Origin of the sequence: Pseudoalteromonas sp. Z1A2, assembly GCF_011378755.1 — a bacterium.
Taxonomy (GTDB): domain Bacteria; phylum Pseudomonadota; class Gammaproteobacteria; order Enterobacterales; family Alteromonadaceae; genus Pseudoalteromonas; species Pseudoalteromonas distincta.
The window spans coordinates 1-57,671 of sequence record NZ_WTKX01000025.1 but is presented as its reverse complement, the minus strand read 5'-3'; the positions used below and the strand labels follow the sequence as shown (position 1 = coordinate 57,671).

At 39.3% G+C, this 57,671-nt stretch carries 37 protein-coding genes (1 of these 37 running past the window's edge); 9 read left to right on the top strand and 28 right to left on the bottom strand.

Features of this window, described 5'->3' with window-relative positions; genetic code table 11:
- The 6 genes from GQR47_RS16030 to GQR47_RS16005 form a co-directional block, all read right to left on the bottom strand.
- On the bottom strand, positions 1-287 hold the 5' portion of the coding sequence (locus tag GQR47_RS16030) for a hypothetical protein (RefSeq protein ID WP_024595114.1). The gene continues 97 nt to the left of window position 1, outside the view; 287 of the gene's 384 nt are visible here — the first part of the coding sequence; the start codon lies at positions 285-287; the stop codon falls past the left edge of the window.
- The gene (locus GQR47_RS16025; RefSeq protein ID WP_024595113.1) at positions 280-546 is read right to left on the bottom strand and encodes a hypothetical protein; all 267 of its coding nucleotides are present in this window, start codon (positions 544-546) and stop codon (positions 280-282) included. The genes GQR47_RS16030 and GQR47_RS16025 overlap by 8 nt, the downstream gene beginning before the upstream one ends.
- Positions 547-927: 381 nt before the next feature.
- Positions 928-1,404, bottom strand: coding sequence for a GreA/GreB family elongation factor (locus tag GQR47_RS16020; RefSeq protein WP_165724118.1), 477 nt, complete (start codon positions 1,402-1,404; stop codon positions 928-930).
- Positions 1,405-1,589: 185 nt separating this feature from the next.
- A complete protein-coding gene (secF, locus tag GQR47_RS16015) occupies positions 1,590-2,525 on the bottom strand; it encodes a protein translocase subunit SecF (protein ID WP_165724116.1) in 936 nt (311 codons plus the stop codon).
- A complete protein-coding gene (gene secD / locus GQR47_RS16010) occupies positions 2,518-4,356 on the bottom strand; it encodes a protein translocase subunit SecD (RefSeq protein WP_165724115.1) in 1,839 nt (612 codons plus the stop codon). Before secD ends, secF begins: the two co-directional genes overlap by 8 nt.
- Positions 4,357-4,463: 107 nt before the next feature.
- The gene (locus GQR47_RS16005; RefSeq protein WP_165724113.1) at positions 4,464-4,925 is read right to left on the bottom strand and encodes a hypothetical protein; all 462 of its coding nucleotides are present in this window, start codon (positions 4,923-4,925) and stop codon (positions 4,464-4,466) included.
- A 101-nt stretch (positions 4,926-5,026) separates the two neighbouring features.
- On the opposite strand from GQR47_RS16005, the gene GQR47_RS16000 reads away from it, so the two are divergent.
- The 4 genes from GQR47_RS16000 (at position 5,027) to GQR47_RS15985 (ending at position 11,457) form a co-directional block, all read left to right on the top strand.
- Positions 5,027-6,805 carry an ABC transporter ATP-binding protein/permease gene (locus GQR47_RS16000; RefSeq protein ID WP_165724111.1) on the top strand — a complete coding sequence of 593 codons (1,779 nt, stop codon included), beginning with the start codon at positions 5,027-5,029 and terminating at the stop codon, positions 6,803-6,805.
- Between the two features lie 237 nt (positions 6,806-7,042).
- On the top strand, positions 7,043-9,121 hold the full coding sequence (locus GQR47_RS15995) for a M13 family metallopeptidase (RefSeq protein ID WP_165724109.1): 2,079 nt from the start codon (positions 7,043-7,045) through the stop codon (positions 9,119-9,121).
- Between the two features lie 258 nt (positions 9,122-9,379).
- Positions 9,380-10,093, top strand: coding sequence for a YebC/PmpR family DNA-binding transcriptional regulator (locus GQR47_RS15990; protein WP_002959761.1), 714 nt, complete (start codon positions 9,380-9,382; stop codon positions 10,091-10,093).
- Positions 10,094-10,134: 41 nt separating this feature from the next.
- Positions 10,135-11,457 carry a leucine-rich repeat-containing protein kinase family protein gene (locus GQR47_RS15985; RefSeq protein ID WP_240915902.1) on the top strand — a complete coding sequence of 441 codons (1,323 nt, stop codon included), beginning with the start codon at positions 10,135-10,137 and terminating at the stop codon, positions 11,455-11,457.
- A 79-nt stretch (positions 11,458-11,536) separates the two neighbouring features.
- Here GQR47_RS15985 and GQR47_RS15980 read toward each other — a convergent pair whose 3' ends face one another.
- The 6 genes from GQR47_RS15980 to glk all read right to left on the bottom strand — a co-directional run bounded on the left by GQR47_RS15980 (position 11,537) and on the right by glk (position 18,764).
- The gene (locus GQR47_RS15980; protein ID WP_165724108.1) at positions 11,537-12,661 is read right to left on the bottom strand and encodes a sterol desaturase family protein; all 1,125 of its coding nucleotides are present in this window, start codon (positions 12,659-12,661) and stop codon (positions 11,537-11,539) included.
- A 205-nt stretch (positions 12,662-12,866) separates the two neighbouring features.
- On the bottom strand, positions 12,867-13,871 hold the full coding sequence (gene gap, locus GQR47_RS15975) for a type I glyceraldehyde-3-phosphate dehydrogenase (protein ID WP_165724106.1): 1,005 nt from the start codon (positions 13,869-13,871) through the stop codon (positions 12,867-12,869).
- A gap of 9 nt (positions 13,872-13,880) precedes the next feature.
- Positions 13,881-14,501, bottom strand: coding sequence for a bifunctional 4-hydroxy-2-oxoglutarate aldolase/2-dehydro-3-deoxy-phosphogluconate aldolase (gene eda, locus GQR47_RS15970; RefSeq protein WP_002959756.1), 621 nt, complete (start codon positions 14,499-14,501; stop codon positions 13,881-13,883).
- 33 nt (positions 14,502-14,534) lie between these two features.
- Positions 14,535-16,385, bottom strand: a complete 1,851-nt coding sequence (gene edd / locus GQR47_RS15965) for a phosphogluconate dehydratase (protein WP_007582619.1) — start codon at positions 16,383-16,385, stop codon at positions 14,535-14,537.
- 336 nt (positions 16,386-16,721) lie between these two features.
- Positions 16,722-17,735, bottom strand: coding sequence for a LacI family DNA-binding transcriptional regulator (locus tag GQR47_RS15960; RefSeq protein WP_076923932.1), 1,014 nt, complete (start codon positions 17,733-17,735; stop codon positions 16,722-16,724).
- 36 nt (positions 17,736-17,771) lie between these two features.
- Positions 17,772-18,764 (bottom strand): glucokinase, encoded by a 993-nt coding sequence (gene glk, locus GQR47_RS15955; RefSeq protein ID WP_165724104.1) that lies wholly within the window; start codon positions 18,762-18,764, stop codon positions 17,772-17,774.
- A 290-nt stretch (positions 18,765-19,054) separates the two neighbouring features.
- Here glk and GQR47_RS15950 point away from each other — a divergent pair, with 290 nt between their 5' ends.
- Positions 19,055-20,071, top strand: a complete 1,017-nt coding sequence (locus GQR47_RS15950) for a LacI family DNA-binding transcriptional regulator (RefSeq protein ID WP_165724102.1) — start codon at positions 19,055-19,057, stop codon at positions 20,069-20,071.
- 14 nt (positions 20,072-20,085) lie between these two features.
- Here the strand turns inward: GQR47_RS15950 and GQR47_RS15945 are convergent, their stop codons facing one another.
- The 12 genes from GQR47_RS15945 to GQR47_RS15890 all read right to left on the bottom strand — a co-directional run bounded on the left by GQR47_RS15945 (position 20,086) and on the right by GQR47_RS15890 (position 41,762).
- Positions 20,086-20,319: a DUF6429 family protein gene (locus GQR47_RS15945; protein ID WP_165724101.1), complete on the bottom strand. Its 234-nt coding sequence runs from the start codon at positions 20,317-20,319 to the stop codon at positions 20,086-20,088.
- A 235-nt stretch (positions 20,320-20,554) separates the two neighbouring features.
- Positions 20,555-21,382, bottom strand: a complete 828-nt coding sequence (locus tag GQR47_RS15940) for a LytTR family DNA-binding domain-containing protein (protein ID WP_165724099.1) — start codon at positions 21,380-21,382, stop codon at positions 20,555-20,557.
- A complete protein-coding gene (locus GQR47_RS15935; RefSeq protein WP_007375367.1) occupies positions 21,357-22,439 on the bottom strand; it encodes a histidine kinase in 1,083 nt (360 codons plus the stop codon). The genes GQR47_RS15940 and GQR47_RS15935 overlap by 26 nt, the downstream gene beginning before the upstream one ends.
- Positions 22,440-22,484: 45 nt before the next feature.
- Positions 22,485-25,037 carry a glycoside hydrolase family 3 N-terminal domain-containing protein gene (locus GQR47_RS15930; RefSeq protein WP_165724097.1) on the bottom strand — a complete coding sequence of 851 codons (2,553 nt, stop codon included), beginning with the start codon at positions 25,035-25,037 and terminating at the stop codon, positions 22,485-22,487.
- Between the two features lie 381 nt (positions 25,038-25,418).
- On the bottom strand, positions 25,419-26,192 hold the full coding sequence (locus GQR47_RS15925; RefSeq protein ID WP_165724095.1) for a family 16 glycosylhydrolase: 774 nt from the start codon (positions 26,190-26,192) through the stop codon (positions 25,419-25,421).
- Between the two features lie 104 nt (positions 26,193-26,296).
- Positions 26,297-28,981 carry a TonB-dependent receptor gene (locus GQR47_RS15920; protein ID WP_165724093.1) on the bottom strand — a complete coding sequence of 895 codons (2,685 nt, stop codon included), beginning with the start codon at positions 28,979-28,981 and terminating at the stop codon, positions 26,297-26,299.
- A 674-nt stretch (positions 28,982-29,655) separates the two neighbouring features.
- Positions 29,656-32,067, bottom strand: coding sequence for a glycoside hydrolase family 15 protein (locus GQR47_RS15915; protein WP_165724092.1), 2,412 nt, complete (start codon positions 32,065-32,067; stop codon positions 29,656-29,658).
- A 9-nt stretch (positions 32,068-32,076) separates the two neighbouring features.
- Entirely contained in the window at positions 32,077-33,582 is a 1,506-nt protein-coding gene (locus tag GQR47_RS15910) for an MFS transporter (RefSeq protein WP_165724090.1), read from the bottom strand.
- Entirely contained in the window at positions 33,575-35,434 is a 1,860-nt protein-coding gene (locus GQR47_RS15905) for an alpha-amylase family protein (RefSeq protein WP_165724089.1), read from the bottom strand. Before GQR47_RS15905 ends, GQR47_RS15910 begins: the two co-directional genes overlap by 8 nt.
- A gap of 88 nt (positions 35,435-35,522) precedes the next feature.
- Positions 35,523-37,373, bottom strand: a complete 1,851-nt coding sequence (locus tag GQR47_RS15900) for a glycoside hydrolase family 13 protein (RefSeq protein ID WP_165724087.1) — start codon at positions 37,371-37,373, stop codon at positions 35,523-35,525.
- Positions 37,373-38,869: a tryptophan halogenase family protein gene (locus GQR47_RS15895; protein WP_165724085.1), complete on the bottom strand. Its 1,497-nt coding sequence runs from the start codon at positions 38,867-38,869 to the stop codon at positions 37,373-37,375. Before GQR47_RS15895 ends, GQR47_RS15900 begins: the two co-directional genes overlap by 1 nt.
- A gap of 109 nt (positions 38,870-38,978) precedes the next feature.
- Positions 38,979-41,762, bottom strand: a complete 2,784-nt coding sequence (locus tag GQR47_RS15890) for a TonB-dependent receptor (protein ID WP_165724083.1) — start codon at positions 41,760-41,762, stop codon at positions 38,979-38,981.
- A 662-nt stretch (positions 41,763-42,424) separates the two neighbouring features.
- On the opposite strand from GQR47_RS15890, the gene GQR47_RS15885 reads away from it, so the two are divergent.
- Both GQR47_RS15885 and GQR47_RS15880 read left to right on the top strand, forming a co-directional pair.
- A complete protein-coding gene (locus GQR47_RS15885) occupies positions 42,425-44,047 on the top strand; it encodes an alpha-glucosidase family protein (RefSeq protein WP_165724081.1) in 1,623 nt (540 codons plus the stop codon).
- Positions 44,048-44,558: 511 nt separating this feature from the next.
- Positions 44,559-44,801, top strand: coding sequence for a hypothetical protein (locus GQR47_RS15880; RefSeq protein WP_002959734.1), 243 nt, complete (start codon positions 44,559-44,561; stop codon positions 44,799-44,801).
- A gap of 357 nt (positions 44,802-45,158) precedes the next feature.
- Here GQR47_RS15880 and topA read toward each other — a convergent pair whose 3' ends face one another.
- Entirely contained in the window at positions 45,159-47,867 is a 2,709-nt protein-coding gene (gene topA / locus GQR47_RS15875) for a type I DNA topoisomerase (protein WP_165724080.1), read from the bottom strand.
- A 253-nt stretch (positions 47,868-48,120) separates the two neighbouring features.
- Positions 48,121-51,414 carry an Ig-like domain-containing protein gene (locus GQR47_RS15870; protein WP_024596729.1) on the bottom strand — a complete coding sequence of 1,098 codons (3,294 nt, stop codon included), beginning with the start codon at positions 51,412-51,414 and terminating at the stop codon, positions 48,121-48,123.
- Between the two features lie 193 nt (positions 51,415-51,607).
- On the opposite strand from GQR47_RS15870, the gene GQR47_RS15865 reads away from it, so the two are divergent.
- A complete protein-coding gene (locus tag GQR47_RS15865) occupies positions 51,608-52,942 on the top strand; it encodes a dicarboxylate/amino acid:cation symporter (RefSeq protein WP_024606768.1) in 1,335 nt (444 codons plus the stop codon).
- A 96-nt stretch (positions 52,943-53,038) separates the two neighbouring features.
- On the opposite strand, the gene sohB is transcribed toward GQR47_RS15865, so the two are convergent.
- Positions 53,039-54,055, bottom strand: coding sequence for a protease SohB (sohB, locus tag GQR47_RS15860; RefSeq protein ID WP_154903240.1), 1,017 nt, complete (start codon positions 54,053-54,055; stop codon positions 53,039-53,041).
- Between the two features lie 100 nt (positions 54,056-54,155).
- Positions 54,156-56,585 carry a VolA/Pla-1 family phospholipase gene (locus tag GQR47_RS15855; protein ID WP_154903242.1) on the bottom strand — a complete coding sequence of 810 codons (2,430 nt, stop codon included), beginning with the start codon at positions 56,583-56,585 and terminating at the stop codon, positions 54,156-54,158.
- A 206-nt stretch (positions 56,586-56,791) separates the two neighbouring features.
- Between GQR47_RS15855 and GQR47_RS15850 the strand changes: the two genes are divergently transcribed.
- Complete coding sequence (locus GQR47_RS15850; RefSeq protein ID WP_002959717.1) at positions 56,792-57,538, top strand: YciK family oxidoreductase; 747 nt, start codon at positions 56,792-56,794, stop codon at positions 57,536-57,538.
- The last annotated feature ends 133 nt before the right edge of the window (positions 57,539-57,671 follow it).

Genomic DNA, 57,671 nt, shown 5'->3' with positions numbered 1-57,671 from the left:
ATAGCTAATACTAGGGATACTATAGGTAATAAAATACCAAGAACCAGAAAAGTTAGCTTTATGATGTGACCTATTTCTTTAGGAAATGCAAAGTAAGTAGCCCAAACACTAATAGCTCCACCACCACAAATCCCACATAAAACCCATAATAGATTATCTCTAAATGGATGTGTGTTTTTTAAATTGTTATGAATTTCATCCCATTGATCTTCAGGTACCATTAAACAATCAAGCGCATCAGGAGATTTATAGGATAGCGTATCTTTAAATTCAAAGTTATCACTCATTGTCTTCTCCTTGGCCCACTAACCCTACTTTTGTAGCATTTATTGTCAAAGTATTTCCGCAATTCTTACACTCAAGCATGAGTAATGGAACAAATGAGCCTCCAACAGTAAGTTCTCCGCTGCTAAACTGACGCATTTCATATAGCTCTTTATGTACGGTCCAATCTGTTGTGCTACAGACATTACATCCTCTATCCTGCGTCCAAACTTTTTTCAAAAAATCTAGAGCTATTTTTTGTTGTTTTTTAGTTAATTTCAAATGAGATCCTATGAATTATTAAGTGCTATTCGCCTAACGGCTTGAACACCACCTTGGGGGTTTATAACATGATTCAATAATTCCACTAAATAACTTTAATGTAAACAGATGATTACCCATGTAATAAAATGGGCTCTGTTGTTTTGCACCAAAACGACTTTTAATAATGTTATGAGACAAAATTACCTTTGTCGGATGGCAATTCGCTTATCCGACCTACATTTAAATATTACATATTCACCACGTCAGGTATTAAAGCATTGACGTAGGTTGGATAAATGGCGAAGCCATGCTATCCGACAATTAATTTATGAATATAAATAAGCGATTATTACGTTGGCATAGCTTTGTCAGATGGTGTTCTCTTAAAAAACCAAAGCTTTATAAAATCTCTACCACCACATATTCGTGGGCTTTACCTGTAATTGTTAATGTAATTTCATCATCAATTTGTTTATTTAATAACTGCTTACCCATTGGTGCGCCGGGTGTTACAACAGCAATTGCGTGCTGTTTAACGTTTACTGTTAAACCACCAGCGGCTGGGCCTAAATAAAACCATTTTTGCGCTGCGTTATCATCTTCTAAACACACCAGCGAACCGATAGCTATTTTGTCGGTTGGCTTTTCGTTAAAGGCAGGCTCAAACAACTCTATGCTTTTATAGCAATCGTTTACGCGCTGGGCTTGGCCTTGTGCTAAATAAGCGGCTTCGAGCCCTAGGGTATCGTATTTATTTTCGGCTATGTTTTCTTCATGTGTGGCGGTGTCGTGCGCAGTTTTTGCCGCTACTTTTGCTGTTGTAAGCTGCGCTTCTAGCGCAAAGCGAAGATGTTCGATAACGTGGGTTTTATTCATGGGGATTAGTACAATACAGGCTGTAAAAATAAGGTAGCTAGTTTAACATTTTTGCTAGGCTTAAAACCATTGTTTTAAACCCCGCAAGTTTGTTGGGAATAATAGCGGGGTATAAATAAGCATTAAACTAACAAAGAGCCGCTGATTGGTTGGTACAGCTCTTTGCTTATGCTTTATTAAAAACCTTATGGCATATCTAATAATGTTTGCGTGTGGACATCTACTTTAACTTCGTAGTTTTTAGCGCTTAAGCCCAATAGCTCCGGCAAGGTTGCCGCTATACAAATAGACGAGAACGTACCCACTACAATGCCGGTAAATAATGCAATAGCAAAACCTTGCAGTGGTGCGCCTGCAAGTAGCCAAACGCTGGCAACCGTTGCAAGTGTGGTGCCCGACGTTATTAAAGTGCGTGTTAGTGTGCTTTTAATCGCATTATTAATAATAGTCGCAGGGCTAAGTACATTGTTTGATTGAACACGTAAAAGCTCGCGTACTCTATCCCCTACTATTATTGAGTCGTTAAGTGAGTAACCAATAATAGCCAGTAAGCTTGCCAGCACGGTTAGGTTAAACTCAATTTGTAATAGTGAAAATAATCCAAGTACGAGTATTAAATCATGCACTAGCGCAACCACAGAGCCAACAGCTAAACGCCATTCAAAACGCACTGCAAGGTAAAGCATTACCGCAATCATTGCAGCAAACATGGCTAAACAGCCTTGATCAAATAACTCATCGCCCACTTGTGAGCCAATATAAGCTGACGATAATACCTGTGCGTTTATATCATCGTTTTGTGTAACAGCACTTTGCCAATCAAGGCTATTAGCTGTGGCTGATGCACTTGGCGCTTCTCTTAATTGAAAATGGCTATTACCTTGCGCGGTTAGCTCAAACTCACCGTTGTGATTTTTAGCAATAAACGATTGAAGCTCTTTTAGTTCAACACTTTGGCTGGTTGTAAACTCAGTTAAATAGCCGCCGGTAAAGTCTAAGCCGAAATTTAAACCTTTTTGCGTAAGCGTAAATACGGATAGCAACACTAACATGGCGCTTAAAAGCATGCCTATAAAACGTAAACGTGTACCCTTTTCACCTTTCAAAAAAGTGTTAAGCATGTGCTTTTACTCCTGCTTTTTTACCCATTTTTAAATACAACGTTTGACTTAATATTTTTGATACGTACACACCTGTAAATACAGACGTTAAAAGTCCCAGTGCTAATGTAATGGCAAAACCTTTAACCGGCCCATAGCCTATGCCGTATAAAATAAGTGCGGTGATCATGGTGGTTATATTGGCATCAAATATTGTATTTGCGGCTTGTTTATAACCCTCTTGAATAGCTTGATATGGTGCACGGCCTTGGCGACGTTCTTCTTTAATGCGTTCAAATATTATTACGTTAGTGTCTACCGCCATACCTATGGTTAACACCAGGCCTGCAATACCCGGAAGCGTTAACACAACCCCTGGTAATAATGACATTAAGCCCACAAGCGACGTTAAATTTAATATAAGTGCCACGTTTGCAATAAGGCCTAAACGACGATACCAAAGCGCCATAAATGCAAGCGTAATACCCATGCCTAACATAAGCGCGGCTAAGCCATTACTAATATTTTCGCTGCCGAGACTTGGCCCTATTGTTTGTTCGTGCACAATTGTAACGGGCGCTGTAAGCGAGCCTGCGCGAAGTAACAATGCCAGATCGGCTGCCGCTTGTTGGCTTTTCATATTGGTAATACTAAAACGCGAACTTAAATGCTGAGCAATATTGGCAACGTTAATAACTTCGCTTTTTTTAACGACTTCGCCTTTAGCGTTTTGAGAGTACTCAGAGTAAACCGTCGCTATTGGCTTACCAATATTGGCTTTTGAAAACGCCGACATTGCATCCCCGCCTTGGCCGTCTAGGCTTAGCTGTACCAATGGTTTACCCCAATCGTCGCGGCCTATGTTTGCATTATTAATATGATCGCCTGTAAAAATTGGCACAGGATCGAGCTTTATGGTCCCGCCCGATTGCATATTAAATGTTTGCCCGCCAATTTCTTTTAATTGATAAAAGCCAAGCGATGCTGTTGCACCAATAATACGTTTTGCTTCGGTTGGATCTTGCACGCCCGGTAGCTCTATACGAATGCGATGTTTTCCTTGTTGCTGTGTTACCGCTTCGGTAATGCCTAACTCTTCAATACGTGAACGAAGGGTTGTGAGTGTTTGCCCCATTACTTCTTTATCAAAGCTGCTTCGGCCTTGCTCCGAATAACTAAATTTGGCAGTTTTAACGCTGCCGTTATTGCTTGTTACAACGGCTAAATTGGCAAATCGGCTTTGTAGCTCTTCAATAACGGGGGTTAACTTGTCTGTTGCATTAGGCAATGCGTTTATTTCAAACCCGTGCTGAGTTTGCTGCGCTTTTACGCCATGTGCTTTTTGTTTAATAATGATTGATTTAGCTTGTTGATACGCACTGACTAACTGCTCATCAACGGCTTTATCTAAATCTACGTCTAGTACAAATAGCACACCGCCATTTAAATCAAGGCCCAGCTTTATTGGTGATAAACCAAAATCTTGTAACCATGTAGGGCTGGTTGCATGCTCAACAATTTTAACTTGCGTGTTTGGGTATTGCGCTTTTATAGCCGCTTGCGCCTGAGCGCTTTTAGTTGGCTCGTTTAAAAGTACATTAATAGTTGATTGCTTATCTAAACCCTGCTCAACCTCTAACCCTTGGTTATTTAAAAAAGTAACTAGCGTTTTAGTGCTTGGTAAAGATTGTGTTTCGCTGTGCGGCACGGCACTGATATGCAACCACGATTTATTTGGATATAGGTTTGGTAATGCGCTAATAGCTAATAAAACCAATACTATTAGCATGGCTATATAGCTTAATTTAAACTTAGCCGTAGACGGCTTTTTATCTTTTTTAAAACTTAACATGTTTAATCCTTATTGCCAGCAAAGCTAGCAACGTACTTTTTAAAAGCACAATTAATCTGCAGGCTAAAACTTTAAAGTTAAAACCTAATAAAATTAAATAAGGAAAATCAAGCGTGGTAGGTAGTTACAGCAGTGTAGAGTAAGTTAACGTCTTTCCAGCCACTTAAGCGCGACTTTTTACTATTAGTTACAAGCGTATACCAAGGTTGTATACGGTTAACGGCTCTCGGTCGTAAAAATATATGCCTAACAAGATTTTGAGCAAAAAATTCAAAAACCACATCGTATTCTGGCTCACTTTGCACAGTGTGCAAAAACAAAGATGAATTATTGGCAGTTAATCTTGGTTGGTGCGCGTCAAAATCGGTTTGATGCGTTTTTTTATGTTGCGAAGTATCTACAGACTTACTAATAGGCTGTATTTTAGTTAAATCGGCAATATCAGTAGGCGAAACCTGCGTGCTAATATTTATATTTAAATTTTGTGAGGCGCCCATAGCATTGCTCTGCACACTAAAAAGTGCAGCAAGTAGCAAAAAGGCAGTTAAAAACACTCTAAATTTAAACATTCAAGTTTTAAAACTAAAATAAGGGATGCGTAGTATATAAGGGCAAGCATTTAAAATACAATGCTTATTAATTAAGTATTTAGTTTTAACAGAGATCACTAATGCGCCCCAAACAAAGCACAGAAAAACGACCAGATGCCATGAATTTACGCCAAAGTGTAAAAACACTGTGGCCCTACCTTACAAAATTTAAAGGCCGTGTTTTTCTTGCACTTATGGCACTTATAGGCGCAAAAGGTGCCACGCTTTTAATGCCTTGGGCGCTTAAAGAAATAATAAACTCTGTAGATAAGTCGATTAACCCACTGCTAGTTATTCCTGCTTTATTGTTATTGATGTACGGTGCACTGCGTTTTGCTAGTGTATTTTTAGGTGAAATAAGAGATGCTGTATTTTCTCGTGTAACCGAGCACGCCATGCGTGATATAGGTTTAAAAGTATTTAAGCATTTGCACTCACTTGAGCTGGCTTTTCATTTAGATAGGCAAACCGGTGGCATTAGCCGCGATATAGAGCGTGGTACTAGCGGATTAAGCTTTTTAATGCGTTTTCTAATGTTTAACATTGTGCCTACTTTATTTGAAATACTGACCGTTGCGATTATTTTTGGCACGTTGTTTTCTGTTTGGTTTGCGCTTATTACATTATTGGCAGTCGCTATTTATATTACCTTTACTGTGGTGGTTACTCAGTGGCGAAACCGCTTTATTAGAGAAGCAAATACTGCCGACAATCAAAGTAATACCCGTGCCATAGACAGCCTACTTAATTATGAAACTGTAAAATATTTTAATAATGAACAGTTTGAAGCTAAAACGTACGACACCTTTTTAGCAAACTGGGAAAAAGCCCGTTTAAAAAATAGAATGTCGTTGCTCGCCCTCAACTCAGGCCAAGCACTTATTATTGCCTGTGCTATTACCGCTTTAATGTGGTTGGGCTCAACCGAGGTAGTTGCAGGTACGCTTTCTATTGGTGAGCTTGTGATGATTAACGCCTATATGATTCAGCTATTTTTACCGCTTAACTTTTTAGGTTTTGTGTACCGCGAAATAAGACGCGCACTAACCGACCTTGAAAACATGCTTGGGCTACTTAACAAAAAACCACAAATAACCGATGCACTTAATGCTAAAGAGCTCAATATTAGCCAAGGTGAAATAACATTTAATAATGTAAATTTTAGTTACGATACCCATCGCCCTATTCTTAATAACCTTAGTTTTAGCGTTAAAGCAGGCAGCAAAGTAGCCATTGTTGGTGCCAGCGGAGCTGGTAAAAGCTCATTAGCGCGACTGCTTTATCGTTTTTATGATGTAAGCGCCGGTGAAATTAGTATCGATAATCAAGCAATAAACTCAGTAACACTTAATAGTTTACGAAAAGCCATTGCTATTGTGCCGCAAGACACCGTGCTGTTTAACACTACTATTCGTGAAAATATCGCTTACGGTAGGCCATCAGCAAACGATGCAGAAATTGATGAAGCGATTGCTATGGCGCATTTAAAAGACTTTATAGCAACACTTGATAAAGGCGATAAAACACTGGTTGGTGAGCGCGGTTTAAAAGTATCCGGCGGCGAAAAACAGCGTATTGCTATTGCGCGCGCCATTTTGAAAAAGTCCCCTATTTTAATTTTTGATGAAGCAACATCTGCACTCGACTCTCATTCTGAGCAAGCAATTCTCGCAGCAATGCGTGAAGTTGCCAGTAACCATACGAGTATTGTTATTGCACATCGTCTTTCTACTATTACCGATGCAGACACCATTATTGTGCTCAAAACCGGACAAATTATTGAGCAAGGTAAGCACCATGAGTTACTTACACTCGCCGGAGAATACGCCCGTATGTGGGAGCTCCAGCATAAAAAATAAATAGTGTGTGACCCCTCTTAGCTCGGATACCTTCAAGTATTCGAGCTAAATAAAGCGTTTATAGAACCTATTAGCCTTTCTCTTTTCTCCTATATTAGTTTTACCGAGCACTGTGGTGATTCACCTCAAAAGGTTTGTTTGTCTGATTAATATCAATAACAATCGATAAGTTAAATATTCGTAACAATAAAAATAATTCACTGCTTTAATTCAATCAGTGATACTCAGGAGTAAGTAATGAAAAAGAGTTTAATTGCCGCAGCATTAGCTGCCACATTTATTACCGGTTGTTCAGAGCCGCAAACAACAAAAACAGACGAGCAACAACCTAAAGTAGCCACTACAGCAGTGACACAAAAAGCAGAGTTAGGTAGTTTTGGTGTTGATCTAACAGCCCGTAACGAAGCCGTTAAACCAGGCGATGACTTTTTTATGCATGCCAGCGGCACTTGGTATGACAACTACGAAATGCCTGCAGATAAAACCCGCTACGGTGCATTTTCAGGATTAGCTGAGCGCAGCGAAGGCGATGTTAAAGCTATTATTGAAGAAATAGCCGCACGCAAAGATTTAAACGCAGAAGAAAAACTCGTTGCTGATTTTTACAACGCCTACATGGATACCGAAACACTTAATAAACTAGGTGTGGCGCCTATTAAGCCATTGTTAAGTGAAATTAATGATATAGCGTCGACCGACGATTTAGCTGAAATGTTTGGTAAGTCTTGGTTAACCGGTAATAAAGCCCCTTTTGGCGGCGGCATGTGGTTTAATCGCCTAGACCCTAATAAATATGAAATGTCACTAGGTGCTGGTGGTTTAGGTTTACCAGATCGTTCTTACTACCTTGAAGACGCTGAGCGCTTTGTTAAAACCCGCACAGCTTATGTTGCTCACATTGCTGATATGCTTGAGTTTGCAGGAGTAGAAAATACCGCTGAGCGCGCTCAAGCAATTGTTGATCTTGAAACCAAAATTGCACAAGGTCATTGGCCCCGTGAAAAGCGCCGTAATCGCGATTTAACGCTAAACCAAATTGAACGCGCCGATTTAAGCACTACTTATCCTGGTTTTAACTGGGATTTATATTTTGCGCAAACAGGTTATAAAGTACCTCAGTTAAATATCTCTCAACCTGAACCTATAAAAGCGATGATTGAGCTAATCAATCAAGAAGATATTGCAGTATGGAAAGACTACCTAACGTATCACGCTATTAGCGGTAACGCAGGTTTACTATCAGAAGACGTATTTAATACTAACTTTGCTTTTTTTGGTAAAGAACTAAACGGACAACAAGAGCCTCGCCCTCGTTGGAAGCGTGCAATCAGTGAAATGTCGGGCACAAGTTCGCTTGGTTTTGCTATTGGTAAAATATACGTAGCACGTTACTTCCCTGAGTCATCAAAACAACAAATGTCAGAGCTGGTTGAAAACCTTCGTACAGCTCTTGGTGAACGCATTGATAACCTAGAATGGATGGGCGATGAAACTAAAGTAAATGCGCGCGCTAAACTGGCTGCATTTGTACCAAAAATTGGTTACCCCGATGTATGGCAGTCTTATGAAGGTTTAAGCATTACTAAAAACGATTTGATTGGTAATGTGAAAAACATGCGTGAATTTTTTCATGCAGAAAGTGTTGAAAAAGAGCTACAAAAAACAGACCGTAACCGCTGGGGCATGACGCCACAACGCGTAAACGCTTACTACAATAGCTCGTTTAATGAAATTGTATTTCCGGCTGCGATATTACAACCGCCGTTTTTCGATCCAAATGCCGATCCGGCTGTAAACTATGGCGGTATTGGCGCTATAATTGGTCACGAAATGGGTCATGGATTTGACGATCAAGGTTCAAAATCAGACGAAAACGGTGTGCAACGTAACTGGTGGACTGATGCTGACCGCGCTGCATTTGACAAAAAAGCCGATCAACTGGCTGCGCAGTACAGTAAATACGAGCCAATAGAAGGTAACTTTGTTAATGGTCGAAATAGCCTTGGCGAAAACATTGGTGATGTAGGTGGGCTATCAATGGCTTATCACGCGTACAAGCTCAGTTTAAATGGTAAAGAAGCGCCTGTTATTGACGGCGTTACTGGCGATCAGCGTTTCTTCCTTGCGTGGGCACAAGTATGGAAAGAAAAACGTACTGAGCAAAGCATGCTTAACCAACTGCGTGGTGGCACACATGCCCCAGGTCGCTTTAGAGCACAAGCGCCGCGTAACCATGATGCATGGTACAAAGCGTTTAATGTGAAACCAGGCGATGCGTTATACCTTCCCGAAGATGAGCGTGTACGTATTTGGTAAGTAACACTTACTTTTTATTACTTAGTAAGGCAACCTGTTATACAGGTTGCTTTTTTATTGAATTAAATTTACACATAATAGATATAATTCCAACGTCTAGAACCCTCGATGATCCCATTAATAAAATACAGTTTACATGGCTTTTAAACGTTACCGATTTAATCTGTTTTAATACTTACTAGCCCTTGAATGCATTTACCTTTAGAATACGCATTATAATTTTATTCTATTATTTACATATATTAAGGCGAAACGCAGATGGGAAGAGCTTACCAAAACAAAAAAGATTCAATGGCTAAGACTGCGGGTGCTAAAACTAAAGTTTATTCTAAGTACGGCAAAGAAATTTATATTTGTGCAAAAAACGGCGGTGTAGATCCAGATGGTAACTTATCATTGCGTCGTTTAATTGAACGCGCTAAAAAAGACCAAGTACCAGCACACGTTATTGACCGCGCAATAGACAAAGCAAAAGGCGGCGGCGGTGAAGACTACGCAGCAACACGTTACGAAGGTTACGGCCCTGGTAACTGTATGATTATTGTTGACTGTTTAACAGACAACAACAAGCGTACCTTTGCTGATGTACGTGTTTGTTTTACCAAAGCAAATGCTAAAATTGGCGCTCAAAACTCTGTTTCACACTTATTTGATCACCTTGCTATTTTTGTATTTGACGGTGATGACGACGAAGCAGTACTTGAAGCTCTTATGATGGCTGATGTTGATGTAACTGACGTAGAAGTAGATGACGGTAAAGTTACTGTTTTTGCTCCTCACACAGAGTACAACAATACACGTACAGCGCTTGAAGAAATGGGCGTGACTGAATTTGACGAAGACCTAATTAGCTTTGTGCCACAAATTGAAACGCCGATTGAAGGCGAAGACGTTGAAGTTATGGAACGCTTTTTAGCAATGTTAGAAGATTGCGACGACGTACAAAACGTTTACCATAACGCGCAATTCTAAAGAGCAATTTAGTAAGTTAGAACGACTTTAAGCCAACAGCTATGTTGGCTTTTTCATTTTTAGAACATGGTATTAATATGACCTCCCTTAAAGAGCTTAAAAGTGGCAAACTTGTTGGTGCTACTCGCCTGCAATTGGTAGAAGAGCTAACGACATTTCCTGAAGAAATCTTTAGCTTAGCTGACACGCTTGAAGTTCTCGATTTATCAAATAATAACTTATCAACACTACCTGATGAATTTGCCTGTTTAACACACCTGAAGCGTGTATTTTTATCGTTTAATCAGTTTAAGCATATTCCTAAAGTGCTCGCTAAATGCCCTGCTTTAATTATGGTCGCGTTTAAAGGTAACCAAATTTCTGAATTTGCTTTAAACAGCCTGCCAAAAAATATTGAGTGGCTAATACTCACCGATAATACGTTAAGCGAATTGCCTGAAGATTTTGGTAATTATACCCAGCTTAAAAAGCTTGCGCTTGCAGGCAATCAACTTAAGCAACTGCCAATTAGCATGGCGCAGTGTAAAAACCTTGAGCTCGTTAGGCTCTCTGCTAATAACTTAACACACGTAGACGACTGGCTGTTTGAATTGCCTAAACTTGCTTGGCTTGCGTTTGCCGGTAACGATTTTAATAAAGCCCAGTGCCTTACAAAAAGCTGCTTAGAAAATAAGCCTCTTAACGATTACACACTTAGTCATGTTATTGGCCAAGGTGCATCGGGCGTTATTCATTTAGCGCAAGCTGTTGATAGAGCTGTAGCGATTAAATTATTTAAAGGCGCAATTACCAGCGACGGCTACCCGCTTGATGAAGTAAATTGCTGCTTACAAGCAGGCGATCACGCTAATTTAATTAAAGTACTTGCCTACATTGAGCAAAGTGATCAGCTAGGTTTAGTAATGGAGCTAATAGATAAAAGCTTTGCTAATTTAGGCCTGCCTCCAAGCCTCGAAACCTGCACACGTGATATCTTTGATGATGATTGCCATTACTCAACTCACACTATTTTAAAAATTGCACAGCAAATGGTAAGTACGCTACATCACTTGCATGTTTGTAAAGTAAGCCATGGCGACGTGTATGCGCATAACACCATGATAAACAAAGATGCTGATGTATTATTTGGTGATTTTGGTGCAGCCACAAACTTAGCCATGCTAAATGATTATCAACAAAAGCAAATCGAGTTAATTGAAGTACGTGCATTAGGGTGTTTAATTGAAGACTTATTAGGCACGGTAACTGGTGATGATAGACAAAGTGAGCCCTTTGTTAAAATGTCCGATATGGCAAAACGTGCGATGCAACCTACATTAAATCAAAGGCCAACATTTACTGAGTTATTAGCTGAGCTAAAATAAGTTTAATATTAGTAATATAAGCGAGCAAAATGTAACATCTTGCTCGCTTTTATTTTATGTTTATTCGGATTTTCCAAACTTATTTAGTGCGCTTAAACGGGTAAACCTGTTGTTTAAGCATACCTACGGGCATGTAATCCCCGACTACGCCATACGCTTGTGGCCACTCTTTTTGGCCTTTAACAGCAGTACCAAACACATAATCTAAAAACGAAAAATGTGCAGCGTAATTTCGGTCAATCGCGGCTTTATCTGACGCATGATGCCAATGATGAAACTGCGGTGTAACCATAAAATACTTTAACCAGCCAAATTTCACACGTACATTTGCATGGTTAAACACAGCCTGTAAACCCACAATTATTACGTACAAACTAATTATTTGCTGTGAAAAACCAAGCACAAATATAGGCGTGAGCACTAAGCTGCGGGTAACGAGTATTTCAAGAATATGCTGGCGAGAGCCCGCTAACCAATCCATTTCTTTAGCACTGTGATGTACGCCATGAAAGCGCCATAATAAAGGGACTTCGTGATAGGCACGATGCACCCAATACTGCATTAAATCGGCCACGAGTATTATTAAAAACAACTGCACTACAAAGGGAGTTTGCTCTATATAACCTTGTACTGTAGATGATACAGCCCAGCCAAAGCCATAATGCACAAAGTGGTTAGTGACGAGTAATACAAAACCAATAATTAAATGGTTTACAAAAAAGTGATTTAAATCGCCTCGCCATTCGCTACGTAATATTTTTTGCTCTTTTCGATGGGGTAGCAGCTTTTCAATAACAATAAATATGAGTGTTGAGCCGAGTAAATCTAAAATAAACCAATCGAGCCCTATGTAAGGTGTGTTGGTGGCAAACTCATTTACCTCAACGTTTGGTCCGCCAAACATAATTGCCAGAATAATAAAAAACCACGCTGTAGCCCCTAAACGCTTATTGGTATTGCGTACAAAGTTAAGTAATCCTAAACTGCCCGAGACCAATAATGATGCAAACATAAGCTGACGTAAAAAGTCGACACTGTAGCTTTTTCTCAGTTCTGGTGTGGTTAAGTATTCAGGAAAGTGAAACGCTAATACGCCTAAGCAACTCAGTATTGCTAAAAAGCAGGCTATGTAGCCACTTATGTTGCCCTCACCTATCTGAAGATGATTTGTGCGAAATACCTTTCGTGATAAAGCTCTGATCATTTTTATTATTCCTTGCTTCGTTGAGTTGATTAAATACAACGAAATTCCATTGATTTACACACCCACATATTAACAAAATTTAGGGTATAAAAAATACAAATAGTTCCCTTCTAATTTTGAATTGCAAATATACAGATAAACTAAACGCAAAAAAGCCACGCAATGCGTGGCTTGGTTGGATAAAGCTAAACTTTTACAAGGTCAATTATAAGTACTGACCTAATGCTTTAACTTGGTCTAACATGCGGTTTGAGAAACCCCACTCATTGTCGTACCAAGCCATTACTTTAACTAGTTTGCCATTGGCTTTAGTTTGCGTTGCATCAAAGATTGACGACGCTGGGTTATGGTTAAAGTCGATAGAAACAAGCGGAAGCTCGTTATATTCTAAAATACTCTTCATTGAACCCGTTGATGCTTCTTTCATGATTGCATTGATTTCTTCTGCAGTCGTATCACGCTTAGTGATAAACGTAAAATCAACTAAAGAAACATTGATTGTAGGTACACGTACCGACATACCATCTAATTTACCAGCAAGTTCTGGTAATACTAAACCAACAGCTGCCGCAGCACCTGTTTTAGTTGGGATCATAGATTGAGTTGCACTACGCGCACGGTATAAATCTGGGTGGTAAACGTCAGATAAGTTTTGATCGTTGGTGTAAGCGTGAATAGTCGTCATGCTACCTTGCTCAATACCTACTGTGTCGTTAATTGCTTTTGCAATTGGCGCTAAACAGTTAGTAGTACACGATGCATTTGAGATGATTTGGCTATCAGCATTAATTACGTCGCTGTTTACACCATGCACTACTGTTGCATCTAAACCAGTACCTGGAGCAGATACGATTACTTTTTTAGCGCCTGCAGTAATGTGCTTAGCGGCGTCATCACGTTTAGTGAAAAAACCAGTACATTCTAAAACGATATCGACGTTTAGCTCTTTCCACGGTAAGTTTGCAGGGTCACGCTCTTGCGTTAACGTAATTACGTCATCCCCAATTAGCATAGTGTTGTTTTCAAGTGTTACTTTTTTTGAAAATTGACCATGAACAGAGTCATATTGCGTTAAATGTGCATTTACGTTAGCTGGTGCTAAATCGTTAATTGCTACAATTTTAATTTCGCTGTTTTGAGCTGACTCATAAAGTGCACGTAAAACATTTCTACCGATACGGCCGTACCCGTTAATTGCTACATTAATCATTTTAGACTCCTATTTAAGTTCACTTGCTTGGCGAGCAAGCGCTTCAATTGCTTGCCAGTCTTTATTTTCAATTAGTTGTTTATCTAGCATCCACGTACCACCAACACAAATAACGTTGTTAAGCGCTAAATAATTAGGAGCAGTTGCTAGGCTAATGCCGCCAGTTGGGCAAAAAGTAATATGTGGTAATGGGCCACCGATTGATTTAAGCATAGCTGTTCCGCCTGCAGCTTCTGCTGGGAAGAATTTTAAATACTTAAAACCATGCGACGCAAGTTGCATAACTTCACTTGCAGTTGCAGCGCCTGGTAAAAATGGTATATCTGATGTTTTAGCTAAAGCAATAAGCTCATCGCTCACACCTGGACTCACCATAAAATCTGCACCAGCAGCAACCGAAAGATCAAAACTTGCCTTATCTACTACCGTACCAGTACCTACATAGGCTTCAGGTACTTCTGCTTTCATCAGCTTTACAGCTTCTGCAGCAATAGGTGTACGTAGTGTTATTTCTAAGGCTTTTAAGCCACCGTTATATAACGCTCTTGCAAGTGGTGCTGCATCTTCTAATTTTTCGATTACAACCACTGGCACTACGGGTGCCGATGCTAAGATTTTTTCAATACTCATTACTTGTTCCTCATTACCCAGTATGGCTAATATTTATTCAAGTCCAAAAGCACTCGCGCCTAAATCGGCACTGCTTACGATATTTCTAAATCCAGTAAATAATTCGCGACCTGTACCAAATGTTGCACTTGGCAGGCTAAGTTCTGCTTCACGTTTAGCAAGTTCTTCGTCGCTAACGTGTACTTTTAATATTCCGTTTGGCGCATCAAGTGTCACTAAATCACCTTCTCGGATTTTAGCAATAATGCCGCCTTCTACTGCCTCTGGTGCTAAGTGAATAGCAGCTGGTACTTTACCTGATGCACCCGACATACGACCGTCAGTAACAATGGCTACTTTAAAGCCTTCATCTTGAAGCGTTGCCATTACTGGCGTTAATTTATGTAGCTCTGGCATACCTTTCGCTTTAGGGCCTTGCTCTTTTAGCACGGCAATAAAGTCTTGGTTTAATTCGCCACGCGTGTATGCATCTTGCAGAGCACTTTGTGAGCTAAACACTTTTGCAGGAGCAGTAACAACCTGATGTTCAATAGCAACAGCTGACACTTTAATAACAGCTTTACCTAAGTTACCCGTTAGAAGTTGCAGACCACCTTGCTTACTAAAAGGGTTACTCACTGGGCGAAGTACTTCTTCATCGTGTGAGTTTGCTGGGCAATCTACCCACTTAACTTTAGTTGGGCCGGTTGAGTTGCTCATGATCAGGCTATCGTCTTTATCCAAACGAGGCTCTGTCATGTAAGGTGCTAAACCATCGCCTAGCATTGTTTTAACGTCAGTGTGTAAGTAACCAGCGCTTGCTAGCTCTCGCATTAAGAAACCCATACCGCCAGCTGCTTGGAAGTGGTTTACATCTGCAGAGCCGTTAGGGTAAATACGTGTAAGTAGTGGTACAACTTCTGATAAATCAGACATATCTTTCCACGTAACCTGAATGCCCGCCGCTTTTGCTATCGCAACAATATGAATTGCATGGTTAGTAGAACCACCTGTAGAAAGAAGACCTACTAAACCGTTTATAATCGTTTTTTCGCTGATCACATCGGCCAAACACGGGCTTTCTTTATCATCTGTAAGCTGCTTAAGCATAGTTTCTACAGCATTACCTGTAAGACCATCGCGAAGCTCAGTGTAAGGATTAATAAACGAACTACCTGGAAGGTGTAAGCCCATTATTTCCATTAACATTTGGTTTGAGTTTGCAGTACCGTAGAACGTACAAGTACCTGCGCTGTGGTAAGACGCGCTTTCAGCCTCTAATAAGTCTTCGCGACTTACTAGACCTTGTGCAAATTTTTGACGAATACGTGCTTTTTCTTTATTAGGAATACCTGATTGCATTGGACCTGCTGGTAAAAAGAACACAGGTAAATGACCAAACGACAATGCACCAATTAATAAACCCGGGACGATTTTGTCGCAAACGCCTAAACAAAAAACGCCATCAAACACATCGTGTGAAAGCGATATTGCCGTAGACATAGCAATTACATCACGAGAAAAAAGCGAAAGTTCCATGCCGTCACGCCCTTGCGTAACACCATCACACATTGCAGGAACGCCACCAGCAACTTGTGCTGTAGCATCGTATTTGGTAGCAATGTCTTTAATTAAATCTGGGTAGTCTTTGTATGGCACATGAGCCGATAGCATATCGTTATATGAGTTGATAATAGCAAGATTTGGCTGCTCATCAGCCTTTAAGCGCGCTTTGTCATCACTGCTACATGCAGCCATAACATGGGCTATATTTCCGCAACCTAAACCGGCACGAACTCTTGTTTGTTTTTTTGCGTGCGAAATACGTTCTAAATAATCTTGACGGGTATTTTTACTGCGCTCGATAACGCGCTGGGTAACTTCTTGAATACGAGGATGTAACATAATTTAACTCATCTCTATTAGTTAGAGGATAAAGGCTCAGTAGCAACTACAGACTCCACGTAAATAACTGTACTGAGCATCTTTGATTTACCCGTTCAAAGGTACGCTACCAGGGAGCCTCTCACAACAGCCCTGACACCGGTGTCACTGTATTAACGCATAGCAATGACACCGGTGTCAACCCCGGGTAACAAAAATAGTTTAATATTTTAACATGACCGAATAATGACCTAATTGATTTTTAGGCACAAAGTATATTTTAGCAAGTTCAGAGCAAAAAAAAGCCCAAATAAGCGTCACTCATATTCGGGCTACTGTGAAAGTCTTTTTAACTCACTATTTTATCGCAGAGGTAGACTCGCGTGTAATTAAGCGCGACTCAAGCGTTACCTGATAAGGCTTTTCTTGTGGTTGAGCTATGTGTGAAATAAGTTGAGTTACGGCCTGTTTAGTCATCTCTTCAACCGGTTGTGCAATAGTTGTTAAACCAGGCCAAATATGACGCGCAATGGGTGCATTATCAAAACCAGCTATTGAAATGTCATCAGGCACTTTTAATTGGCGCTGAGTAGCTAATTTTAATACCGCTGCCGCCATGTAATCGTTTGATGCAAATACAGCTGTTGGCCTAGGGGACAAATCTAATATGCTACGTGCACTATCTACACCAGAATGATAACTAAAGTTACCCTCCTCTACTAATCGTTCATCAAACTCTATCCCATGGCTTGCAAGTGAGCGCCTGTAACCTTTAAAGCGTTGTTGCGTAGCACTGTGATCCGGGTGCCCTTTAATAAACGCTATAGATTTATGCCCAAGGCTAATTAAATGCTCAGTAATTTCAAATGCGCCTTGCTCATCATTACTACGAACTGAAATAGAATCATCTTGAAGTAAAGCTGACGCAACTCTTGCATAAGGAATTTTTTTAGATTTTAAAAAAGAAGCCAGCTCAGCAAAATCACCAAAAGGAGGTGTTAGCACAATGCCATCTAATCGAGATGTCTGCAGTAATTGCTCAATATTATTTATAAGGGCATCACCACGAAACTCACAGGGGTGTATCAATAGATTATAATTATTTTCTTTGCATGCTTCTAGAGCACCCGTTTGCACGCGAGTGATGTAGCTTTTACTTGGGTTATCGTAAAGACAGCCAATAATAAAGCTACGATTTTGTGCAAGCCCTCGTGCAATTGGGTTTGGGGTATAATCGAGTTCTTTAAATACCGCAAGCACCTTTTCTCGGGTTGCAGCACTAACATTAGGCTCGTTATTTAAAACGCGTGATACGGTTTTTTTAGAAACACCAGCATGACTTGCCACACTGTTTATTGTTACTTTTTTCATCACTCTATTTTTCCAAATGCGAACAAGGAAAGCTCCTTATTTGCTGTTGTGCAAACACGCTGCGGCACCAATTAGTGGAATATTATCTTGTGTTACAAGTGTTACAGGAATTTGCCCTGCGTACTGCGACATAATACCCTTTTGCGAAAATCGTTCAACAAAACGACTTTCTAGAAGTCTTGCTTGCATTCGAGGCAGTATTCCACCGCCAATAAATAGTCCGCCTAAAGCACCGTAAACAACGGCTAAATCGCCAGCTACACTGCCAATCCAATCACAAAACTGGTTTAGCGTTGCATCACACACATCACATTCACCGCTATTTGCAAGGCTGCTAATTTGTGCGGCATCTAAATTTTTAGCTGTTACACCCTTAACCGCAGACATCGCTTTATATAAATGCGTTATGCCAGGTCCTGAAAATACAGTTTCGATAGAAACGTGGGGGTGGTCTTTACGTAATTCATTTAATAATAAAGTATCGAGTTCATTAACGGGTGCAAGTGATATATGCCCCCCTTCTGAACTTAAAACAGCGGTAGATTGCGATGTTCTTACTAAACATGCAGCACCAAAACCAGTACCTGGGCCTATAACACCAATGTTTGCATTGTCATCAGCTTGACCTGCTTTAACGATTACATTTTGTGTAGGATCTAAGTAAGGAGCAGCGTACGCAAAAGCAGCAAAATCGTTAATGACTTCTAGTTGAAGTAAATTAAAGTGTGCTTTAAATTCACTAACACTAAAATGCCAACCTAAATTGGTTAAGTGTACCTGCCCAGCTTTTATTGGACCTGCAACGGCTAAGCATGCGCGTTTAGGGGTAATATGCGAAACTGTTTGTAAATATTGTTCTAGCGCACTTTCAAGTGAACCAAAATTAGCACTAGGGAATATATTAATGTGCTCTATTATAAATTGGTTAGTGTCTTCATTAAAACCAGTTATTAAAGCAAAGCGGGCATTAGTGCCGCCAACATCAGCAACTAAGATGGGATCAAATTGGGCAGAAGCGTTTGGGCTCATAGTATTATCTCTTTTGTTAAGCGACTCATGCTTATTATTTTACAATGGTGTACCATTGTTATTTATACTTTGAGCTATCACCTCAAAGTAGCTATCACAGTAAAAAATGCTGCCTATAAAGATATAGACAGCGAATACGTTTTGACAACAAAATGATAAAACACTGACATTATGACACCGGTGTCAGGAATTTATCAATAAAAATATACGTTAATTCACAAAAAGCTTGAAATTATTCATCAATAAACGAAAATGACACAATTATTTATCAATTTAATTAAGTTGTAACAATGAAAGGTAAAGCTACCTCATTTGATATTGCCCACTATGCAGGGGTATCTCAATCGACTGTATCTCGCGCTTTACGTAACAGCCACCTTGTTAATGAAGAAACACGCAAGCGTGTTTTCGATATAGCTAAAAAGCTTAATTATAAAGTTGATAAAAATGCGAGTAACCTTCGCACTCAACAAAGTAGTACGCTTGCATTATTGTTGTTTGAAGATCCCACTTCTGACGAGTCCCAAATAAATCCTTTCTTCTTAGCCATGCTTGGCAGTATTACCCGTGCTTGCGCTACAGAAGGTTACGATTTATTAGTTTCATTTCAATCGGCCAGTGCTGATTGGCAAGCAGACTACGAAGACAGCCACAGAGCCGATGGCATTATTTTACTCGGGTATGGCGATTACATTGATTACCAACCAAAATTTAACACCTTACTTGAACAAAATACTAAGTTTGTTTGCTGGGGTGCAACGGTAGATAACCGTCCCGATTTAACTGTTTGTTGTGATAACTACGGTGGCGGTAAGCTCGCCGCTGAGCACTTTATTGCGCATAGCAGAACTGATTGCGCTTTTATTGGTGATGCATCTGATCACAGTCCTGAATTTTTTAGTCGATTTCAGGGTTTTAAGGATGAGCTATTGGCTAACAACGTTAAAATAAATGAGCGTAAAATGGCTAATGCTATCTCTACTGAAGAATCTGGCTATCACGCCACACGCTCACTAATTGCTAATAATATTAAATTTAACGCCTTATTTGCTGCAAGTGACTTAATTGCTATAGGGGCTATACGCGCACTTAAAGAAGCAAATATCAACGTGCCGAAAGATGTTGCGGTAGTCGGCTTTGATAATATAGCCATTGCAAGTTATGTAAACCCACCACTAACTACAATAGAGCAAAACACCACTATTGCTGGGCAAATGTTAGTAGAGAACCTATTAAAACTAATACGTGGTGAAGAAGTGCAAAGCACTTTATTACCGCCGCTATTAATTGCCAGAGGCTCAAGTTAATTTAATTGTAAACTTTAGGGCTCATTTTTTACAAATAACTTATTAAATAACATTTCACATTGTTTAAGCCCATCATCCGTTAATACGATAGATTTAGCTTTACCAATAGGGTTACAGATTAAACCTTTTTCAAACAACCGGTTGGTTACTTCCCAATCAACTTGCTTCCAAGCTCGATTGTGCTCATGTAATGTGAGATACATCAACGCTAATGCAGCTTCATCTATATTATTTTCATCAATATTCATTACTAGCTCCCAATCATTAGAACTATTGAATTCAAGTTTTAAATTATTTACCTATCCAATAAAACCTTTGTAGCGAGGCTTTATTCATTAAACCCTTTTATTTTTATAACCAGGACGTGCAGTTCTGCTTTTTCATCACTTCGTCTATCTGCTACTGGTTTAGCTTCATTCTTGAACCAGAGAATGAAGAAGATAAAATAATTGAGCAATATAATTGCCACTGAAACCATTATTTCTAATTCAAACTCTGTGATAATAAGTAACCAGAGTTATTAAGTAATCGACTTTTTAGTTCTTTGCTGTAAGTACGGCTTACTTTCATAGATTTATCATTTTTTAAAATAGCATTGTACTCACTATTTCGCAGAGGTTCTAAACGCTTTACATGCTTCAGATTTACGATAGCTGATTTATGTATGCGTACAAAATCAGCTGGGAGTGTATCTTTTTCGAGACTTTTCATTCGAGCTCGCATCACAAATGTTTCTTGTTGAGTATGTACACACATATAATCACCTGCTGCATCTATACATAAAATATCGTTGTAAGGTACAAGTTGTATAGGGTTTCGACCATCTTGTATAATTAAGTTATTAGCCTCAACTAACGTTTCAATTTTTGTTGAGTTGATGAGTTTTGGTTGCTGCGCGTTTAAATAACTTTCGCGCATTTCAAGTAATTGCTGCTTGTTAACCACACTGCTTAAACGTTCACTTGCGCGCTCAATAGCTTCACCTAAGCGCTGCAATTTAACCGGCTTGAGCAAATAATCTACCGCCTTAACTTCAAAAGCTTGCACTGCATGCTGATGAAAAGCTGTAACAAAAATAACAGCAGGGCAATAATTCCCAATAAAGTATTTAACTAACTCAAAGCCTGATTTTTCAGGCATTTCTATATCTAAAAAAATAAGGTTTGGTTGGGTTTTATTTATAATACTTACGGCATCATCTACACTATTAGCATGGCCAATAACATCTATTTGAGGAAAGCTTTCAAGCCTTATCATCAACCCTTCTATAGCACTGTACTCATCATCAACTATCAGTGTTTTTAGCTGCATGCATATTCTCCTGTGTACGCTCAAGTGGAATTGCCATATTAACCCACGCTCCGCCCAGTTCGTTGTTACCTGTTTTAAATTTATTATTTTGAGGATAAATTAAGCTTAATCGTTGTTCACAATTTTTTAAGCCTATTCCTCTTTGAGAATTAGTATTTGTGTTAAAACCTTTGCCTGTATCTAAAACAGAAATAGACAACGTATTATTCTTTTGCTCTATTCTTAGCGTTATTGTTATGTTTTGAGCTTGATCCATTCCATGCTTTAAAGCGTTTTCAACTAAAGGCTGAATAAGCATAGAAGGAATTAAAAAGTCATCGCAGTGAGACTCGGTAATAATGTTTACATTCAGCTTATTACCAAAACGGCATTGCTCTATATCAAGATAGGTATTTAATATTTGTACTTCTTCGTGCACTGTTATTTTAGCAAGCGGATCGGTGTACAAACTATACCGTAATAAATCGCATAGTTTTTCAAGCATATCAACTGCATGCATATTATCTTTTTTTAGTATTAACGTACAAATTGCGTTAATGCTATTAAACATAAAATGAGGATTTAACTGATAACGCAGCATTTTAAGCTGTGCTTCGTTTGCTAAGTTAAGAGCAACAGCAGCTTTTTGTTTTTGCGCTTGGTTATCAAGGTAAGATGTAATACCAAAATAAGCCCCCGTCCATGTTGCTAACATAGTAAGTGACGCCGTACTCCAAGTGCCAAAGTCAAACCAACTCATCGCTGACCACCAATGGCCATAAAACCACTGCAAAGCAGCCCATTTAAAAGCGGTCCACACTATACTTGCAATCAACAGCGCTGAAACATGCAGTGGAATACTTATGTTTGCCGATTTTGTTCTTGCGAACAAATAACACTTCCTTAAACCAAGCGTTATGAAAAGCCCGCATAAGGTGTCGAGTAACAGATGCGGAATATGAATTTGCCAAGGCTCGTTACTAGGTAGCTTTATCATTATTTCAGTTAAAAGCGCATAAATCCCCCAACCACTCAACTGAAAAGCCCAAAATAAATAACGCCGAGATTCTAATTTCACATCTATCCTAATAAAATGAAAACAGGTATTAAACCCGATTAAAGTTTATAAATCATTACAGCCTATAATAAGGCTATTACTCTGTGTCGCTTTCACTAACGCAACATTCGCAATTGCTAAGTTGAGTGGATGATGAGCATTAATACTAAGTATTTCAGTGACTTCGTTCATCTTTTTTTGCGCTGCACTACATCCCAACTTTATAGCGACAGTTTGCCAGCCTTTATTTTTTAACTGGGTAAGTTGAGTCATTAGGCTTATTTTAGTCAAACATATTTGTTCCCCACACATTGCGCGAAGCTCAACAACATCCGATTGCACATCATCAACGCGTATATCAAATTGTATGAACTGTTTATCAACGTCTTTAAACTCTGTCGTTGCTTGTTCAAAACGTAAACTCACTGTGGCAATCTCTTGTGTATTATTCCAAACAAACTGCCTGCCATCTTCTTGATACGCTAAGTTAACCGATTGCATAGAAATACTTTTGCCGTCGGCGCTCATGGCTGATGAGCTTTTAGTCATCATGTTGATTTGAGTTTGGTCTGATAACGCCCAGCGAACGTTAGGTGCTAGGTTTCTAACAAAAAATGAGGTGCCTTGGCTGTCACTTTCATTAGCTTTTGGACTGGTTTTTTCTGATAGCTTTTTTACACTTTTAGGTTCTTTATAACTAAGTCCATAACCATAAGCAAATAAAGGATCGTAGTTTTTATCGCCTTTATTGAGAATAAATTGATCGTCAAATTTTGGCCACGAAAAACTTAATTTACCTGTAAAGTCGTATTGAACAGCATCGTTTTTATCTAAAAGTAAAACGTCAGCAACACCTTGCCCTTGTGAGCCTGGTAACCATGCGGCTACAAACGCATCCGACGCATTTATCTCTTTATTTACCCAAAGCGGACGACCGCTTATAAATACACTCACTACCGGAATCTTTTGTGCTTGCAGCGATTTTAATAAAACGAGATCTTTTTTATTATCTCGTTGATATTCAAGCCCTTGTATGTCGCCAAACCACTCGGCGTAAGGCTCTTCGCCAAACACGACTATTGCTATATCGGGTTTTTGCTTAAATTGTGCATTTTGCGATAATTCAATTTCACCACCAGCGGCAAGTACTTGTTCTTTTAAACCATCAAAAATAGACACTGCATTTGGAAAATCAGCATTGGTATTATCAGTTCCTTGCCATGATACACTCCAACCACCCGCTTGTTTGGCAATATTATGTGCGCCATTACCTGTCACTAATATTTTGCTACGCGGAGATATTGGTAACACATTTTGATTATTTTTTAGTGTATTATTTTTCAATAATACTAAAGACTTTCTAACCGCCTCACGTGCCAAAGCTTTATGCTCTGGGGCATTTAACCAGTCTGTATTTTTAGATTCTGCACGACTCGATGGCTTATCCTTGGTAAATAATCCCCAACGCACTTTTGCGCGAAGAAAACGCCTAACCGCGTCATTTATTCGCTCAAGCTTTATATCGCCTTGATTAACTTGCTTAACTGTATTGTGATAAAATGCCTCATAGTGTTCTGGCACCATCATTACATCGACACCTGCATTAAATGCACCGGCACATTGTTCAAGATCGCATCCTTTTACAAATTTATGCGCATTCCAATCACTTACAACAAATCCATCAAACCCCATTTTTTTCTTCAGTACAGTCGTTAATAAATATTTACTGCCGTGAACTCGTCTTGAATTCCAACTATTAAACGAGGCCATGACTGATTGCACACCTGATTCAATCGCCGAAAAATAACCCGCCGCGTGAATATCTCTCAGTGTTTTTTCATCAATCACAGTATTACCTCTATCTATACCGTTTTCGGTGCCGCCATCACCCACAAAGTGTTTTGCCGTAGCAATACGATGATAACCATTTAAAAAATCGTCGTTTATATCACCTTGTAAACCTGACACCATAGCACTTGCGTAACGTTTAACTATATCAGGGTCTTCTGAATAACTTTCGTAAGTACGTCCCCACCTATCATCTCTTACTACAGCAACTGTAGGTGCAAAACTCCATTCAATACCGGTTACTGAAACTTCTTTTGCTGTTGCTTTGCCAATTTTTTTTATTAATTCTGCATCGTTAGCTGCACCTAAACCAATATTGTGAGGAAACAACGTTGCACCATATACATTACTATGACCATGCATAGCATCTGTGCCCCAAATGGTGGGTATTGTACTTTGGTCTTGCGAGCTATCAATTGAGGCTAAATACATTTCATCAGCAAAGCGTAACCACGTTTTTGAATCTGCGGTTTTATTGCCGTATGGTGCTGAATTACCTCCATTTAAATATGAGCCAAAGCCATACTTTCGCATTTTTTTAACGCTGAGATAGCTTATTTCTGGTTGAATTAATTGTGCTACTTTTTGCTCAATACTCATTGTCGCCATAAGCTCATCAATTTGGTGCTCAACCGATAGATTAGGCTTTAATTGCGTATTAACCATTGGCCAATCTACTGATTCTGTAGCCATTACGCTAACGCTTAAAGTACATACGCTTAACAAAGCAGGAAAAGTATTTCGCCAAAAACGACGATTAATAGTAAGCATTTAGGGATCCTTAGAGTTTTTATAACTTGATTTTTAATGCTGTTAGCCATTCGTGCTAACATTATTACGAAAAACGCTTCCTTGCGATTTTATGTACTTAACCTGAACCCTGGTTAAGAGATTTGCTAACATATTGAATCATGGTGATATTTAAATTTATTCTCTCTAACCAGCGATTTTCAGTGAAACAAGGCGAATTTACACGTCAATAGCTTGCCTACTGCAAGTAAATTTAACGCAGTTAGCGCTGAAAATAGCTGCTCAAGATAGGTTTATTATCCAGAGTTCAGGTTAATTAGCCGTAATAAAATAACGAACCACACAACGTTTAATGTAGTGATCAATTAAACAAAGTACTGTAGAACGACAAAGTGAGCTTAATTAGTTAGCCGTGTACTGAATGAAGTCATAGTATGCCCAAGCAGAGCTTTGATAATACTGACCTGGAAAATAATAAGCTTGCTCTGAGTTATCACCATGCCAGTGATTAATCATCAACTTGGTGTTATCAACCGGCCATGCATAAGCAGGAATTTCGTTATTTGTTAAATTGCCATCACCATTGTCTTTATACATAACGCGAATTGTTTGCTCTGTACCTTGGCTATTGTAAATAAACCAGCGTATTTGATTTACACTCCACTCAAATCCTATTTCTACTAACTCATTTTGAATGTTTACTCCAAACTGTGCTAAATCAATATCTTCTTCCCAACTTTGATATACCCCGCCATTTGGCTGATAAATAATATTGGTATGAACAACATTGCCAAGTGAAGGTAAAAATTCAATATCAATTTCTTGCCAAGCCCGTCCTGGCTCATCAAACCATGAGGTATAGGTAAAAATAGATGATACAGTCCCTGGGGTATTCCCTGTTTTTAATACTCCTTGTACTTTGCCATAGGTTATCGTATTTGTACTTTGTAGCTCAGCACATTTGTTGTTATCAACTACCAGTGTTATGCCATGTGAGCTTGGTGAGATTAGACCTGGTTCAAATGTACAGCCAAATGGGCTGCCATTATCGCCTGATCTGGGTGTCCATATTGATGAATCAAAACCCCATGTAAAATTATCTTTAAAACTATTAGCTAGTACATCAGGTACTAACAACGCACTTAGTAAAATGAATACGACTATTATTTTATACATATTTAATGATCTCTATTAAGATTTAAATGCACGTCAAATACTGTAATTACACAACCGCTTAAAGCACAGGACGTACGTTTTAATACTATATTTAACACTATAGGTTAAAAGTTAAACCCTACTTTTGCACCATAGTACCTAGGCATACCAAAACTGCCTTTAGCAAAGCCTTTAGAGGTACTGTTCCAATGCTGAACAGTTTCGTCACTGGCGTTACTAATGAACGCTTCTGCAAACCATTTTTGGCTTTGCGGTTCATATTTTAAAGAGGCATTAAACATTGCAAAGCTATCACGGGAGTCATCTATATAACGCGTGGCTTCATCAGAGATGGCAAACTCCATATCATCGAGGTGTTTATCAACGTTCCAAACTGTTGAATATGATTTATCTTTCCAACTTACATTAAACCAGCTGTGTATAAACCCGTATTCACCAAAATCAAAACTATGCGTGTAACTTAAATTAGCGGTAAATTTAGGCGTCATCGCCAAGTCATTGCCTTTTAAATTAGTTTGTAACAAAGGATTTTCAGGATTGAGTGAGTCCTCATAAGAAATATCAAATAAATACTCAGCATCGTAATCCCACTTTGTAAACCAGTCGTCTGTTACTTGAGCCTCTGTCCAGGTTACATATCCCGTAATTCGACCATTTGGGTATGGCTTCCAATCAAATTCGAGCTCAATTCCTTTAATAGTAGAACCAGGTACATTTTGTGTGTAATACGCTATAACAGGCTGATTTATGTAATCTAATACAGGGTTTCCAGAGACATCCAAAATAGGCCTACCATCATTATCCTCGACAGCAGAAAGACGCTCAACGTTACCAATAGAACCAACAGATGCATACTGCATGTCTGTGTAATCTGTGTAGAAAAATGCAGCTTGTAGATTTAACGAGTTATCAAAAAAGCTCGATTTAGCGCCTATTTCCCATGTTAATACTTCTTCTGGATCAAATTGCGTTTCGAATCGATTTACTTCAGAGGTTCTATCGTTTACTACTTCAAACACATCGCCAATAGCACCGGCTTTAAAGCCGCTTGCTAAATAAGTATAAAGCATTGTATCGGGGCTCAAGTCGTAATCTAAACCCACTCTAAAGTCATGGTGCGTCCAACTGCCTTTGTTGTCATTTTCAAAAAATGATGCGTAAATAGTAGGATCTTCAAAGTAATCTGCTGGCAAGTTATTTAAATCAGTACGATTAAACCAACCCGGCGCGCAGCCATCTGCATTTGAGCAACGATAAGAGCGCCCGCCTTTATCTTTTTTTGTTTCATCACTAAAGCGATATCCCAGTGTGGCGTGCAGTTTGGGGGTTATTTTATACGTAGCTTGTGCAAAAAATGCGAATGCATCGGTTGATCTATCAGGTTGATCCCAAAATACTTTATCGTCCATTGGATTATCGTAATACCCGAGCGTTGTGGTTTTTTCGTGAAAATAGTTAACGCCCGCAATCCAAGTAAGGTCAGTCATATCTGATGATTGTAGTTGCAGCTCTGTAGAGTAAGATTTAGCGCCAGTACCGTCTAAAAAATAAGTTGCACCACCCCAAACATCTAAACCCGCTTCGCTATCTTGCTTTGAGGAGCGCTCCATGTCTTCAAAGCCCACTAACCACACTAAATCAAGATCGTCTGTTAATGCATAATTAAGAGTGTTACGTAAATACGTTATATCTAATTTAAGTTCACCGGGTACATTCACAACCGCTTGATATGTATTATCTGAAGGTAAAAAGTTTGAACAATCGCCACCGTACTCTGTTGGGCGACCTCGTAATTTATCGCAGTTTACCAAATCAACATTATTACCACTGTCGTTAACATATTTTTGAAATACGGTATGGTTGGTGAAATTACCATCTAAAGGCGACCATAACGTACTTACTCTAAATGAATACTCATTAGCACTATTATAAAAATCTGATTTGTCAGCTTCTGTTAACGCGCGAACTTGCTGCGACTCTGGGTTGGTACCAGCTGCATCTATCCACCAATTCTCTCGTTGAGTAAGTGTACTGCCAATGTTTTGATATGAATCTTGTGAAATAACGTCTGTATTTAGTACTGCATCACTTAATCTGCGAGTATCGTATTGGTTAGGATCGTAATAACCTTCCAAATAAGAATCACGTTTTAACCCTTTAGCTGCAATACGGACCGCAAAATCGTCGCTAACTGAAAAGTTATAAAAACCTTCCGCACTGCGTGTATTATATTTGCCCGCTTCTAACGTTACACTACCATAATCATCAGTAAAATCAGGTTTTGCAGAAATAACATTAATGCTACCAACGGTCGAATTTCTGCCAAACAGCGTACCTTGTGGTCCACGTAGTGCTTCAATACGCTCAACATCGTACATTAATGCTAAAGCACCTTGCATTCTTGGTGAATAAATTCCATCTAAATGCACACCAACAGCAGGGTCGCCAAGTTCAGTAATATTGGTAGAGCGCACGCCTCGCATAGATATAACTGGTGCTGATTGATCTGTTGCCGTTGATATATCAAGCCCAGGTACAAGATTTGCTATATCCCTTATATTATTAACACCACTTTGTTTTAATTGTGCCGATGTTAACGCTGTAATTGCGACGGGTGTTTCCATTAACCTTGTTTTACGCTTAGTCGCCGTTACCGAGATAACTTCTAATGCAGTGTCATTTTTTTTAACCTCGTTACTATTGCTTTGATCTGCTAAAGACTCTTGAGCAATACTAGGCAACGAACAAGCAAGTGCGATTGCCAAAGTTATTGTGTTTATTTTTTGCACGGGTATCACCTTTCAATTTGTGTGGGTTGTCAGAGGCATGTAAAACAGCTTTATTTACTACCTGTTAACAGGTTACAAATTAGTTACACCCATTGACTACCCTAATACGGTAAAGCGAAGCACTGGCAATACAACCCGAGTAAATTGCACGTAAATAAAAATTAAGTTGTCATATTTATCGTTATTAAATAACCTGAACTTTGGATAATAACTGCTTGAGATAAATAAGTTTAACTATCATTGTGGTTCAATATGTTCATAAATCTCTTAACCAGAATTCAGGTTAAATAGATATAAATTAACTAGAGCCTATTTATCTTTCGAGGTTAAATTTACAGCAGTATGTCTGATTTTAGGCAAATTGGCGCTTATGGGTCGAGGTTATTCACCATAGGCGATGTAAGTCATTATATTAGCGCAGGAGCCGTTACCAGCTCCATTCGGTTACACACCTTACGCCTCGGTTAAGCCGCATTTAGATAAAACACATTTAAATCCTGAAAGATCAACCAGCCACAATAAAAGTGTTCCGATTGAGGTGAACATACGCTTTATGGATAATCAGATTTGATGAACTAAAAGCAAGGAGGGCAGCTTAACAACTCTTAGGTCACAGATACTAAAAAGCCATGGTTTTAAACCATGGCTTTTAAATTTAAAAATATGAAAAATTACTATTTTAGTGCTTTTTTAACAACTGGGTAGTGATCCCATACTTGTTTATCACTGAGTGAGCGTACAAGCTTAATGTATTCTGCATGTGTCCATGCAAGTGGCGTTGCTGAGTTTGTGCCCTCGCCTAACGCATGACCAGCTTTATTTACACCTACACCATCCCATACTTGCTCTGGTAGCATTAGCCCTTTATTGGCAAATTGCTCCAAACCTTTAACATAACTATTTTTAATTTGCGCTTGTTTAGCATCATCAAAGGCGTTGTTTGCGTTAGCTGCAGCTATTTCATAATGCCCACGTTCACCTGTGAAAAATGGCCAAACACGACCACGTTGGCCTGGTGTATTACTGCCATCCTCTGCGTAATTAGTACCTGTGGTTTCATCTTCGCCGTAGCCATCATTACCATAGCGGCGGTAGCCTGCAAATGTGCCGCTGCCGTCGTCAAAACTAAAGCTGTATTTAACTTGTAGGTTATCTTCAAGCGTTTCGTCATCGTATTCTGGTAGCGTTTTTACAATGCTTGGTGCAAGTGCATCACGTACGCCATAGCGTACTAGCTCTAAGAAGCCGCCATCTAAAATTTTCTTTTTATTAAACCCTTCGCGGCCATTATTAGCGTTAATTTTAGTGTTTGAGTTTGCATCGGTATCTTGGCCTATACGGATAAAGTATTCACCATCACTATTTTCGCCTTTTAAGTTACCTTTAGTGGTAAACATTTGCGATTCAATATCGTTGTTATACTTTTTAGCCGTAGCTAGGTAGCGCTTTGCGTTTTTATCATCACCGCTAAGCGTTGCGATATCGCTTGCGGTAATAAGGCCTGCCACTATTGCTGCAGTTGTAGAAGGCGAATAACCACTTTGCTCTTCCCAGCGCTCTTGTTGTGTTGCCGGTGGTGTAATTTGTGTGTCGTTCCACAAAATTTTAGCAAGTCCCCCCTCGACTAAAAAATCGGCCGCTGGTTTTAACATTTTGCCGTACCAGCTTTTTAGCTCTTCATCGCTAAGTACATTGGCTTTATGTAACTTCCATGCCAGCATAATAGGCATAGCAGTTTGATCAAGCTGTACGCCTACCCATTCTAATTCACCATCGACGTGTGTTTTTTGTAAAAACCAGCCGGTATCGCCTTTATTACCTGGTGTTTTGCTGTTTACTTGCACTTTTTCAAGGTATTCAAACGCTGTTTTTGCTGTGGCAGTATCGCCAAGCGCCATAAATGCCATGGCTACTTGATAAAAATCGCGCACCCATACCGCTTTATAGCCAGTAGAGCCCTCTTTAGCCGAAACCGTTTCGCCCCATGGATTAGATAGAGAAGCAATTAATGCCCCTGCGTGTGTTTTATCTTCTTGTGCCTTTAAAACCATAGCGCTGGTGTATAAAAGCTTACCGTTATCGGCTGTTTGTTCAATCATTTTATTGAGCGGTTTGAGACTTTGTAGGTAATCTTCCCAGCCTAGCGCTTCACCTTTACCGTTATAGTGATCAAGCACCGCTTGGTACCCTTTTGCTAAGCTTTTTTCGCCTTGCTTTATACTTTGCTGCTGCGTTTTACCAAAACTAAGTGCTAAATCAAAGGTGGTGTTAGCGCTTATATCTCCAAGCTCTGCAAGCATGCTTACGTTACCTGAAGTTTCGCCGGTATTTGTGTATTGGGTGTTTAAAGATTGAGTAGTTTTAAGTGCGTTAATGCCGTCACTTTTTCCTGTAAACCCTACCGTTTTTGCTTTAAATGGTGATGTGGATTGAAGTGATAGATAGTTATCATCTTCCCATGCTACAAGCCCTTTCTCTGTTGTTTTAGCAAAGTCACCTAAGCCGTTATTATTAATGTACGGATTAACAGACACATACGCTTTTAACCCTTCAAGCTCAGTGTTAAATACGCTGCGTACAAACAGGGTTTGCCCATCTGGGTCAGTAAAAATGTATTTTTCTAGGCTAAAGCGCCCTTGTTTATCAGTGCTAGTTACTTTGTAGGCAAGCGATAACGGGCGACCTTGTGCATCTTTATGTAAGTAATCAATGGTGACATCTAAATCATCAGCTTCACTAACGGTAAAGTCTTTACCTGTTACTATAAATTGCATGTCTTTTATTTGTGCTTGGTGAATAAGCCCAAACATGATTTCGGTGATCATACCTTTAGCGATTGAAAACCATACTTTAGATACATCCCCCGTTGCAGCTGTATCAGTGTATTGGCCGTTTTGGTATTGCTCGTACGATGTACCAATACCGGTTTTACCCGCGTAAGCCCAAAATGGTTCAGCACCTGGGGCGCCTGGTGCCGATTTAATCTGTGCGCCGGTACTTTCATTGGTTGTGCTTGTGTTTTGAGCGCCACAGGCGGTTAAACCTAACGTTAAAAGTGAGGCGGTTATAAGGTTATATTTTTTCATTGTGTGTCCTTAATTTGAATTTTTAACGCGCATTACCGCAACGGCAGCGACAACGAACGAGGCTGCACCAATTAACAATGCGTAAATAGGCTGATTAGAAAATACGTGGCGTAAAATGAGCCCTAAAATGCTGGCGGCAAGTAACTGAGGTATAACTATAAAAAAATTAAAAATACCCATGTAAACGCCCATTTTATTACTTGGCAGTGCGTTACTTAGCATGGCGTAAGGCAGCGATAAAATAGACGCCCACGCAAACCCCACCCCAATCATAGGAATAAGTAACATTTTAGGGTCTTGAATAAACATAAAGCTTGCAAGACCTAACGCGCCCAGCAATAAATTAAAACAATGCGCGCCTTTTAAGCCCATTTTTTTAACTAAAAACGGAATACACATAGCGGCAATAGCTGCAAAGCCATTGTAGGCGGCAAATAAAATACCCACCCAGTCTGCACCATCGTTAAATGCTTTAGAGGTTGCATCGCTACTACCATAATGAAAGCTTGTTACTGCTGCGGTGGTATAAATCCACATGGCAAATAAAGTAAACCAGCTAAAAAACTGCACCCAGGCAAGCTGCTTCATGGCTTCTGGCATTGTAAATACATCTTGTACTACTTGGTAAAAACCACCTTGAGTTTTGTTAGCACTTTTAAGCGCTGCTGCAATCCACTGCACAATACCAAACGCTAATAAACCACCGGCCAATAGGTATAATTCTTTTTCAAGGGATAAGCCCATTACTAATGCAAGGGTTGCTAAACCTAACACCACAAAAATAATGGCGCCTTTATTAAAATTAATATCAACCAGCTTGCTGGTAGTTGGTTGAGCGCTTTGCTTTTCAAACTCAGCTAATTGCTCTGGGCTGTACTCTTTTGTACGTGCAACGGTCCAAAGCACAGCAACAAGTAGCACCACCCCACCCCAATAAAATGAGTATTTAACAGACTCTGGAATTTGCCCTGGGGCTGCGGTATTACTTACATCAAACCAGTTGGTCATCATCCACGGTAGTGCTGAGGCTAGTACCGCACCAATACCAATAAAAAAGCTTTGTAACCCGTAACCTGTAGCGCGTTGTTTTTCTGGCAGGTTATCGCCTACAAGTGCTCTAAACGGCTCCATGGTTACGTTGATTGACGCATCCATAATCCATAACATACCGGCAGCAATCCAAAGCGTTGGCGAATGCGGCATAATAAATAGTGAAAGCGTTGTTAACACTGCACCTATAAAAAAGAACGGACGACGGCGGCCAAAGCGCCCCCACGTTTTATCGCTCCAGTAACCAATAATAGGCTGTACGATTAAGCCAGTAAGCGGTGCTGCAACCCATAGAATGGGAATATCATCAACTTGTGCGCCTAATGTTTGAAATATTCGGCTCACATTGCCGTTTTGTAGTGCAAAGCCAAATTGAATACCTAAAAAACCAAAGCACATATTCCATATTTGCCAAAAACTCAGGTTTGGTTTGTTGCTGTCATAATTATTATTTTGATTATTCATGATTAGCCTTATTAGTTAATACTGCGCTGCTAAATGCATCAAGTGTGAGTTTAAATGTAGCGCCTTGCGGGTGATCTTTAAGCTGGGTGGTGTGATTTTCAAGTAAATCATTTAATAGCGTATTTTCACTCATTGCACCTAATTGTGCCTTTGATAAATTAACCGTAACTATTTGTGGCTGCTCGCTAAAGTTACTTAACACATGCACACTTTGCTGGCCTAAAGAGCGGGTAAAACCAACAACACGTTCACTTCCTACAAGGTTAAGTGCCGACATTTCTCCGCCTACTACAGCAGGTAAACTATTAAGTGACATAACCGCTTTGTAGTAATCACGAAGTGCTACTTGCTCTTTTGTTAAATTAGCGCCATCAAATTTTCCGTTATTCATCCATGCTTGGTGCGCTGGCACGCCAATGTAGTCAAAAATACTGGTACGTGTGGCTGTGCCAAATCCTGCGTTTTCAGAGCCATCTTCTCCCACATCTTGAGCAAAATATAAAAGCGTTGGCGCGCGACTAATTAGATTAGAAACTACTAAAGCAGGTTTACCCCACTGGGCATTACCTGCAAAGTCTGGACTTGCGATACGTTGTTCATCATGATTTTCTAAAAAGTGCAGCATGTGTGCTTCAATATCAGTAACTTGGCTTTGGGCAGCAAAAATAGTATTAGCAGCTTGCTTACCCTGCATAATGGCTTTTAGTGTGTCATAAAAGCCCACTTTATCGTAAAGGTAGTCCATTTTACCTTGGTGAATATACGCACGGTACATTAGCGGGTTATACACTTCGGCTAATAAAAAGGCGTCGCTTTTTTGCATTTTTATCGACGAATTTAAAAAACTCCAAAATTCTACAGGCACCATTTCGGCCATGTCGTATCTAAAGCCATCAACGCCTTTATCTAACCAAAATAGCGCTATGTCTCTAAATTTGTACCAGCTATTAGGGAGCTCTTTATCTTGCCAAAACTCGTAGTGAGCACGGTAATCCTTGTCTTTATAGTCGTTTGGCAGCTGAGCAAAATCGTAGCTGCCATCAGACTTTACACCGTAATTCACTTTTACAGTTTCGTACCAATCGTTAATGTCGGGTTTTGGTGCACGGGCACCGTTACCTGTCCATTTAGCAGGTGTTTCATCAAAAAAGCCATCAGCAAGTGGGTGAGCTTTTCCACCTAATACGTTATAGGTTGTAGAAGTAGGCACTTGAAATGACTGCCCAGGCACATAGTAAAAATTGTTGTTTTTATCGTACGTTTTACTGGTGTCGTCTTGCGCGCCAAAATCTTCAACCCCTTTAGGCTTTCCTAATGATTGATAATTTCGCGCAACATGGTTAGGCACGATATCAATAATGACTTTCATGCCATGGCTGTGCGTACGCTCAATGAGCTGGCTAAACTCTCCCATACGATTCGTCACGTTAATTGCTAAATCAGGATTTACATCATAATAATCTTTTATTGCATATGGCGAACCTGCTCGTCCTTTTACAACATCAGGATCGTCTTGAGAAATCCCATAATCGCTATAATCGCCTACTAAGGCATGGTGTAATACGCCGGTATACCAAACGTGCGTTGTACCTAGCTCCTTTATACCTTTGAGGGCGGCATCGTTAAAGTCGGCAAATTTACCTACACCATTTTGCTCTTTAGTGCCCCATGGCACATTGGCAGTTTCGGTATTACCAAACAAACGGGTAAATACTTGATATACAACCGGCTTGGTAAGCTCATTTTGTGTGTGTGCGGGTGTTTGCTGTTGTTCAGGTTTGTTATTTTCTGAACACCCTGTAGCAATAAGTGCACTACAAAGTACTGCGGGTACATAAACTAATTTTTTCATTGTGTGTCTTTTTTGTCAGTATTGTTATTACTTTATACTAAAGATTACTGCAGCAACGATACAGTTGCTGCATACGTATTCAGGTAAACTATTGAGAGGTATTTATAATTAATACCGTTGCACTCATTGCCGGTAAAGCAACTGTATTACCCAACACCTGTGTTTTGTGGGTGAATAAGTTAAGTGCTTTGGTATTTTTTGGTATTACTTCCTGCATATACTCAATATTCTTAGTGAGCTCTTTTGTGTTTTTATTCATAAATACCAACACAGTTTGCTCGTCGCTAATACGCGCGTAACTATACACGCCTTGTTGAGGCGTAAAGTGCACAAGTTTTCCTTTATCAAGTGCTGGGCTGCTTTTTCTAAAATTAAGCAAGGTACTAATTGTTTTGTGCATGTCTTTTTGCTGTTTTGTTAGCCCCTCGCCCGTAAAGGCGTTCCGAGTTTGGCCTTTAAATCCACCCGGGAAGTCTATTCTAATATCGCCATGATCTTTACTTGGGGTGTTATCTAATAGCACTTCCGTACCGTAATACATTTGCGCTATACCACGTGTGGTTAAAAATAACGTCATCGCCATTTTTGTTTTGCCTACATCTTGGCCAAGTTCAGTGTAAACGCGGCTCATATCGTGATTATCTGCAAATACCATAATGTTATTGGTATCAGGGTATAAAAAATCATTAGCTAAAGATTCATATACTTTAACCCAACCGGTGTTCCAACTTTCATCTTCATTTAGCGCTTGAATTACCGCCCCTTGCAACGAAAAGTCCATAACGCTTGGTAGGCTTGATGTATATCCATCTTGGTTATGCTTACCACGTTGCCAGTAAGAGGCAATAGCAGGGTTAGAGGTCCACTCTTCTCCTACAATATTAAAATCCGGATACTCTTGCATAATTGCTTTTGTCCAATCGCTCAAAAATGCTTTATCTGAGTAAGAGTAAGTATCAACGCGAATACCACTTAAATCTGCGTATTCAATCCACCAAATCGCATTTTGAGTTAAATATTCGCTCAAGAGTGGTTGGCGCTGGTTTAAATCCGGCATGCTGGCTACAAACCAGCCATCGTTAAACTGGCGTTTATCGTAATCGCTTGCGTGTGGGTCTTGAATTGTTTGGCGGGCATGGCTTGTCGCATTTTTACCATTTTCAAATTCGCCATTAAAGTTGATCCAATCTTTGCTCGGTTTATCCTTCATCCATGTATGCTCTGCACCAAAGTGATTAAGCACCATATCCATTACCAAGCCTATACCCTGCTCTTTGGCCTTTACTGAGAGCGATTTATAAAGTGAATTAGAACCCATGCGTGGGTCTACGTTATAAAAATCAGTAATAGCATAACCGTGATAAGAGTAATCGGGCATGTTGTTTTCAAGCACCGGCGTTAACCACAACTGCGTTACACCTAAATCTTTTAAATATGGCAATGCATTAATAACACCTTGTATATCACCACCGTGTCGCCCTCCTTTAAATGTTGGATTTACTTCCTCCAACATACCGCTCACGGTGTCATTTTGTTTATCGCCATTTACAAAACGGTCAGGATTAATTAAATACACAGTATCTTTACTGCTAAAACCTTCTCGCACAGCACTATTTTTTGTTCTCTCAAGTAAAGAGAAAATGAAATTATTCTTACCATTGCTATTAAATTTTAATGTGCCTGCTTGGGCTGTATCGCTAATGGCTATATGTAAAAATACGTAATTAGGGTTTTCGGTGCGCGTAATATTGGCCAGCTCAACTCCTTGATAAGGTAAAAGCTTAAATTGGGTGTTTGCAATGTTTTGTTCATGCAACATTAGCGTAATTGTATTTTTTTTCATGCCCACCCACCAATTAGCTGGTTCAACGCTAAGAGCATAAGACATGCTTGGTATAGTATATAAACAGAGTAAGAGTATTTGCTGTATAAATCGCATTATGACGCCCTTTTAATACTGGCTAAAAATTCTTTGTGGGTAGGAAGTTTTTCAACTGTCGAATTTACTAATGTTTTTAAACTAATAAACAAATCACTTAACTGCTCGTCCGTAAACGAATTAGCAATAGTGCAATAGTCATCAGATATTAAGCCTTGTCCAATCATCACTTGCTGCCATGCTATTTCGGCAAATAACTCATCGTCTTCGCGCATAACCTTACCTGTTTGTTTAAATAGATTAAGTTTATGGATCAGTGAATCCGGTATATCCATTTGCATGCATTGACGCCAAAATGCGGAGTCTTCGCGCACAGTAAGTTTGTAATGCAGAATAATAAAATCACGAATATGCTCTATTTCAGTCACGCTTTGTTTATTAAACTCGCTTGCTAACGCATCGCTGATACCATGGTGTGGAAATAATTTGATCAGCCGTGTAACTGCGCTTTGAATTAGGTGAATGCTTGTAGATTCCAATGGCTCTAAAAAGCCACTTGATAAACCAACCGCGACTACATTTTTATGCCATTGTTTTACACGTCTACCTGTTTTGAATTTAATAAATCTAGGTTCTGTTATTGGATCTGCCGGTAAGTTATTAAGCAACAACGCCTTTGCGTCTTCATCCGATAAGTAACGACTACAATAAACCAAGCCATTGCCTATTCGGCTTTGTAACGGAATTTGCCACTGCCAACCGGCACTGTGCGCAATTGATTGCGTATAAGGTTTTAATTCATCGTTTGATTTTGTTTGTACTGCGATGGCACTATCGCATGGTAAATAATGAGACCAATCTACAAATCCGGTATTGAGTGTTTTCTCAATAAGCAACGCACGCAACCCTGTGCAATCTATAAATAAATCACCGTTGATTTGCTTATTATCATCGAGTATGAGTGTTTCTACATTACCCGTTGCTAAACATTGTGTAACTTCACTAATTTTGGCATCAATGTGTTTTACACCGCGCGATATTGCCAGCTTTTTTAAATATTCAGCGTAAAGTGTGGCGTCAAAATGATAAGCGTAACTTAGCCCAGGTAATTGGGTATTGGGTATTGTGTTTAAGGGAGCAAATTTATGCTGTTTAGCGGCTTGGTAATTTAACGAAAAATCCCATAAATCGTCTTCGCAACCCGTGATTCGACCTTTTAACCAAAAGTTATAAAAGTCGCAAAACGGGAAGTCTTTTCCAATCGGGCCAAACGCATGCATATAACTGTGCGTTGGTTTTTTCCAGTTTTCGAATTCAATACCGAGTTTAATTGTTGCGTTAGTTTCGTTTATAAACTCTTTTTCGTTAATGCCTAATGCGTTATTAAGTTGGATAATAGGTGGTATGGTTGCTTCTCCAACTCCCACGGTGCCAATAGATGATGACTCTATCAATGTGATATTAATTACTTTACCTAACACTTTATTAAGCAGTGCTGCAGTTATCCAACCTGCGGTACCACCGCCTGCGATCACGACGTGTTTTATTGATTTCATCTTATTATCCACGTTTTATTAAATCAAAGTATGATTAAAAAGTTAGGTAAAGTAGCTATAAAAAAGCCCTTGTAAAACAAATTACAAGGGCTCCTACACACAACCTTTATTATAGCTTGTAGCTAAAGCCTAACAAGTAAGTACGACCGTAATCTTGGTAGTCACGAACTTGTAGCGCGTTATCGCCAGAAAGCGATGTAAACGGCTCTTCTGTTAAGTTTTGAACTTGGAACTGAATTGATAACCCTTCAAGGCTTTCAACACCGCCCTCACTAAAGTCGTAGCCTGCTTGAATATCCCAAATTGTTTCGCCTAGGATATCTACTTGTTCAGTATCAAAGCCTAGCCCGTATACATCACCTTTAAAGGCACTACGTTTACGCATGCTGGTGCGCAGCTGAATACCATTCATTTCGTAGTAAACCGTTAAGCTTTGAATTTTGTCAGACAGACCCGGTAGCTCGTACTCATTACCGTTTTGATCTTCAATGTCTGATTCAATACCGGTATGGCTTGCAATTAAACCAAAGCCTTCAAGTGATGGGTGGAATATTTTAAATGGAAGCGCCAGTGATAGCTCGTAACCGTATAGGTCACCCCCACCGCCATTGATTTTACCACTCCCCGTACCCTCAGATGTAGCAGGAATTTCACCTGTTGATGGGTCAGCAACGCCCGACATATCAATTTCGTATGTGCCGTCAAAAATCCACTGGGTTAAATCTTTATAAAAGAATGCAGCAGAGAAGTAACCTTCATCACTAAAGTAGTTTTCGTATGTTAAATCGTAACCAGTGGCCTCTTTTGGCTCTAAATTAGGGTTACCACCCGATACAGACCAGTAGTTACCATTTTCATCAGGTATTGTGTTGTATGACGCATCAATAGATGAATTCATTTCGTCTAAACGTGCACGAGAAATTGTTTTAGCTGCACCAAAACGCACTGTTTGTTGCTCATCAATCGCAAGTGATAAGTTTAAGCTTGGTAATACGTGTGAATAATCGTGGCTAATATTAGTAGGTGAAGCCACTACAATACCATCTACAGTGCTAAATGCATTACCCTGAGATGATTGGTCGGTATGAACATAACGTACACCCACATTACCTGTAAGTGCTAAGCCGCTAACTTCTGCATTTATATTTGCTTGAACAAATGCAGAAGTGATTTCTTCTTTTACAGTCCACGATTTAGTCGCATGACTTGTATTTGTTAAGCTCTCTGCAAGTAAGTCATAATAACCATCGTTAACTAAGCCATTTACGTCATAAGCAATCATGTCGCCCATGCCAATAAAGCCTAAATCAACACTTCCGTTACGGTGCTGTTCTGGCACGCTAAGCATGCCTGGGTTATCAAGCGAAAAGCTAGATAACGTCATGAAGTAACCTTCTGAATCTTTTGTTTTCTCACGTTCTTTGTAAGACATACCAAATTCAATAGAGCTTATGTACTCGTTTTCTAATACCTTTGAAGCGGCTATTTTTAATGTTGATAATTCATCTTCAATAGTAGGTGCATTTATAAAACCGTCTTGCGCTTGGTTTTCATATTCAGTACCAGTTAAACCGTATTTATCGTTAAGTGCAGAGCTTTCACCCCACGAAAGCGGGCCACCTAACTGAATTAAACCATAATCGCTATAATCTAAATCATGTGAAAAAGTAGCCCCAGTGTTACCACCATTAAATGTGTAACCCAAGTTATCTGCAATACCGCGAGCATCGCCACGGCCAGTGCCTGAATAGCTTTCAACACTCCAGATTTTACGTTCTACTTGTGAATAACTTGCATCAAACTCTACTGACCACGAATCGTCAATATCGTATTTAGTATTAAAACCAAAAGCTGTAAGTTCTGCTTCGCGTTCTTCATAGTCATTACGAACTACAACACGCTGTCCTTGGGTTACTGCGCTTGTTATAAAGCCTGACGCTTCATCAACTACTACACTGTTTGAGTCGATACTACCTTGTCCCCACGCGAATGGAACTTCAATACCGCGTAAGATTTTTTCATCTGTAAAATCTACGTATAGCGCATCAAACGTCATACTTAGATTGTCTGTAGGTGCAGCTTCTAAAACAAGCATTGCCGAGTCACGCTCAAGCGTTGATGAGCGCACGTAAGGTTTAGCACCACCTAAAATTGAATAATCGTTACCATTTTCATTGAATTCTGGATAACCCCACGAGTTCCAACGCTTTTCTTGATTTGGTGAACTCATCGTATTTAAAGCAAATGCAACACCAATGGTATCGTCTGCAAACTGGTCAATGTATGAAACTGTACCTCGGTAACCGTCGTCGTTACCGTCTGGGTTTAATTTATCAAAGCTAGTTTGCTCATACTGTCCATTTACTTGTACAACACGTTCGCCTTTACTTAAAGGACGAACTGTTTGCATGTTAATTACACCTGCAATGCCTTCAGCATCAATACTTGCATTTGGCGTTTTATATACAGTTACACCGCTCATAATTTCTGAGGGGTAAAGGTCAAACTCTACGCCGCGGTTATCACCAATAGAGACTTGTTCACGACCATTAAATGTAGTACCACTTTCGTTTTCACCAAAACCACGAATTGATACTCTACTTGCGCGACCATCTAAGCGTTGCGCTGTTAAGCCAGGTAAACGTGCAATAGACTCAGCAATAGATGAATCAGGTAGCTTACCTATATCTTCTGCTGAAATTGACTCAACGACTTGAGTAGAAAAACGCTTTGTGTTGATTGATTCTACAACACTGCCACGAAAGCCTTTTACTTCGATAACCTCAACGTCATCATTTTTAACTGTATCTTCTTGTGCTGCTACAGAGGCAAAGCTTGCTAATCCTGCAGTAGCCATTGCCAACGTTAATATACTTGGTTTGAACATAGACATGATGTTTTTCCCGTTACCCATATTGTGATACTCGCTTCTTTATTTGAGTGATAGTCAAACAGGCGAGCTAATTTTGTTGTCAGGATGGATATTAACGCCAGTTTTATTTTATTAACAACTTTATGCATACGTATTCAACAGTTATAGCATGACTTCAGATTAATAAAAACCTTGCCAAACAAACATTAAACAATTGATTTTGTTATAAATAAAATTATTTAAAATGATGCAATCAACATTACATGTAAAATCTACTGTATCAAAAACTAAAAGTTAACAGGACGCAATGTAAACAAAGTGAAACTAATTAGTATCGCTATTCAAAATAAGAAATATTAGACGTAATTCAAATGTTTAATTGGTCAGACCATTAAATTCAAACATAAAATATATTTTCTCTTGTATGACAAACCGTTATGTTTAATAAAAGTCAGAAAGTAAGTGAGCACCATAATTGGTAAAAACCCAACACATAAATAAAACACCTTTAAACTAGCTATAAGTACTTATTTTTAATAATTTAATTGCGTTAATTTTAGTGCATACGTATGCAGACTTTTTACAGTGCACAAGGCTTCACGTATGCTTTTTGCAAATAACGTGATTAATCGTAATCACAAATAAAAATAGTCTAAATACTGTGTGGAATGAAGGAGAAAAGCATGACCCAAAAGCAGTGGTATAAAGGTGCGGTTATTTATCAAGTTTATCCGCGTAGCTTTCAAGATAGCAACAACGATGGCATTGGTGATTTAAGAGGGATTATTAATCGTATTGATTACATTAAAAGCTTAGGCGTTGATGCTATTTGGATTTCACCTTTTTTCAAATCGCCAATGAAAGACTTTGGCTATGATATTAGCGACTATCGTGACATTGACCCGCTTTTTGGTGACCTAAATGATTTTGATGAGCTAATAAGCGAAGCCCACACTCGTAATATTAAAATAATTATTGATCAGGTGTTAAGCCATACATCAGATCAACACCAATGGTTTACTGATAGCCGTGAAAATCAAAATAACAGTAAAGCCGACTGGTATGTTTGGGCTGACGCAAAAGATGATGGGACAGCCCCAAACAACTGGCTATCTATTTTTGGTGGTGGTGCTTGGCAGTGGGAGCCTCGTCGCGGGCAATACTACCTACATAATTTTTTAACCGAACAACCGGATCTTAACTTTCATAACCCAGATGTTCGAAAAGCTGTACTTGATAATGTTGAGTTTTGGCTTAAAAAAGGCGTTGACGGTTTTAGGCTTGATGCAATTAATTTTTGCTATCACGACGCGCAATTACGTGATAATCCGGCTAAACCAAAAGATAAGCGCCAGGGGCGTGGTTTTAGTGAAGATAATCCGTATGCATTTCAGTACCATTACTACAATAATACTCAGCCTGAAAATATTGAGTTTATGCAAGATATTCGCACATTACTTAATAAATACCCAGGTACTGTATCGCTTGGCGAAATCTCATCAGAAGATTCATTAGCTACAATGGCGCAGTACACCCAAGGTGGCGACAAACTGCACATGGGTTATAGCTTTGAGCTATTAACAAATGATTACTCAAGTGAATATATTAGAACTACGGTTGAAACTCTAGAACAACGTATGACTGAAGGCTGGCCATGCTGGGCATTTAGTAATCATGATGTAGAGCGCGTAGCGAGCCGCTGGAGCGAAAATGGCGAAGTAAACCCTCAACAATGTAAAATGCTAACCGCCCTATTAGCTTCTCTTCGTGGCAGCGTGTGTATGTATCAAGGTGAAGAGCTAGGTCTAGGTGAAGCAAGTGTGGCATTTGAAGATTTACAAGACCCATACGGCATTACATTTTGGCCTAATTTTAAAGGGCGTGATGGCTGTAGAACACCAATGCCTTGGGATCTAGCTGTTTCATCTCATGCAGGTTTTAGTGAAGTAAAACCTTGGCTACCCGTTGATAATGCACATAAGCAGCAATCAGTAGCTATACAAACAGATGATAATAACTCAATTTTAAATGCCTACCGTGAGTTTATGGCATGGCGAAAAGGTCAAACAGTTTTACTTGAGGGTGATATTGAATTTATTGAAACGCCAGAGCCTGTGCTTGCTTTTTATAGAACGCTTGGAAAGCAAAGAATGCTTTGTATGTTCAATCTCAGCGCTAAGCAAACAAGTATTGATATGCCAACATCAATCGTTAAAGAATACACCGAGCTTAGCCACCACAGCGCAAAGTTAGGCCAAGGCACCACAACGCTTGAGCCTTACGCATGTTTTTACGCTCAGTGTTAATGACTCAAAAGTTGCGTTTAATATTTACCTAAGTGCGTTACACACGAAAAAGCCCAAGCTATTCACTTGGGCTTTTTTGTATTTAACGCATTCTAGTGACTTTTAGTTTCACCATTTAGACATTCAGTTAAAGCAAATAATACGGCTGATATTACAAACTTAAAATATCCTCATAGTAGAAATAAACAATGACGCTTATCCATTTCATTTTTGAACCTAAGAAATCAATTTTCCCTAAAACAATCTAAAGGTTATTAATATAAAGCGTAGAATCAGGTTTTCGTAGCTACTAAATATATTACTCCAGCTAATAATGCTGTACTTACTAATGTTAAAAAACTGACAAGTAAATTACTCATCCTCACGATAAAAAAATTTCGTTATCTTTTATTTCAATTTCGATTAAAAATCAACATACCAACAGAGTTGTTCTGGATTGGGCACTACTGATTTATACCTAACTTTAAACTGGATAAATCAGTCATCACACCATTTTTTTAGGAATAAACGAATGAAAAAAGCATTGCTAGCATTAATCGTAGCACCACTATTTGCAGTATCTGCGACTTACGCGGTTGCAGACGATGCGCCAACAGCTTCAGCCGAAATGATAAAAGAATACACAGAAATGTGTGTTAACTGGGCTAAAGATGATGACGTAAGCAATGAAGAGCTAAATGCCTACGTATTAAAATGCGTAAATGATGAGCTTGAATCTGAAGGCTATAAAAAAGTATCTTCTGTTAAGATTTAATTATACCAATTACATTTAATTAGTGATCAATTATAGCGCTAAGAATATAGCTCAATAGCTAAGCGAAAAAGCATGACATATATTTGTTCTCGGCAGCTGCTCCCTGCAATGCCTACTTTCTGCATCTACGCAGTCATATATGAATAGTGTTTAACGCAGTAACTGAGTTATTTAATACGCTAAAATGACCATGTTTTTAATCAAATTGGTAACACGCTTAGGTGAATGTACTGCTAATAAAGCCGTTGCGAAAGCATTCAACTAGGCACAAAAAAACCGGAATAGACACAAGCTGTGCATTCCGGTTTTTTTATGACTTTTTAAATCTACAAAAGCTATGAATAAGCAATAACGAGCTTATTCATCTTCTTTTTTAGCTTTCGCTTTAGGCTTAGCTTTAGCTGGTGCCTTTTTTGCAGCTGCTTTCTTTTTAGGCGCTGCTTTTTTCTTCGCTTCTTCTGTCCATTTACCTGCCTCATAATGAGCAGTCCAGCCGGTAGCTTTACCGTCAACTTCAGTCATAACATACTGAGATTTATTTTTACGGCTATAGCGTACAACAGCAAGATTACCATCAGGATCTTTAGCTGGTGCATCTGCTAAATAATAAAACTTAGGCGAAATGCGGTCTCTAAAGCGTTTTAGTTCTTCAACCTTAGGTGCACGTGTTTCACGTGACTTAGGAAAAGTATTTGCGGCTAAAAATATACCCGCAGCGCCATCACGTAAAACAAAATACGCATCTGACTTTTCACACTCTAATTCAGTAATGTGAACAGGATCTTCTTTTGGTGGAGCAGCCTCGCCATTTTTAAGTAACTTACGTGTGTTCTTACACTCGTCGTTATTACAACCAAAGTACTTACCAAAGCGACCCGATTTAAGCTCCATGTCAGAACCGCACTTATCACATTCGATAATTGGTCCGTCGTAGCCTTTAATTTTAAAGGTACCTTCTTCAACTATATGCCCTTTACATGCTGGGTTATTACCACACACATGTAGTTTACGGGTTTCGTCAATTAGGTATGAGTCCATTGCAGTTTCACAAATAGGACAACGCTTCATCTGCATTAATTTTTCGGTTTCTACGTCTTCGACATCAGCAGCAACCGCTTCATCGCCCGACACTAAGTTCATTGTTGTTGTACAACGCTCTTTTGGCGGAAGGCTGTAACCAGTACACCCTAAGAAAACACCGGTTGAAGCCGTACGTATGCCCATTTTGCGGCTACATGTAGGACATTCTATATCGGTTTCAACCATCTCATTAAGACGCATGCCGCCATTCTCTGGCTCGTCTTTAGCGACAGTTAGTTGCGTTGAAAAATCAGCATAAAACTTATCTAAAACTTGAGTCCATACACGCTTGCCTTCAGCAATGTCATCTAAACGACCTTCCATTTTAGCTGTAAAATCAAAGTTCATTAAATCAGTGAAGTTTTCAACTAAGCGGTCAGTAACAATTTCACCCATTTTTTCAGCAAAGAAACGGCGATTTTCTACACGTACATAACCACGATCTTGAATTGTTGATATAATCGACGCATAAGTAGATGGACGACCAATACCACGCTTTTCAAGCTCTTTTACTAAACTAGCTTCACTAAAGCGAGCTGGCGGCTTAGTAAAATGCTGCTTAGGATCAAGTTCTATTAAAGTAAGTATTTCACCTTCTTTAACAGCTGGCAGTGATTGATCTTCTTCGTTCTTTTTACGCACCGCAGGTTGTACTTTTGTCCAACCATCAAAGCGAAGCACGCGGCCTTTTGCTTTGAGCTGGAAATCGTTAGCTGCAACAGTCAGTGTTGTTAAGTCGTATTCAGCAGGTACCATTTGACACGCTACAAACTGACGCCAAATTAGCTCATACAGCTTTTTAGCATCGGCATCTACGCCTTCGATATGACCAGACAACACAGTAACGCTTGAAGGACGAATTGCCTCATGCGCTTCTTGTGCATTGCCTTTAGAGCTATAGTTAATTGGATCTTTTGGTAAATATTTAGCACCAAACTCGTTCGTTACATACTCACGACACATTTCAACCGCATCTTTTGAAAGATTGGTAGAATCGGTACGCATATAAGTAATATAACCGCCTTCATACAAACGCTGAGCGAGCATCATAGTCTTTTTAACGCCATAACCTAGGCGTGTACTTGCCGCTTGTTGCATGGTTGAAGTAATTAATGGCGCACTTGGGCGACTTTTACTTGGTTTTTCTTCAACGCTAATTACTTTGTATTCTGCATTCTCAAGGCTTTTAACAGCTGCGCTAGCCTGAGCTTCATTTACAGGCTTAAATGCCTTTCCTGCTTGTTTGGTTACTTCTAAGCGTAACTCAGACTCAGTATTCTTAACATCAGCGTGAATATCCCAAAACTCTTCAGGGATAAATGCCTTAATTTCACGTTCACGCTCAACTAATAAGCGTACCGCAACAGACTGAACTCGTCCTGCAGATAGACCACGTGCAACTTTTGCCCACAACAAAGGAGAAACCATAAAGCCTACAACACGGTCTAAAAAGCGTCGTGTTTGCTGAGCGTAAACCATGTCTGTATTGAGCTCACCTGGCGTTTCGAAGGCTTGTTGTATTGCGTTTTTGGTAATCTCGTTAAAAACTACGCGCTTATACTTTTCAGGTTCACCGCCAATGATTTCTTGAAGATGCCAAGCAATTGCTTCCCCTTCTCTATCCAAATCCGTTGCGAGGTATATTTGATCTGCATTTTCAGCCAGCTTTTGTAATTCTTGAACAACCTTCTCTTTACCTGGCAGGATTTCATAATGCGGCTCCCAACCTTGCTCAGGATCAATACCCATACGCGCGACCAGGTTAGTATAATCTCGTTGCTTTTTATACGCTGCTTTCTCTTCAGGCTCCATTTTGCGAACTTCTGCTGGCGTTTTAGTTGCCGGCACTTTAGCTTTGCTCGAACCTGAAGTAGGTAAATCACGTACATGCCCAATACTGGACTTTACGATGAAGTCATTACCTAAATATTTATTAATTGTTTTAGCCTTAGCAGGTGACTCTACAATTACTAGCGATTTGCCCATAGTTGCCTATTTCTAACCAAATATTAAAAATGTGTTTTGCCGACATAAGCGGCGCGAATATTTATAGGTATATCTACAAACACTAGTTGTTACAAGCTTTTAATACAAACTTTTCAGTATTTACTGAATAAACGAACAATTTTTGTCGTTAAATTAAACAAACAGGTGTTTTTAGATTAATTGATGTGGAATATATAGAACAGAAACAAAAATGCCAACCTAAAGGTTGGCATTTTTTTAAAACATCATAAAATTATAGCTTAGCGTCATCAGTAACTACAATTGAAGTTGACGTAATAAGACCCGATGTAGCTTCAACACTAATTGTTAAAAAACCATCAGTTATATCATTTCTTCCATCGGCTGGCTCTCTTGTTATACCAAACGAAATGCCTACAGGCACAAAACTTGTGGTATTAGGAAAGATATAACTGTTAGTACCCGTTAGAATACCATTTTCAGAGGCAATAGTTACCTCACTCCCAACGGGTAAAGGGTTATTATAGACATCAGCTATGAATACTGTTAACCCCACACTATTAGTTCCTGTTGCTTCTGTTAAGTCTATTGAATTAACTCCACACATCCGTTGGCCTGTTGAACTAAGCACTAAAGGGCTTGTGGGGTCACTATTTACACGTACCTCAGTCGCTGTTACGCCTGTAATAGCAGAGCAATCATCAGCATAGGTTACTAACCTAAAGAAAGCCTCATCGCCAGACATTACAATCTCTTGGTTTTGAAATACATTAACCAATTGACGGCTACACAGTCCTGCGGTTTCGTCTTCTTCACGACATAGTAAACCATTGTATAAACCGTTTTGGGTAGTCCAAGTGCCATTACCATCAAAATCTACGAACTCTTCAAACTCATCACCAGTTGAATTGTCACGAGAACATGGGTCTGTTCCATCACTGCAATCTTTACCGCCAAAAGTACCATCTTCATTGTTATCAATAAAAGCTTCTGGGATATCAAATAAATCATCAAAGAAGTCTTCGCTATCAAAGTAACCATTACCATTTAAGTCTGAAAAAGTCTCTTCACCAATAGCATATGCATGAACGGTTGCTCGTCCACCAAGTGGTAAATCTATTGTAAGATCATTATTTAAAATACCTAATGGGCACGGTAATCCACCATCACATTTTTGAGCAATTGTATTTTCGTACATTGAATCAGTAAAAGGACGCGGGTTGCTACTTGTCCAAGTAACGCTACATGCTCCATTCGTTGTAGTACAACTTGGCTCAATAACTCCACCTTCTGTAATAAAAGTAACGGCCGTACCATCTGGAACAGGATTATTAAAGTGATCGGCTAAACGCACATTTACTGATACCTCTGTACTATCAACATTCAAACCATGTGCGTTAAATTCAGAGCGTGATAAAGAAAAGCTATTTTGATCAGCTATACCCGTACTAACAACAAGAATATCTGAGGGAGCCGTAACAATGACTGTATTGCCTTCAACCTCTTCCTCACTTGATGCAATAACACGTACAGGTGTTGCAATCGAACCAGATAGTACTGATGTTTTCACTTCGCCACTGGCATTAGTAATAGCGCTTGCTGTGCCTAATGTAATGCCACCTACAGCAGTTGAAAGTTCAAAGTTAACCGTTCTTGACGCTAAATCGTTCCCGTTTGAATCGACAAGTTTGAAAGTCACTTCTGAAATTTCGGTGCGGTTAGCACCACCAGTACCTTTTAGTGCAATTACAGGCTCTGTAACATCTATAAACTGTAAAAAACCAATATTTGCAGGTGATACATTAATTGTAGTATTTGCAGAAACCGTATCTCCACCAGTAATAACCGTTGCTGTAATAATATCACCACCCACACAAGTTAAAGGGCGATATGTTGAACGTGCAAATCCACCAATACTAGTCACTGTTTCATCAATTGATGCCTGCCCCGAACTTACACAGCCCGATGAGAATTCAACCGTTAATGGAGTTGTATATAACTCACCATCTTTAGAAATTTCAATAGAAATTAGAGCCGTAGCCCCTGCCGCTAATAGCTCATCATCAGCAATAGAGCTCGAAATAGAAATTTCGATATCTACCGCAGCAATCTGAAACGCTTTAGTCAAGTTACTATTAAGTACAGACACGGTGATTTCACCTGCCCCTACATCCTGCCCAGGAACAATATCGAGTAGTGCGATACCATTTGCATCTGTAATTGCAGTGCCTGTTGAAGGAGTAATAGATCCAATAGTAGTAGTAGCGGTTACTAAAGCTTGAGTAAGTGGTGTTGTAGAGTCTTCATTAGTAACTTCAATAAATAAAATAGCTGAAGAATCACCTGAAATACTTGTTACCTCTTCACATAAACTTGCATCTCTAGTTGTTTTAAAATCAACCGGACAGTTTTGCAAAATTTTAAAATTGATATCCGCAGTGCTTTGATCTGGGTTTACAGCATCGCCTCGGGTGTAAAAGCCCAACGTTTTCTCCACACCTTCATACTGTGCGGTTATTAAACCAGCACCTTCGACAGTACCTGAAGTTAAATTAAGTGAAGCTATACCATTTTCGTTTGTTAATGCTGTTCCAATGCTTGGGATAAGATTACCTAGGGTAGAAGAAAAATTAACAACGGCCCCCTCTACTTTAATACCATCACCATCAAGAACAGTTGCTTTAACCACACCACTATCGGCTGCACTAATGGTACTAATTTCGGTCAATGAAGTCGAAGATGTAAGACTCAATCCTATAGAAAAGTCTAACGACTCACCCTGAACGGGTGCATCACCTTCGGTAGTAAATGTATAACCATCCGAGCTGTAAACAATGTTTTCATTATCAGTGTAGGTTGCAACTATAGAACCTGCACCAACTTCTGTACCAGCTAGAAGGCTTATTGTTGCAATGCCTTGAGCATTTGTTAGTGCTGTGCCGTTAGTTGGATTGATTGTTCCTAAACCAGTGAGTACGAATTCAACAAGCTTAAATGCAGCAGGCTTTCCATCAATCTCTAGCTCAACTTGAACAGTAAGAGGGTTTGAATAATCAACATTACGAGTATTCTCACCTGAACTGTTTACAGCTGTGATATTTAACTGAGGTTCTGTTGACGCGGTACCATCAGATTCAAAAGCAAATGTATCCGTGTAACTGACACTATCAATCGTAAAAGTGGCTGTAACTTCACCTGCACCTGCACTTGAACCTGCTATTAGTTCAATAGTCGCTACGCCATCTGATTGAGTAAGAGCGGTACCTGCTACTGGGTCTAGCTCACCAATAGAATCCGCTAACGTGAATGTAATACGCTCGCCAGACACTGCATCACCATCTTCATTAACTAAACTAGCTCTTAATTCTAAAGGAGCATCAGCAGTAACACTATTCGACTCAGTATCACTCGCTTTCAAATAACCTTTCAAACTTATTGTATAGGTTGATGTTTCCGTCGTGGAATCACCATCACTAATGGAGCCGTCTTTTTCAAGTGACCCACCGCCACCACAGGCTGTGAGTAAAAAACTTAGCAATGAAATGCCGAGCAGTCGCATTAAAGGCATGAACCTCTCCCTAGCGTTGTTATTATAACCAAAATTAATTTTCACTTAATATTAACCTATAACTTAGTCTAAAATCTCAGTTTTTTATTACTTTTTTGCGCAAAATAATTTTAAATAAATACCAATTTTTTCTGTAGTAAATATTTCCTTGCTGGTAGTCTATGGCAAATTTATAAAATGTAGATCAGGGAATATGTCAAAAATCCGTTCAATGAGTTTAACCACTCGCATCATGATTGGTATGGCGCTTGGGGTTGCAGTAGGTTTTATATTTCAGGCTATATTAGCTGGTGAAGACGATTATCTAATACCACTTGGGTTATTCTCTTTGCCAATTAAAGCCTTTTTTGTTGATGGTATTTTCCATGTTGGTGGCCAAATATTTATTGCCAGCTTAAAAATGTTAGTTGTGCCTCTTGTTTTTGTATCGCTCGTTTGTGGTACCTGTAGCTTAAGCGACCCTAAAAAACTAGGCCGCCTAGGTGGTAAATCTATTGGTTTATATTTATTAACTACAGCTATTGCTATAACAGTGGCGATTACACTTGCCTTATTATTTAGCCCTGGTGAAGGTATAAGCTTGCCATCTAATGCAACTTATGATGCTAAAGAAGCGCCTACCCTTGCACGTGTAATTATAGATATGTTTCCTACTAACCCATTTGAAGCCATGGCCAAGGGTAATATGCTTCAAGTTATAGTGTTTGCACTATTATTTGGTGTAGCAATGGCATTAAGTGGTAAAACAGGCAAACGCGTAGCAAGTGTTTTTGAAGATTTAAACACAGTAATCTTAAAACTAGTTACGCTGTTAATGAACATTGCACCTTATGGCGTGTTCTTTTTAATGGCAAAACTATTTACAACAATTGAGCTTAACTTAATTGTTAGCCTAGCCAAATACTTTGGCGTTGTAGTGCTTGCACTGTTATTACATGCTTTCGTAAACTACACATTGCTTTTAAAAATATTAACGGGCTTAAACCCGCTTATTTTCTTAGCAAAAATGAAGCACACATGCTTATTTGCATTTAGTACCTCGAGCTCAAGCGCAACTATGCCTATTACACTTGAAACTGCTACTAAAAAACTAGGTGCTAATAACTCGGTTGCCTCATTTACTATCCCACTGGGTGCTACCATTAACATGGATGGCACTGCCATCATGCAAGGTGTGGCTACCGTATTCATTGCACAAGTGTTTAGTGTAGATTTAACAATTTCTGATTATCTAATGGTTATACTAACAGCAACACTTGCCTCTGTAGGTACAGCAGGCGTACCAGGTGTTGGCTTAATAATGCTCGCGATGGTACTTAATCAAGTTGGCTTACCTGTAGAAGGGATTGCAATTATTATCGGTGTAGATAGATTACTTGATATGACACGTACAGCAGTTAATGTAACCGGTGATTGTATGGTTACCTGTGTTGTTGCCAAGTCTGAAGGTGAACTTGATGAGAGCATCTTTAACGACCCTAATGCAGCTAAAGACTTAGAAGATTATCATAAGTCTATTGACTCATAAGCTACATTTATACAGCTATAAAAAAACCTTGATGCAATACATCAAGGTTTTTTTTCGAGTAGAAAGAATTAAACTGAATCGTAAAAAAATTCTAATCTAAGGATTTAGGGATTTAAATTTAGAGAGTAAGTTTATTCCCACTTTATTTACACCACTACTCAGGCCAAGAGCTAGCTTATCGCTTAATCCCTTTTTAATTTTGTATTTAATCTTATAAATTTTGCGCTCATGTTGCTGCTCCAGCAATGCATCATCACTTGTCTTTATAACATCTACCAAACCTATATCAATCGCTTGAGTTGCAAACCAATGCTCGCCTGTCGCAACTAAGTTTATATCTAAGCTTGGGCGTTGAGTGCTTACAAACGTTTTAAATAAATCATGTGTTTGTTCAATTTCTTCACGAAATTTTTCACGGGCCTTATCTGTGTTTTCACCAAATAAAGTAAGCGTACGTTTAAACTCACCTGCAGTAATTTGCTCAAATTCCACATCATTTTTCTTTAATATTTTATTAAAGTTAGGTATTTGAGCTATCACACCAATAGATCCAACTATGGCAAAAGGGGCTGCTAGTATCTCATCGGCTACACACGCCATCATGTAACCACCGCTCGCTGCTACTTTATCAATTGCAACACTCAAAGGAATACCGGCATTTTTAATACGCTGTAGCTGAGATGCAGCAAGTCCATAGCCATGCACTACTCCGCCGCCACTTTCTAAACGAATAAGTACTTTGTCTTTACTTGGGTTAGCAATAGAGATAATGGCTGTTATTTCTTCTCGTAAGCTTTCTACTTCGTGAGCGTCCATACTACCCACAAAGTCAATTACATATAAACGAGGTTTAGGCTCATCTTTATCTGCTTTTTTACTTTGCGATTTAAGCTGCTTTTGGTGTGCTTTAAGCTCTTTTTTACCCAGCGTATTTTGTAGAAAACTTTCTTTAAGATCGACTAATTGCTCTGATATGTCGTCAATTTGTATTTCACCTTTTTTGGCTTTAGGCTTAACTGCAACGCCAACTATTAGCATTAGAATAACTGCTATAGCGATAACAAAAGTAATTGTTTTAGCAAAAAACAAACCGTATTCGTATAAAAATTCCAACTGGTTTCTCCATTTATAAATTTCAGCTAATTTAGCATGCTTTAAAGCAAAAAAAAGCCACTTTTCAGTGGCTTTTAAAGGTTAATTATTTTATTGGCTATTAATCAGTCACAACCTCAGGGTTGGAAACTAATAACATTCGACCGCGAGCAGCTAAGTAAGTAGCTACTTGCAACTGCATTTCTGTATTAGCGGCAGCACTGCCTTCAACAGTTGCAGCTTGTGCATCATCTTGAGCTGGCGTTAATATAGAACCATGATGCCCTTTAGTAAATTTAACTAAGTAGCTTGTTGGTGTTTCAGTCAATGCTTGCGAAGTACTTACTGTTTCAAGACCCATCAAGTTAGCTAATGGAATTGTGCCTGAAATAGGATTATTTGCTGCCATTGGTGGTATCACTTGGTCAGGCTTGTTATCAACACCATCGCCCACAACAACATTAGTATAAACAGGAGTACCTAATGCTTTTACAGTGGCTGCGTAATTAGTTGGATCGCCGCTATCTAGCGCTGTTTGCGCCGCAAATGCAAATTGAGTAAACACTCCTTGAATATTAGTAAGCTTACTTGTTTCACCAACTGTAGTTAACGAAGCTACATACTCGTTATAACCACAAGTTAAATATGCTTCCATATCTGGTAATACTGCACCACAGTTAGACACTGCATCAACTTGTAAATACGCGTTAAACTCATCAGCTTCTGTTGTACCTGCTTGTGAAAGTACTGAACCTTGGATAAATGGACCAAATGCAGCTGATTCTAGTAAGAAGCTAGCTATACCGCCGCCGCCGCTTGCAAGTGCTACTGTGTTTACATTAAATAATGGGTCAACGGTTGGCGCTAATGGGTTATTAGCTTGTGCAATAAATGCAGGGGCTACAATAGAGCCTAATGAATGACCAATGTAAGTTACATCTTGCGCATTAATCGTTGCATCATTAATAAAGTTTAGACCTAAACGTAAACCCAATAAATCAGCCGCTGATTGACGTAAGCTATCACGCGCAACAAGTAATGAACTTAAGTTCATGTAACTAAGCACAGAACCCGTTGTTGCATTAAAGTCGTCTGTTCCATCACCATCAACATCTATTCCACGCTCACCATGTCTTGGATGGTCAATAGCAACTGTTGCAAAGCCTTGAATAGAAAGCTGCGCCGTTAAAGCAAGCATACTTTCTTTTTGTGTTGTAATACCGTGTTGCATAATAACAACTGGCCATCCGCTATCAGGCATTGCGATAGGATCTAATTGTAACTGCGCACGTACACCATTAATTATTGGTAAAATAGGCTTAGTAACTTGCACTGGCACATTTGCCATGCTTTGTACTTTTGGAATGGAGTTATATTTTGTTAAATGACGTGTGCTATCTAGTCCTAAGTCACGTAATTGCCCGTCACTTAATGCAGAACATAAACCATCATTTTCACTAATAGGATCTGTAGGAAATGCATCACCAGCAACGGCCTTGTAACCGATTATTGCCACCGCGTTATCACACATACCTTGCCAATATGTATCACTTAAATCACTAATATCAGTACCCGTTGGTGTACCTAAATACATTGGTAGCATAATGCTACCTTTTTGATATTGCACACCAGAGAAAGCAGCAGACACTTCTACACCCTTAGAAGCAAATACCTGTTGTACATTTACCATCGGTTGTTCAGGAACTTGAAGCGCAGGCGTTGGCATCGCAGGCTGTTGCAAACTTGCAGCTAGCAATTTTTTAATTGTCCCAAGTACTGGCCCCGCAGACTGAATAGTCATTGCGCTAGAAAAAATAATATCTTCTTTTGTTATATTTCCTGAACTTACAACTACATTTTCGTAACTGTTAACAGCGCCCTGCAAACCAAGTTGGGCTTCTGTAATTAATGGCGCTTCTTGTTTAACCAGCCCATAAGTAGAAGAAGGCTCGATAGAACGCCCTAATGAATCTTTAAGACCAGTAGTTAGTACATTGATGTATGAGCTACCTGCCGTAAATGGTTTTAAAGGAATAATTGCAACGGCATCACCAGAAGCTTGAGTAACAAAATCAACACCAAAAGTAAGCTCACCGACCAATTTACAAGCTGTACCTGCAGCTACAACTGAACATTCTGCGTCAGTTAAACTTGCACCCATTACTACTTCAAAAATGCGAACTGTACCAGGTGTCCCAGCAGACGTTTCATCTAAACTCACATTTGGCGGAAATGTTAAATCGATTTTATAAGGAACCTGCGAAGACCAACCATCAAGTGCACCTAGAGCAAGCTGAGGGTCAGCATAAGCTGCACGAGAAATAGACACATTGTCGTCATCTAATTCTCCTGGAATATTAAGTGTACCGTCTTGGGTTCCACTCATTAATAAATCATTAGGTACCGATAAGATACCTGCAGCAGGGTCAAATGTAACCGTTGCTGTTGGAATAACGGTTGCTGTGTCGTTCTTAACATCTTCTAACGTTTCTCCGCCGCCACAACCTGCCAAGGCAGCTGTAACAGAGAGTGAAAGTAGCATTTTTTTCATATTGTTGGCTCCGCACATATTTTATTTTTATAGTGTGTTTAATCAGTGTATTAAGTTAAAACAATGTAATCAGGTTATTAATGAGACATTAGACCAGTTAAACTTAACGTAAAGTTTCTATTTTCGCCACCTAATTTTACAATAAATTCGATTACTTCACGTTTCGCTATGTTAAAATCAAAAAAAATAGATGAATGGGTACTTTTATGCACACATATCAAGCGGCTGAAAACGCACTTAAAGATAAAATTATTTTAATAACAGGCGCCGGTGATGGTATTGGCCGAGTAGCAGCAATTACGTATGCAAAATACGGCGCTACAGTTATCTTATTAGGAAAAACAACTAATAAACTTGAATGTGTTTACGATGAAATTGTTAATGCGGGTTACCCTAAACCTGCAATTGTGCCCATGGACTTAAAAGGCGCAACTAAACAAAACTATCGTGACCTTGCTGCAACAATTGAATATCAATTTGGCCGCCTTGATGGCTTGCTTAATAATGCAGGTATTTTAGGGTCACTTGGTCCACTTGAACATTTTTGCTCATCTACGTTCGAAAACATAATGAAAGTAAACGTGACCGCGCAAGCGATGATCACTAAAGCGCTTTTCCCTGTTCTTCGTAAATCTGATAATGCATCGATAGTATTTACGTCATCAGGTGTAGGCCGCAAAGGCCGTGAGTTTTGGGGGCCATATGCCATCTCAAAATTTGCAGTAGAAGGCATGATGCAAACATGGGCATGTGAAGTAGGCAAAACGAATATTCGTATAAACTGTATTAATCCAGGCGCTACTCGCACTTCTATGCGCGCTGCTGCATACCCAGGAGAAGATAGAGACGCGCTTGCTACACCAGAAGATTTAATGCCAACCTACTTATACTTGATGAGCGATGATTCTAGTAAAGTGAATGGCGAATCGTTAGATGCTCAAGTAAAAAAGTAATTTAGAGTTTAAAAAATTTATACAACACACATTAAAAAAGCCGCAATTAGCTGTCTCTTATACACAAATCCCTGCTAAGAAATTAGCGGGGATTTTTTTGAACTAAATCTCAATGTCATGATCAGATCTTCAA

Bases quoted from the DNA above. Each gene is read 5' to 3' on its own strand.
- GQR47_RS16020 (WP_165724118.1), bottom strand. From the start codon at position 1,404: ATGAATAAAACCCACGTTATCGAACATCTTCGCTTTGCGCTAGAAGCG.
- secF (WP_165724116.1), bottom strand. From the start codon at position 2,525: ATGCTTAACACTTTTTTGAAAGGTGAAAAGGGTACACGTTTACGTTTT.
- secD (WP_165724115.1), bottom strand. From the start codon at position 4,356: ATGTTAAGTTTTAAAAAAGATAAAAAGCCGTCTACGGCTAAGTTTAAA.
- GQR47_RS16005 (WP_165724113.1), bottom strand. From the start codon at position 4,925: ATGTTTAAATTTAGAGTGTTTTTAACTGCCTTTTTGCTACTTGCTGCA.
- GQR47_RS16000 (WP_165724111.1), top strand. From the start codon at position 5,027: ATGCGCCCCAAACAAAGCACAGAAAAACGACCAGATGCCATGAATTTA.
- GQR47_RS15995 (WP_165724109.1), top strand. From the start codon at position 7,043: ATGAAAAAGAGTTTAATTGCCGCAGCATTAGCTGCCACATTTATTACC.
- GQR47_RS15990 (WP_002959761.1), top strand. From the start codon at position 9,380: ATGGGAAGAGCTTACCAAAACAAAAAAGATTCAATGGCTAAGACTGCG.
- GQR47_RS15985 (WP_240915902.1), top strand. From the start codon at position 10,135: ATGTTGGCTTTTTCATTTTTAGAACATGGTATTAATATGACCTCCCTT.
- GQR47_RS15980 (WP_165724108.1), bottom strand. From the start codon at position 12,661: ATGATCAGAGCTTTATCACGAAAGGTATTTCGCACAAATCATCTTCAG.
- gap (WP_165724106.1), bottom strand. From the start codon at position 13,871: ATGATTAATGTAGCAATTAACGGGTACGGCCGTATCGGTAGAAATGTT.
- eda (WP_002959756.1), bottom strand. From the start codon at position 14,501: ATGAGTATTGAAAAAATCTTAGCATCGGCACCCGTAGTGCCAGTGGTT.
- edd (WP_007582619.1), bottom strand. From the start codon at position 16,385: ATGTTACATCCTCGTATTCAAGAAGTTACCCAGCGCGTTATCGAGCGC.
- GQR47_RS15960 (WP_076923932.1), bottom strand. From the start codon at position 17,735: ATGAAAAAAGTAACAATAAACAGTGTGGCAAGTCATGCTGGTGTTTCT.
- glk (WP_165724104.1), bottom strand. From the start codon at position 18,764: ATGAGCCCAAACGCTTCTGCCCAATTTGATCCCATCTTAGTTGCTGAT.
- GQR47_RS15950 (WP_165724102.1), top strand. From the start codon at position 19,055: ATGAAAGGTAAAGCTACCTCATTTGATATTGCCCACTATGCAGGGGTA.
- GQR47_RS15945 (WP_165724101.1), bottom strand. From the start codon at position 20,319: ATGAATATTGATGAAAATAATATAGATGAAGCTGCATTAGCGTTGATG.
- GQR47_RS15940 (WP_165724099.1), bottom strand. From the start codon at position 21,382: ATGCAGCTAAAAACACTGATAGTTGATGATGAGTACAGTGCTATAGAA.
- GQR47_RS15930 (WP_165724097.1), bottom strand. From the start codon at position 25,037: ATGCTTACTATTAATCGTCGTTTTTGGCGAAATACTTTTCCTGCTTTG.
- GQR47_RS15925 (WP_165724095.1), bottom strand. From the start codon at position 26,192: ATGTATAAAATAATAGTCGTATTCATTTTACTAAGTGCGTTGTTAGTA.
- GQR47_RS15915 (WP_165724092.1), bottom strand. From the start codon at position 32,067: ATGAAAAAATATAACCTTATAACCGCCTCACTTTTAACGTTAGGTTTA.
- GQR47_RS15910 (WP_165724090.1), bottom strand. From the start codon at position 33,582: ATGAATAATCAAAATAATAATTATGACAGCAACAAACCAAACCTGAGT.
- GQR47_RS15905 (WP_165724089.1), bottom strand. From the start codon at position 35,434: ATGAAAAAATTAGTTTATGTACCCGCAGTACTTTGTAGTGCACTTATT.
- GQR47_RS15900 (WP_165724087.1), bottom strand. From the start codon at position 37,373: ATGCGATTTATACAGCAAATACTCTTACTCTGTTTATATACTATACCA.
- GQR47_RS15895 (WP_165724085.1), bottom strand. From the start codon at position 38,869: ATGAAATCAATAAAACACGTCGTGATCGCAGGCGGTGGTACCGCAGGT.
- GQR47_RS15890 (WP_165724083.1), bottom strand. From the start codon at position 41,762: ATGTCTATGTTCAAACCAAGTATATTAACGTTGGCAATGGCTACTGCA.
- GQR47_RS15885 (WP_165724081.1), top strand. From the start codon at position 42,425: ATGACCCAAAAGCAGTGGTATAAAGGTGCGGTTATTTATCAAGTTTAT.
- GQR47_RS15880 (WP_002959734.1), top strand. From the start codon at position 44,559: ATGAAAAAAGCATTGCTAGCATTAATCGTAGCACCACTATTTGCAGTA.
- topA (WP_165724080.1), bottom strand. From the start codon at position 47,867: ATGGGCAAATCGCTAGTAATTGTAGAGTCACCTGCTAAGGCTAAAACA.
- GQR47_RS15870 (WP_024596729.1), bottom strand. From the start codon at position 51,414: ATGCCTTTAATGCGACTGCTCGGCATTTCATTGCTAAGTTTTTTACTC.
- GQR47_RS15865 (WP_024606768.1), top strand. From the start codon at position 51,608: ATGTCAAAAATCCGTTCAATGAGTTTAACCACTCGCATCATGATTGGT.
- GQR47_RS15855 (WP_154903242.1), bottom strand. From the start codon at position 56,585: ATGAAAAAAATGCTACTTTCACTCTCTGTTACAGCTGCCTTGGCAGGT.
- GQR47_RS15850 (WP_002959717.1), top strand. From the start codon at position 56,792: ATGCACACATATCAAGCGGCTGAAAACGCACTTAAAGATAAAATTATT.